The organism is Microcoleus sp. K4-B3 (assembly GCF_036704615.1).
Classification (GTDB): Bacteria; Cyanobacteriota; Cyanobacteriia; order Cyanobacteriales; family Microcoleaceae; genus Microcoleus.
Window position 1 is genome coordinate 57,672 of sequence record NZ_JAUBSF010000014.1, and the last position, 47,557, is coordinate 105,228.

General features: G+C 44.7%; 33 protein-coding genes and 2 pseudogenes. 16 read left to right on the top strand and 19 right to left on the bottom strand.

Annotated elements, in window-relative coordinates; genetic code table 11:
- Positions 1–249: 249 nt before the first annotated feature.
- Positions 250–2,559, bottom strand: a complete 2,310-nt coding sequence (locus QUA78_RS09420) for a protein phosphatase 2C domain-containing protein (RefSeq protein WP_333299936.1) — start codon at positions 2,557–2,559, stop codon at positions 250–252.
- 690 nt (positions 2,560–3,249) lie between these two features.
- Between QUA78_RS09420 and QUA78_RS09425 the strand changes: the two genes are divergently transcribed.
- On the top strand, positions 3,250–3,633 hold the full coding sequence (locus tag QUA78_RS09425; RefSeq protein WP_333193544.1) for a hypothetical protein: 384 nt from the start codon (positions 3,250–3,252) through the stop codon (positions 3,631–3,633).
- Positions 3,634–3,853: 220 nt separating this feature from the next.
- Here QUA78_RS09425 and QUA78_RS09430 read toward each other — a convergent pair whose 3' ends face one another.
- The 3 genes from QUA78_RS09430 to QUA78_RS09440 form a co-directional block, all read right to left on the bottom strand.
- Entirely contained in the window at positions 3,854–4,198 is a 345-nt protein-coding gene (locus tag QUA78_RS09430; protein WP_333299937.1) for an NAD(P)H-quinone oxidoreductase subunit M, read from the bottom strand.
- A 75-nt stretch (positions 4,199–4,273) separates the two neighbouring features.
- On the bottom strand, positions 4,274–4,795 hold the full coding sequence (locus QUA78_RS09435) for a hypothetical protein (RefSeq protein WP_333299938.1): 522 nt from the start codon (positions 4,793–4,795) through the stop codon (positions 4,274–4,276).
- Between the two features lie 272 nt (positions 4,796–5,067).
- A complete protein-coding gene (locus QUA78_RS09440; RefSeq protein WP_333299939.1) occupies positions 5,068–7,035 on the bottom strand; it encodes a pentapeptide repeat-containing protein in 1,968 nt (655 codons plus the stop codon).
- Positions 7,036–7,060: 25 nt separating this feature from the next.
- On the opposite strand from QUA78_RS09440, the gene QUA78_RS09445 reads away from it, so the two are divergent.
- Positions 7,061–7,861, top strand: coding sequence for an ion transporter (locus QUA78_RS09445; RefSeq protein WP_333299940.1), 801 nt, complete (start codon positions 7,061–7,063; stop codon positions 7,859–7,861).
- A gap of 260 nt (positions 7,862–8,121) precedes the next feature.
- On the opposite strand, the gene QUA78_RS09450 is transcribed toward QUA78_RS09445, so the two are convergent.
- The 8 genes from QUA78_RS09450 to QUA78_RS09485 form a co-directional block, all read right to left on the bottom strand.
- Positions 8,122–9,498, bottom strand: coding sequence for an ATP-binding protein (locus tag QUA78_RS09450; RefSeq protein WP_333299941.1), 1,377 nt, complete (start codon positions 9,496–9,498; stop codon positions 8,122–8,124).
- Positions 9,499–9,607: 109 nt separating this feature from the next.
- Positions 9,608–10,966 (bottom strand): ATP-binding protein, encoded by a 1,359-nt coding sequence (locus QUA78_RS09455; RefSeq protein ID WP_445302326.1) that lies wholly within the window; start codon positions 10,964–10,966, stop codon positions 9,608–9,610.
- Positions 10,967–11,665: 699 nt separating this feature from the next.
- Positions 11,666–12,232 carry a hypothetical protein gene (locus tag QUA78_RS09460; protein WP_333299943.1) on the bottom strand — a complete coding sequence of 189 codons (567 nt, stop codon included), beginning with the start codon at positions 12,230–12,232 and terminating at the stop codon, positions 11,666–11,668.
- A gap of 82 nt (positions 12,233–12,314) precedes the next feature.
- On the bottom strand, positions 12,315–13,880 hold the full coding sequence (locus tag QUA78_RS09465) for a hypothetical protein (protein WP_333299944.1): 1,566 nt from the start codon (positions 13,878–13,880) through the stop codon (positions 12,315–12,317).
- A 496-nt stretch (positions 13,881–14,376) separates the two neighbouring features.
- Entirely contained in the window at positions 14,377–15,363 is a 987-nt protein-coding gene (locus QUA78_RS09470; RefSeq protein WP_333299945.1) for a hypothetical protein, read from the bottom strand.
- 18 nt (positions 15,364–15,381) lie between these two features.
- Positions 15,382–16,758: an oligosaccharide flippase family protein gene (locus tag QUA78_RS09475; RefSeq protein ID WP_333299946.1), complete on the bottom strand. Its 1,377-nt coding sequence runs from the start codon at positions 16,756–16,758 to the stop codon at positions 15,382–15,384.
- Between the two features lie 183 nt (positions 16,759–16,941).
- Positions 16,942–17,730, bottom strand: coding sequence for a TIGR03943 family putative permease subunit (locus tag QUA78_RS09480; protein WP_333299947.1), 789 nt, complete (start codon positions 17,728–17,730; stop codon positions 16,942–16,944).
- Between the two features lie 164 nt (positions 17,731–17,894).
- A complete protein-coding gene (locus QUA78_RS09485) occupies positions 17,895–18,974 on the bottom strand; it encodes a permease (protein ID WP_333299948.1) in 1,080 nt (359 codons plus the stop codon).
- 1,003 nt (positions 18,975–19,977) lie between these two features.
- On the opposite strand from QUA78_RS09485, the gene QUA78_RS09490 reads away from it, so the two are divergent.
- A complete protein-coding gene (locus QUA78_RS09490; protein WP_333299950.1) occupies positions 19,978–21,417 on the top strand; it encodes an ATP-binding protein in 1,440 nt (479 codons plus the stop codon).
- 332 nt (positions 21,418–21,749) lie between these two features.
- On the opposite strand, the gene dnaN is transcribed toward QUA78_RS09490, so the two are convergent.
- The gene (dnaN, locus tag QUA78_RS09495) at positions 21,750–22,889 is read right to left on the bottom strand and encodes a DNA polymerase III subunit beta (RefSeq protein WP_333299951.1); all 1,140 of its coding nucleotides are present in this window, start codon (positions 22,887–22,889) and stop codon (positions 21,750–21,752) included.
- Between the two features lie 463 nt (positions 22,890–23,352).
- Positions 23,353–24,726: a chromosomal replication initiator protein DnaA gene (gene dnaA / locus QUA78_RS09500; RefSeq protein ID WP_333299953.1), complete on the bottom strand. Its 1,374-nt coding sequence runs from the start codon at positions 24,724–24,726 to the stop codon at positions 23,353–23,355.
- Positions 24,727–24,912: 186 nt separating this feature from the next.
- Between dnaA and QUA78_RS09505 the strand changes: the two genes are divergently transcribed.
- From QUA78_RS09505 to QUA78_RS09525, 5 genes are all read left to right on the top strand, one after another.
- Positions 24,913–26,154 carry an HhoA/HhoB/HtrA family serine endopeptidase gene (locus QUA78_RS09505; RefSeq protein WP_333299954.1) on the top strand — a complete coding sequence of 414 codons (1,242 nt, stop codon included), beginning with the start codon at positions 24,913–24,915 and terminating at the stop codon, positions 26,152–26,154.
- A 96-nt stretch (positions 26,155–26,250) separates the two neighbouring features.
- Positions 26,251–26,784 (top strand): peptide deformylase, encoded by a 534-nt coding sequence (gene def, locus QUA78_RS09510; RefSeq protein WP_333299955.1) that lies wholly within the window; start codon positions 26,251–26,253, stop codon positions 26,782–26,784.
- A gap of 54 nt (positions 26,785–26,838) precedes the next feature.
- Positions 26,839–27,408, top strand: a complete 570-nt coding sequence (locus QUA78_RS09515) for a TerD family protein (RefSeq protein ID WP_333299956.1) — start codon at positions 26,839–26,841, stop codon at positions 27,406–27,408.
- Positions 27,409–27,510: 102 nt separating this feature from the next.
- Complete coding sequence (locus tag QUA78_RS09520) at positions 27,511–28,965, top strand: TerD family protein (RefSeq protein ID WP_333299957.1); 1,455 nt, start codon at positions 27,511–27,513, stop codon at positions 28,963–28,965.
- Between the two features lie 81 nt (positions 28,966–29,046).
- A complete protein-coding gene (locus QUA78_RS09525) occupies positions 29,047–29,646 on the top strand; it encodes a TerD family protein (RefSeq protein WP_333299958.1) in 600 nt (199 codons plus the stop codon).
- 134 nt (positions 29,647–29,780) lie between these two features.
- On the opposite strand, the gene lysS is transcribed toward QUA78_RS09525, so the two are convergent.
- Positions 29,781–31,334 carry a lysine--tRNA ligase gene (gene lysS / locus QUA78_RS09530; protein WP_333398737.1) on the bottom strand — a complete coding sequence of 518 codons (1,554 nt, stop codon included), beginning with the start codon at positions 31,332–31,334 and terminating at the stop codon, positions 29,781–29,783.
- A 38-nt stretch (positions 31,335–31,372) separates the two neighbouring features.
- Between lysS and QUA78_RS09535 the strand changes: the two genes are divergently transcribed.
- The 7 genes from QUA78_RS09535 (at position 31,373) to QUA78_RS09565 (ending at position 41,142) form a co-directional block, all read left to right on the top strand.
- Entirely contained in the window at positions 31,373–31,654 is a 282-nt protein-coding gene (locus tag QUA78_RS09535) for a hypothetical protein (protein WP_333398739.1), read from the top strand.
- Between the two features lie 160 nt (positions 31,655–31,814).
- Positions 31,815–33,830, top strand: a complete 2,016-nt coding sequence (gene tkt, locus QUA78_RS09540; protein ID WP_333398740.1) for a transketolase — start codon at positions 31,815–31,817, stop codon at positions 33,828–33,830.
- 441 nt (positions 33,831–34,271) lie between these two features.
- Complete coding sequence (locus QUA78_RS09545) at positions 34,272–37,067, top strand: PAS domain S-box protein (protein ID WP_333304862.1); 2,796 nt, start codon at positions 34,272–34,274, stop codon at positions 37,065–37,067.
- Between the two features lie 47 nt (positions 37,068–37,114).
- A complete protein-coding gene (locus QUA78_RS09550; protein WP_333304864.1) occupies positions 37,115–37,561 on the top strand; it encodes a response regulator in 447 nt (148 codons plus the stop codon).
- 393 nt (positions 37,562–37,954) lie between these two features.
- Positions 37,955–38,158: a hypothetical protein gene (locus tag QUA78_RS09555; RefSeq protein ID WP_333304866.1), complete on the top strand. Its 204-nt coding sequence runs from the start codon at positions 37,955–37,957 to the stop codon at positions 38,156–38,158.
- A gap of 91 nt (positions 38,159–38,249) precedes the next feature.
- Complete coding sequence (locus QUA78_RS09560) at positions 38,250–39,749, top strand: ATP-binding protein (RefSeq protein ID WP_333304868.1); 1,500 nt, start codon at positions 38,250–38,252, stop codon at positions 39,747–39,749.
- A 304-nt stretch (positions 39,750–40,053) separates the two neighbouring features.
- Positions 40,054–41,142, top strand: a complete 1,089-nt coding sequence (locus tag QUA78_RS09565; protein ID WP_333304870.1) for a response regulator — start codon at positions 40,054–40,056, stop codon at positions 41,140–41,142.
- A gap of 103 nt (positions 41,143–41,245) precedes the next feature.
- Here QUA78_RS09565 and QUA78_RS09570 read toward each other — a convergent pair whose 3' ends face one another.
- From QUA78_RS09570 to QUA78_RS09585, 4 genes and pseudogenes are all read right to left on the bottom strand, one after another.
- Positions 41,246–43,852, bottom strand: a complete 2,607-nt coding sequence (locus QUA78_RS09570; protein ID WP_333304872.1) for a PAS domain S-box protein — start codon at positions 43,850–43,852, stop codon at positions 41,246–41,248.
- Positions 43,849–44,244 (bottom strand): response regulator, encoded by a 396-nt coding sequence (locus tag QUA78_RS09575; RefSeq protein WP_333196301.1) that lies wholly within the window; start codon positions 44,242–44,244, stop codon positions 43,849–43,851. Before QUA78_RS09575 ends, QUA78_RS09570 begins: the two co-directional genes overlap by 4 nt.
- Positions 44,245–44,371: 127 nt before the next feature.
- Complete coding sequence (locus tag QUA78_RS09580) at positions 44,372–45,808, bottom strand: response regulator (protein WP_333304874.1); 1,437 nt, start codon at positions 45,806–45,808, stop codon at positions 44,372–44,374.
- A pseudogene (locus QUA78_RS09585) lies at positions 45,801–47,249 on the bottom strand (response regulator); the annotation flags it as partial. The gene QUA78_RS09580 and the pseudogene QUA78_RS09585, both read right to left, overlap by 8 nt.
- Positions 47,250–47,365: 116 nt before the next feature.
- Between QUA78_RS09585 and QUA78_RS09590 the strand changes: the two are divergent.
- A pseudogene (locus tag QUA78_RS09590) lies at positions 47,366–47,557 on the top strand (hypothetical protein); the annotation flags it as partial.

Here is a 47,557-nt window from a genome sequence, read left to right on the forward strand (position 1 = left end):
TCAGCCTTTAAATTATTTCTAAACAATCATAAAATATTGTGGGTAGGCACGCGATCGACGTCCGAAAGATGCAATTTAAATGCACAACAGCTTACCCTCGATCCACCGCAATCAAATTAGTTTGTAGTGAGGACAAAGAATCGTCCTAAAACTCGCTCGGGCTGAAGTCCTCACTACAAACACCGTTGATAGCGGGCAATTAACCGGAATTAGTATAACTAAGGACTAATGACCGATGACAGATGATAATTAATTAGCATTGGGATTTGAGTCAGAATCAACGCATTTTCCCTGTTGATTAGGATTTGGGGCTAGGTTGGAGACTACTTTAGAAAGGGCAGCTTGTTCTTGAATCCATCCGATTTCTCCCGCTTGCAGCTTGGCGATTCCTACTTCAACTGTTGGCTTAACGGCTGGGGAAGGCGAGGGAGTTGCCACAGCGGGAGCTCGGTTCACTGCGGGTTTTGAAACTGTAGAAAAATCTTTATTTGAGTTGGGTTTGGGAGAGTTCGATCGCACTATTTCAGGAATCGAGCAAACTTTCAATTCCAGCCAATTGCCTTGAGGCGTAAGCTGTTTGTTTGTCACCTGCAAAACGCTGCCGGCAGGGACTGTTCCTTTGACCGTCAACTCACCAATTGCGACTCGCAAATCCAAGCGATCGCCCTCTTTTCCCAATTCCCCAGCCGCAGAACTTTTAATCTCTATAAACGAGCCTGTTTCTAAAGATTTTACCGGAGAAGGTACAGATTCAACTGTTTTCTCCGGCCTGCTTGCAGGATTAATGAAACCGCGTTTCCCGAAAATCGACTCCCCGGCAGTATCGATCGCCCGACCCACCGGAGGGATGAAAAAATAAGCAAATACACCCCCCAACCCTAATAAAAATACAATTTTCAGGAGCAGGGAAAATGAACTTTTGCTTTTTTCCGGCTGTAACAATTGCGTTTTCCCTTGAGAATTACCATCGCCAAGGGTTGTGGGCTCATTCAAATCCGTTGGCAAATCCTCGCTGTCGATAATTGGTTCCGGAGGCGTATCTAAAGGTGCGACAGACAATTCTGTAAAAGTATTGCCTTCGTCCCTCAAATGTGCCTGACAGTGAATTAAAGCTACAGTGACGTTATCGTGACCGTTTCTAGTATTAGCAATTTCGATCAGCCGATCGCGCGCCTTCGCCACATTAATGCTACCGTCGAGAATTGGCAAAATCTCCGCTTCCCAACATTCCTCAACCCGGTCTTTATCGCTCAAACCGTCGGAGCACAGCAGCAAAACGCAGTCCTCATCCACGGGAAAACGCTGCACAGTCGGGTGCAGAGTGTTGGACGAACTAATGCCCAAAGCTTGAATCAGAGCGCCGGCGGCCACTTGTTCCAAAGCATCCCGGTAGAGGGAGTAGCCCAAACGCACCTCGCGGCAAGCTACATCGTCGTCGAGAGTAACTTGATAGCAGCCAGTGCGGGTAATCCAGTAAGCCCGACTGTCTCCGACGTGGGCGACATAGAGTTCGTGAATGTGGGCTAAAGCCATAACTAGCGTAGTTCCCATCCGCTGGCGGCCTTGGCGGTGTTCGCTGTCGTTGCGACCGGCTATCTTGTCGTTAGCAGCACAAGCCGCCCGTTCCAGCTTAGAAGTCAGGCTCAGGGGGTCCCAATTAGCCTGATGCAGGGGCATTTGCTCCAACTTTTCCCGCAGCACAGCAATGGCTTCTTCCGAAGCGATTTCGCCGCCGTCTTGTCCGCCGATACCGTCGCAGACGATCGCGCAAGCGGACGATCCCGGTTTTCCGGAGAACACCGTACCGCTGGGCGGATAGCAAGCATCTTCGTTGTGAGCCCGTGCTCTGCCGACATCGGTGCCCGTGGCAATCTCAACGTGACGATCGTAAAATCGGCCGCACTTGGCCAGAGCTTTATCCAACTGGCCCATCAGTTGTTCGCCGTTGCGCACTTGACCGGCAACCATTTGCTGGCAAAGTTGCCTCAAAAAATTGGCGATCGCCGGGTGAGCATCTTCGAGCCACTGCTGCCACAATTTGCCCAACTGCGACAAATTAGGCGGTTTGCGATCGGGCTGCAATTCCAGAAACCGCACCAATTGTCCTTCCACCCGCAGCAGTTCCGGAGTCAGCAGCGTGGAAGCCACGCCCTGAGCGATACACGGCTGCCACAACTGGGCAATTTGCCACAGCCAATTGAGCTGGCGCATCGCTGCGGCTCCTTTCCAGGAGTCCGCCAATTCCGGCATTAAAGATTCCGTCACCTTCAAAATAGGCCCGTTTTCCAATAGCCAGATATCTCCCGAGAGCTTGCTCCTCTGGGACGATACCAGCCCGTATACTTGAGGTACGTGCAACTGATAGGTAAATAGTCTCAGATAAGGAGTGACAACACTCGGAATCTCTTCGGGCAGTTCCGGCAACTGTTCGGGTTGAGTATCGACAAGAAGTCGATCGCGCTTGACCAAGTAGCGACCAGCGATCAGATCGCCTGGCTTACACCCTTTGATCCCTTCACCTAAAGCCCATAAGTAGTGTTTTGCCACAGAGTTTTGCATAAGGGTTCCTGACGCCTTTGGGCAAGCGTGCTGATCTGAACTATTTTAGCGATTGAACCTCGACGGGTTGATACGTGGCGATTATTCGACACCCCCGCTTTCTCAACTGACGGGGATTCTTAAGACTTCGCAGTCCTAATATCCTGATTTTTCAGGTTCCTAGGCTCACCACGTTTGCACTCTTGTGCGCGTAGTTATATCTCCTGAGAATGTTTTAGGCGTGACTTTCCCCCAGTCCAGGGGTAGGTTTTAATGTCTTGTACTGACACGAATAGTCTACCATTTTGTTGACCCCCCGATGAATCTTGCTATGAGCTTTCAGGGTTAGACGCTGGCGCGACGCCGAAGTCCTCGGCTTGAAAGCACGCTGTGTTCAGCATATTCCTGATAGTAGCGATTTCCGAAGAAATCGCGGTTCTCAAACGAATTGAAATTTTAGACTAACTATAATGGTATGATGCAGCTAGGTAGAAATCACCTGAGCCAACAGGTATAAATAAATATCAATTCTCGGTTTTCTCGCCCAGGGTGTTCCGTGCCTCGTGCCCGAGTTTCGCAAGTAAAGTTAAATTTAACCTTACCCAAAGAAGGATACAAGCCCACAGATAAATCTGTGGAGTCCATCTAAAGTCTAAAATCTACAATCTACAATCGACTGACCGGCCTCTGCAAGCTGTTGAGTATTTAACCATGCCCCTACATGAGTCCAGTGCCTTTCGCAAAAATTTGTCCGATCCGAAGCTGCTGCCAGCAGTTGAAATAGACGAAATACTGACTAGCATTCAACATTCTCACAGTTTTTATTACAAAGTGATGAATCTTGAGGTTTGGGCGCTGGTGGAAACCTTGGATGGGCTGTTTCCCGGCGCTTGGGGTCATTTTATGACCAACCGCCAAGTTGCAGTTAAACAATTTTTGGAGCGCGATCGCCATCCTACTAATTTTGCGGTTGATGCTGGGGATGCGGGGGAGAAGAAAGAAGGAAAAAGGCCCTTTGACTCGGCTGAGGGTAAAAAGAAGGAAGAAGCTAGGAGTCAGGAGTCAGGAGTCAGAAAGAAGCAGGAAGAAGAATAAAAGCAGATTTTCCCAATTCTCCCCATCTGGGCCTTTCCTTTGTATCGAATTCTAGATCCGCCTCCATCCCCCTTAAGGCCGGACACGAAACAGAAACGTCTTGTCCCCCCCCTACTCCCCCTGATTAAGGGCAGTAGGGGGGATGGAAACTCAGCTACAAGCGACATTTATGATGGCTTTCTATCTTAAGTTGACACAAATGCCGATCGCCCGATCGCCCTTACAGGTGAACTTTGGCATCAACTTGAGGCAATCCCATGCTGTAGTTAACAGCGCGACTGTTGAGGTTGTAGCTGATTTGGCCTTTTTGTAGAAGCGATCGCACCAAGTGTTCCAACTCCGAACCGATGCGGCGGAGGTTGTACTCGGTCAAATCTTCGCCCTCGTAAGCATCTACGAGTTGGTCGAATTTGGCATATACCTGTTTGACTGACTCGTCGTTCCAGTTAAGTTCGTTATCTGGGTCAATATCGATCGTCAAAAGGTCATTGCTGGGTACGAGTTCGTTGTCTTCGAGGATAGCGGTGTATATGCGAATATGGCGGGTTGTTGACTTGAGCTGCATGAGTTCTTATGTGTAAAGATTTTTTGCTGAATTAATTGTAAGGGCTGGGAGATGCGCGGGGAGGGCGGGCGATCGTCAATTTCTCGGAATCCCGAAATATTTTAGTTGTTCGGCAGTCCAATTTTTGTAATATTCAGTTTTCTCTAAAGAATCCGAAGCTGGCTTCAGCTTAGAATTTACTTGAACGGTGAAGCCGGGATACGGCATCCTCCTAGTATGAAGCCCGTCAATATTAAAATCTTCTTCGGGATGAGCGTGAAAAGCCAGCAAGCCCAACTCTGATATCCGATTATTCAGTTTGTCTATCAATTCTTTAGTTTCTGGCGCACTAATTGCAGTTTTTTCTGGATTAATTACTACCATTATTTCAAATTCCGAATTGTAAAATTCATGAATCGATTTCATTATGGCAGAATCGCGATCGAACTCAGTCTGCGCTGAAAACCGCTCGATTTTGAATAAAATTTGATTAGCCAAGCGTGCTTTTTTAGTGAAGGGACAAACAGGTAAATCGCTGAAAACTGGATGCGGTAACTCGACAAACTCCGTCATCCATCTGAGGGTAGATTCTATAATTTCCGTGTCAGATTCATTCATCGACAATCTATGTATTTGGTATTTAATACTAATCATAATCTATTTCTAGGGCGATGCACATTCCACTCTTGGTATCAATTTAAGACTGAAACCCATCATAAATGTCACTTCTATCAAAGTCTCGATCCCCCTAAATCCTCCTTAACAAGGGGGACTTTGAGTGCTTCCGGTTCCCCCCTTTTTTAAGGGGGCTAGGGGGAATCTCCGGCTCAATAAAACACGCCCTACTCCTGCAATTTCTAAGGACTCAATTCGTTACTACAAACATTAATTTATTCGTGAATTGTGCCATCTGGCATAATTGCACCTGCGAGTTTTGCCTTTTCCAGATTTACCGCCCCACTTAGGTTCGCTCCCTTTAGGTTGGCTTTTTCTAGGTTTGTATTATCCAAATCTGCCCCGCGCAAGTCTGCCGAAGTTAAGTTGGCTCCAGTAAAATTACCATAACGAAGGTTAGCCCCACAGAGATTTCCTTCAGTTAATATTGCTCCGCTGACATTACATTGAAGAGTTCCACTAACCAGATTAACTTTGCTCAGATTAGCACCACTAAAATTTGCCCCACTTGTTTCTGTATTTTTCAGATTCGCTCCACTCAAGTCTGCGGCAGTTAAGTTAGCACCTGATAAGTTTGCCTGCATCAGGTTGGCTCCTATCAGGTTTGCAGCCGTTAAGTTGGCACCACCCAAATCTGCTTCGCTTAAGTTGGTTTTATTCAAATTAGTTTGCAGGAGTTTTGCTCTCTGCAAAGTTGCCTTAGTTAGATTTGCACCACTCAAGTTAGCTTCACTCAAGTTAACTCCGCTCAAGTTACGACGAGCTAGGTTTGTTTCTTTCAGTGAAACATTAGGAGCAATTAAGTAAGCACCTGCTTTAACAGGGTCAAAGCCTCTAGGGAAGACAGTCTGTGGGTTGTAAAGTGCTTGTTGAAGTTTTGATCCTTCAAGGTTTGCCCCTTCAAGGTTTGCCATTAATAGGTTAGTATCACTTAAGTTTGCATTACTCAAATCAGCCTTCATCAATTTTGATTCCCTCAAATTCAACCCTGTTAAGTTTGCTTTACTGAGGTTTGCTCTGCTGAAGTTTGTCTTCGAGAACAAATGAACACTGCTGAGATTTACCCCACTCAAATTAGCTTCACTTAGGTTTGATCCTTGCAGATTTACTTCACTTAAATTTGCATTTATGAATTTTGCTTTCCCTAAGTTGGCGAAGCTGAGATTGGCTGTGTGAAGGTTTGCATGACATAAATTTGCCTCACTGAGGTTAGCGCTTGATAAGTTTGCTTCAGAGAGTTCTGCACCGCTGAGATTAGCACTACTCAAGTTAACCTGACTCAGGGATTTCCCGCTCAGATTTACTCCAGCTAGATTAACTCCCGTAAAATCTCGTTCTCCCTGATTATACCGTTGTAAAAATTCCTCAGCACCGATCGCTGGTTCCAGATTTTCTCCTGCCGAATCATCTATTTTTTCCTCTTCCTCAGATTCCACAGTATCCGCATTTACAGGAGTAGCAGCCGACTGTTCTACCGCTTCGCTGCTAGATGCTGGAAGCGCTGTCTCCTCGATCGCCTCTTCCCGCAATAGCTTGTCCACCCGATCGCTAAACTGCTTCAAAACCTCAGCATCATCAACCTTCTCACCAGCATTCGAGCTTTTCTCAACCGCATTCTCAACATAATACTTGTCTACAAAACTTTGCAACCCAGCATTATATCCCTGTCCTACCGGCTGAAACCTCCATTTGCCATTTTTCTTATACAAGCGTCCAAATTCTAAAGCCGTTTCTTGGGAAAATATCTGATTTAAATTGTACCGAACCAATTCGCTAAGATTCTCTGAATTGTAAAGCCGGATAAAAGCATTTTTAACTTGACTAAAACTTTGATTCTTTTGCTGTCCCTCGTGAATAGTCACAACAAACACTATTTCCTGAATCGCCGAATTGATTTTACTCAAATCCACATAAACCGTCTCGTCATCTCCCTCTATTTGTCCATTCCTGCTGTCTCCCGAATGTCGCACCGAACCGTCCGGCGATGTCAGATTGTTGTAAAATACAAAATACTTTTCATCGGGAATGCGACCGTCTGCGGCTAACATAAAAACTGATGCGTCAATGTCGCAGTTTTGTGCTGTCTGGCTGACTTGCCAACCCAGGGCGATCGCAATTTTACTGAAATTAGGAGTTTCTTTAGAAAGATTGAACCTTTCACCCTTAGTTAATTCGATACTCATATGCGATAATTCCCTTACCTCATAAATGGTATTAATTATCTCATCTATGTTAACCCGATCGCAAATTGGATTTTATCTCGAAGATATCGAAACTCCTATTGGCAGAACCGTAAATTTAACTCTTACCGGACTCATTCTCCTATCTTCCGCCAGCTTCATCGCCGAAACTTACCCGATTTCGGAATCTGTTAGAATTAATTTCCAAACTCTCGATACTGTTCTTTTAATCGTTTTTGCAGTTGAGTATTTATTGCGGCTGTGGTGTGCCGAAAATCGAGTTAAATTTATTTTTAGTTTTTTTTCAATTATTGATTTGCTGGCAATATTACCATTTTTGCTGGGATTTGTCAACGTTAGTTTTATCCGAATTTTTCGCTGGTTTAGAATTCTCAGACTCATCCGCTTTCTGGAATTAAAAATTTCTATTTTCCGCATCAGTAGCGAAGATGGGGTTATTTTTGCTCGGATTTTGTTTACTTTGCTGGCAATAATTTTTGTTTATTCGGGTTTGATTTATCAAGTCGAACATCCGGCTAATCCCGAAAGTTTTGGAACTTTTTTGGATGCTGTTTATTTCTCGGTTGTCACGATGACCACGGTGGGATTTGGCGATGTTACTCCGATTTCGGAATCCGGTCGTTTTCTGACTATTTTGATGATTTTGACGGGAATTGCTCTGATTTCTTGGCAATTGGGGGATTTGATTAAACAATTAGTTAAAAGTGCTAATCACGGAGAAGCTGTTTGTACCGGTTGCGGCTGGTCTGTACACGATGCTAATGCCAAATATTGTAAAATGTGCGGCACTCAATTGGATAATGGTTGACTGCTGACTGTTGACTGTTGACTGTTACAGCAGTTTTTAGGTAGGGACACAGCATTGCCGTTTCCTGTACTTCATAAATCTGGAATAGGCTGTAACTTCTTCCCTCTTCCTTCTTCCTTCTTTAATAAAAATTACGCAACTGGCACATTAAACAAAGGTATGTAGTTGCGCTTCAGCGCTCTTTCCTTGGCTAAGAGCGCTGAAGCGCAACTACATACCTAAATTCAACTCCTATTTGTGACAGTTGGCCTTAGTCATATTTAAGCTAAGGGTAACAAAATTTCAAATTGGGTGCCGCTGCCTAATTCCGATCGCATTCTGAATGCACCGCCGTGTTTGCCCGTCACGATTTGATAGCTAATTGCTAAACTGGTTTCTTTGAGGGCGCGTTTTTCGGTAGAGAATGATTCTATAATTTTTTTGTACTTGCTAGGTGACATTCCTGGCCCGTTATCTGCTATGCAAATCGAAACCCAGCGAACATGAAGTTTGTCTAAATCGCTGGCAGGTTCGGGACAGCAGACTTGAGTTGTGATTTCAATTTGAGGCTGGCGATCGAAGTCTCTGAGTCCTCCACCTTTAAACTCTTTCGCCAATTCTTGACCGACTGCTTCGTTAATTAATGTATTAATAGCATTGGTCAAGATATTCATAAATACTTGGTTTAGCTGACCTGCATAGCACGGCACTGGCGGCAGGTAGCCGTAGTTTTTCACTACTTTGATTTCCCTGGTCAAACGACTTTTGAGCAGCAAAAGAATGCTGTCTATGTTGGCGTGCAAGTCGGTCGGTTTGGGATAAACATCGTCGATGTGGCAAAAGTTTTGCAAACTGCTTGCCAGCTTGCTCAAACGTTCGGCTCCAGATTTGATGCTGGCAACAGTTCGGAGGAAATCGTTTTGCAAAAAGTCATAGTCTATCTCTTCCTTGAGCCGTGCTATTTCCGGGGGGGGTTCGGTACAGTGCGCGTCGTAAACTGAGAGCAACTCCATCAAGTTTTTGCTGTAGTCGCTGACGTAGGTTAAATTGCCCCAAATAAAGCCTACCGGATCTAAAATTTCGTGGGCTACTCCGTTGACTAAACGCCCTAAACTCGCCATTTTTTCGCTTTGAATCATTTGAGTTTGGGCTCTTTCGTAGCGGACTTGAGTTTCTATGCCGCGAATTTGCCAGTAGGCGATGTTTAGCGCGTGAGGGTCTAAGAGGCGGTAAGATTGGGAGTCTATTTGGACGACGATTGGTTCTGACTGCAATTCGGGCGATCGGCGCAGAGCTTGTGGAGCTGCTGCCAAAATAGTTGTACTCTCTGCAACTAATAATATTTCGACGCGAGCGTAACTGTAGAAAACTTTCAGCGGCAGTTGCAAAAATAGCTCGGGGCCTTGGGGTTTGAGCAAATATTCCAGCAGTTGCCTGCGGGATATCATGCCAGCAAACTCTCCTGCTTCTACTAATACGACTCCCGGCACGAGGGGATGCTGTTCAAAAATTTCGGCAACTGCCACGGCCAAGCAGCTCGATTTAACCTGAAAATCATACAGAGGCAAATCCCAGAGGGTAGACTCTAGGGAAAGGTCTTGATGGCTGCCTTCGGAGAGGGAAGGGCTAAGGAGTTTGGAACTGAATTTATTTGCCACTGGAACTTTTAGTTGCCGAAACACGCTGAGAAAGTGAAATGAGAACGTACTACTAAGCTAGCCTATAATTTCACCGCAGGAGCGACCTTGGAGACTGTTCCTGAGTTAATCATATTTTTTTGCCAATTATGGGCAGGAGAATTTCAAATTCGGTCCTCTGGCCCGGCTGCGATCGCATTTTCAGTTGGCCCCCATGCTTTTCTGTAACGATTTGATGGGAGATAGCCAGCCCCATACCGGTGCCTTTGCCTGCTGGTTTAGTGGTAAAAAAGGTGTCAAATATCTGCTGGTGATTTTCTGGGGGAATGCCGGGGCCGTTATCGGCAATGCAAATTGCGACCCGCTTGCCGTGTTCGGTTTCTATGACTTTAGTGGTAATTTCGATTTGGGGCTGCCAGTTGTCCAGGCACTCAGTCTGTATTTCTCGATCGGCTGCGTACTCTGTCAGGGCGTCTAGAGCGTTAACTAACAAATTCAAAAACACCTGACTCAACTGACCGGAGTAGCCGCTAACTAGCGGCAGTTCGCCGTAATTCTTTACCACTTCTATGTTATTTTTAAAGCGGTTTTTCAGAATTAACAGCGTCATCTCCACGCATTCGTGAATGTCTGTCTCCACTGCCTTTGTCTCGTCCATGTGAGAGAAGTGATGCAGCCCGTTAACTATTTTTAGCAATTGCGAGGCTCCCAACTCCATCCCTTCTAAGGTGACTGGCAAATCTTCTTGTAAAAAATCAAATTCAATTTCTTCTTTGAGGGCATCAATTCGGGCACACGGTTCCGAATATTCTTCTTCATAAACCGAAATGAGCTGAAGCAAGTGTTCAAAATAGGACAGCAGAAAAGTCAAATTTCCCCAAATACAGTTTAGCGGATTTCTGATTTCGTGAGCTACTTCTGCTACAATTCTCCCCAAACTAGCCATTTTTTCTGTTTGGATTAGTTTGGCTTGGGTTTGTTTGTGGAGCAACTTATTTGTTAATTCGTGAATTCTTGATTGAGCGACCATTAATTGGTGTACGTCTAACAGTTTGTAGCTCTGAGGTGCTATTTCCACTACTACAGGTTCGTAAATTAATTCTGCCGATCTGTAAAGCGATTCCTGGGCGGCTTCAACTATTAATTTACTGCCGGGAAGTACCAGCGGATCTGGCTTGGAAAACTTGTATAATACTTCTATTGGTCGCTTGAAAAACATTTCTAATCCGTAGCGGCGGTTAACTTTTTCATAAAATAGACGCCTGGATATTATGCCGACAAAATTACCCCCCTCTGTCAAAATGACGCCGGGAAGCATAGAATTTTTTTCAAAAGCCTGGGCTACTTCTTTTGCCTGTTGAGTTAATTCAATTTGGCAGTTGTAGAGTGGCAGGTCTAGGAGAGTTGATTCTGAGGATATATTCCAAGTACAAATTTCAGGTATATGCAACACTGATAACTCCGAGCTAGTCTCACGCACAGCAAACATAGATGAAACCCCTGTTAAATGTTGTATTGATGGATAACTTAAGTTGCTATTAATTGGTAACGGGTAATTGGGAGGGGGTAGTTGCTAATTTGTTAAATTAGAACAGCATCCGATGGGAAAACCCGATCGCACTAGCATTGTGTGCTAAAGATTTTGTTTCTAAATCAATGTTAAACGATCGAAGCTTTTGTGGAACTTACGGAGTTCTGCTGTAAACTTTTTACCATCATATACCTGCGATCGCCTGTTTTCAGAAAATTTTTAATCTTTATCAGGGATTTTTGTTGTCTATTATACCATTTTTGCGGTGCTAGTAGGGAATTGGAGAACAACTCGCGGGTTATCAGTGAATATACGGGCCTGGTTCGAGGGTAAGATGGCCCGGATTGGCGATCGTGGAAGTGACTTGAGGCCCCAACGGTTAAGACTGGGGCCCAGACCAAAATCCGCATATTTTACAGCAGAAGGAAGTTCGGCAACGGATTCGCTTTCTTCGGATGTAACGGATGGAAGGCTTTAGTTATCTAGCAGAGAAGGAAGAAGCAATCTTCGGCAAGGGTTTGTGCAATTGAGAACGTTCTAACCGTCTTGGCGGTTGCTATACCGCTACAAAGAAATGCAACTTTAGGCAACTTCCCAACCTCGATGGTTCTCAGTTTTTTGCAATCTGCAATCTGCAATCTCAAATCTCAAATCGTCTTAGGGTTCCACCTCCGGCCAAAGGCGTTCTAGCTGATACCGCCAAGCCGCAAGAGTATTTTCGCGAGACTCTCGCCCTAGTTCCATTTCACCCATCAATCCCTCTGCGTAGAAACGGTCTAAAGTCTGAAGGGTAGTTTCGACAGACTGTCCCTGCATCTTCGCAGCTTTGATGATTTGACGGATGCGGCTTTCTATCAAACCGCCGAAAAAGTCGGACAAACCTCGCTCTTGCAAAGCCAGCAGTCTGGCGACGGCGGCCGAGAAATCTGCGGCGGCGAGTGTGGCACAACTGTGCTGAAATACTCCCCACAAAACATTTTGATGTATGGCGTAGCGAGTTTCGAGGGTGGTGTCAAAGTTAGCTTCTAGCAGTTTATCAAAAAATGGTTGAGCTTCCTGGACATCGGCGATCGGCAGCAAAATCCGCAGCCAAGTCGCGTCTTCTGAAAGGAGGACTAACAGGCGAAATTTGGGAGTTTCTACTTGCCAAGAAGTAGCAGCAGGCGTCTCAACACTGTCACCAAATAAGTCTTTAAGGGTATTGCTAATTTCTTCGGGAGTCATAATGATTTTAGATTTTAGATTTTAGATTTTAGATTAGTCACCAGTCATTAGTCAGCAGTGCGATCTCAAATTTCAAATCGATTTAGGGGAGCCAGCGGGGGTGATAGCCGGCAAAGGGCAGTTCTTCTGGCTGTAGTTTTGCGGGAGAACCGTCTGCGGGTATTTCTACTAAGGGTAGCAGCCAGAGGCGGCTGGTGGCGATCGACTGTCCGCTATCGTTGCGGGGACTATCTGCTGCTGAGGGCTTTGCTGCTGTGACTGATTGGTCGAAAATTAATGCCAGCCCGTCGGGAGATAAACTGATTTGGGTATCTAATTGGTTGGGCAAAACCAGCAGCGGTTTGATGGTTCCTACCAAACGGATGCCCTCTTTTTTGAGGTCGATGGCGGCGATGAAAGGCTGTTCTTTGTAGCTTTCTGTTGTGAGGCGTTGGGTTAACAAACAGTAGAGACGCTGAAATTGGTTGTCTTTGTCTTTGCGGGGGTCGAAATAAACGCCGATAATGCTGCCGGGAATTCGCAATATTTCTTGTTCTGCACCTTGGTTGTCTAAGATGAAAAGCGATCGAGTAAAGTCGCTGTTGTATTTAACATATGCGGCGGCGGAGTTGTCGCGGGCCATGCCCAATACTTGTTCGTATTTTGGCAAAAATTCTACTGGGTCTGCTTCTGGTTTGAGGGGGACGATCGCTAATCCTTGTTTTTGAGATATTACCATCGATTTGCTGTCGGGGCGAATCAAAAAATCTCCGCCTTGTTGATTTTCCAAGGGTCGGGGCGGCACTTTTTCTTCCAAAATCCAAGGACTGAAATCGCCGGGATTGCGGCGGTTGACGCGCTGGATAACTATGATTTTTCCGTCGGCTGAGAGGTCGAATTTGAGGTTTTGGTAATCTTTGGCATCTAATAGTTTGTCCAGTCTACCTGCTGGCTGCGGCTGAGATTCTACTCCTGGAGATTGAGGGTTGAGGCCGGTGGTGACTGTGAATAGTTCTTGATTTAGGGTGCCGCCACTACGGGCGATCGATCGATCGGTGGCTGAGAATAAAATGCGATCGCTGTCAGGATAAGGTTTAAAATCTGTTACTACTAAATCTTTGGGAGTCAGCGGTATCGGTTTCGGTTCGCTGCTGGTGAGATTGACTAGCATTAATCTGCTTTCTGTTTCGCCTTGGACCCCGATGTAAGCAAAAGCTCGATCGCGGCTGCGAAAGGAACTGCTAAACGGTTGAATTGGCGTTCCTTTATTTTGGTTGTTTTCTCCGAAATACTTGTCGGTTGCTCCGGCGAGTTTTACTGTGTAGGTAACGCCGTAGGGTGCTGGATCTTTTAGAGTGTAAGCCATGCGCCTTCCAGCCCAACTAAATTTACCGGGGAGGGGGGGTTCTAGCTTTAAGTTTTCCTCGACGCTGGAGTGGTTCATCGGCCGAAAGAATGTGAGGATAAAGCCGGTATCTTCGGCGCCGATTTGTTTGTTTTCCCAGGTAAATTCTCGCACTCTGGGTGCTGTGCGATTGCCGCTCAGCAGCAGCAGTCCCATTAAGATGCTCAGCAGTAGCATGAGGGCGATCGCCGTGCGGTCGATCGGCTGTTTGAATGGCAGAATAGCGAAGGGTGAAGGATTAACTTTTTTGTTAAAAATACTCACAAATCTTTCTCTCCTATTTCTGCTGAAAATTAACTACCAAATTTTCCCTCCTAAATTTTACAGTCCTAGATGCACTCTCACCCTCAGAAACCCGTTTTTTTTACCAGCGACAAGGACTGCAACAAAGTATTTTGGTAAAAAACCCGGTTTCTGAAAGTTGTGGTGAGTCCAGGACTGAATTATTAAACTCACGATCTTTAATCGGTGGAGTCTGCGGCACTTCCAACAGCATCAACCGATTTGAGATTTGAAATTTGAGATTTTAGCTTGTATGGTGCCTCAGAGCTAAAAATTGCTCAATCGAGAGAGGTTTTGACGATCGTATAGCACCCTACCATTGTTCCAGTTGTGTCAAGCACTGTTTGAGCTTTAAGATTTTTAATCTCATCTCAAATCTCAAATCTCAAATCGCCAATTCTTTAACAGGTTGAGGGGTAACACTGGCGCTCTACCCATCCTACTAATAATCATGACGACTACTTAGCTGAGATCCCTTTCACGAATCCTTGACAATGGGTATCTTGGAACTATTATTAACGGCTGACAGTGTATACGGCGATTCAGGTTCGGGATATAGCTTAGAATATTTGCTATCGTAATGCCTGACCTCAAAATAGTTTAAGTTTGACGGGTGAGGCTTATATATGGTGAAACATTCCAACAGACAAAAAGTTGCTGCACTCTCTAAAAGCCCGACATTAACTAATTGATTTTTGAAGATGCGACCTGATTTTATCCACTGTTTCATCTGGTTTCTTGACAAACAGTAAAATGCTGAATGAGGATTGTTAAACTCCGCAAATTTTACACCTTCTATCTCTACACTAGATAGCTGATTCCACAATAGCGGCTGCTGTATTGTCAAATCAATATATCTCTTGGTTCCTTGATCCATTTCATAACGGTTTGGGTAAAGAATAGCATTCTCATACCCGCTTTGTCGGTTAAAATTTTCTAATTTTTCTAGAATGAAAGCATCGTACAAAACAATGTCATCTTCTATGAATAAAAACCAGTCAAATTTTTCTACTCTTTCGACAAATTCTTCCTGAAGTCTAAACTCTACCAACATGGGGTCGCATTCAGGGCCTTCTTGTATCTGAATGCACTTAATTTGATATTCAGGTAAGTACGCTGTAACGTGCCTGTTTGGTAGAGTTTGGATCGCAATAGTCAGGTCGCAATGAGCAAAACTCGTCAACAGTCCATCTATTGTGTGCCTGAGTCTCTCAATTTTTTCTGTGGCTTTTTCTGGATTTTTAGATTCTTCAACGGATGTAATGTGTGCGACAGCCGCAAAGACTTTGGGCCGTGCTTTTTCGGGCTGTTCGTTTTCTTTGAATAAATCTATAATGCGATCTCTTTGATAAAAAAACATCAGTTTAGTATACCTCGTGGCAACTCGCGATATTTCTTGTAACAGAGCCATTTGTAAAAAGATAAAGTGCATTACTTTTCTTCTGGGATTTTTTTCGCTTGACATATACAATCTCCTTTTTGTTTACTGAAACAGTGAATTGATTGGAATTAAATCCATCGGTGATATTTTATTGATTGGCAGACCCAAACCAAAAGCGACTCTACACCAAAGTAGAGTGGCCAGCACCCCTACAAACAGCCCTGTTAATTGAATATCCTGCCAAAAACAAGTTAGTCCTTCTCGCCACAAACCGTAGTTAGTTACTGCATAGGTAGGAAGGTCGCCGAGAGCTACAGCAATCACGGCACCTAAATTACCTTTTAAGTGGTATCCCAGCGGTATACTTATACATAGATTCACAAAAGTCAGCAGATTGCCCATAGCTGGGTACTGAGACTTTCCTACGGCTAACAGACAAGAACCCATCATATTGTGGAGGGTGGTGTGCCAGATACCTAAAGCCAAGATTGGCATCATCCAAGATGCAGCCCAATACTCTTTCCTGTACAGTATTAAAATTAACTGATCTCCAAAGCTCACAAAAATTGCTAAACCTACGGCTAACGGTATTAGAATTAGCTTGCGGTTCTTGAGTATCTTCGCGCGCAACTCCTCCCGCGGCAAGTCTGCCAGCATAGAAATCGAGGGAAAAATCACCCTACCGCTTATGGCGATGATGACTTGGCGCGGCATATCGCCGAGGGTAAAAGCGATGCCGTAAATGCCCAACATTGTTAAAGTAAATATTTTCCCGAGGATGAGTCTATCGGCTTGAGAACACAAGAAAAACAAAGCCGTAGACACAAATATCCATTTGCCATAAGAAAATATTTCTTTAGCTGCTTCTTTATCCCAAGCAAAGCGGTTTGACTTGCCGGGAATCAAAAAATGGCTCCATACTAACTCCATTACAGCTCCAGTCAAGCCGCCGGCGATGATGGCCCAAATGCTGCGATCGAACCAGGCCCAGACAATCATTACTATAGTAGAAACAATCTGTATGCCCAACTCAAAAATTACTACTTGCTTCACTGCCATTTTGCGTTCTAGGCTGGATGTGGCTGTGGATTTAAACCCTCCTATTAGGGAATTTATACCTATTATTGGAATCAACCACAGGAGACGGGGATCTCCATAAAAACTAGCAACAGGCTGGGTAATTATAACCAAACCAATCCAAATGAAAAAGCTGCGAATAATTTGCAGTGTCCAAGCGGTGTTGAGAAATTGAGGATCTTCCCCCCGTTTGTTCTGGATGATACTTGGGCCCAAACCTATGTCTGTAAATAAGTTGATCCCTGTTATAAAAACGTAGGTTAGACCTACTAGACCAAATAGTTCGGGCAAAAGCAGACGCGTCAGGATTAAGTTGCTGCCAAATCGGATAATTTGACTGCTTCCATAGCTGGCGATCGTCCAGGCAGCACCTTTGATAGCTAATTTTTTTTCTGATGACATATACTCAGAATTTATTTCCTAATTACGAGTGTAGTTGCTGAATTTGTTATTTGCAACTCCTACAGGATGCTGCTGCCACTTTTATAGCTGACTGTACAGTATCTTTATTTGTATACGGAGGAGGGGTCTTGAGTGTCCATGTCGCAATAAAGGTAAAAATTTAATCTCATACTTACTCCATACCTAATAATCATAAGGATTTTTTGGTTCGGGAATTGGTTTGAGGGAGGATGCTTGAATGATTAATTTGCGCTTGCCTTGCAGTTCTTCTACGATCGTTTCTCCTTCTATTTCTAGCCAACTGTCTGGGGCAAAGGTGGTGCGGCTTTGACCGATCAGTAATTTTACCGGCAACCCGATCGGATAGGCGTCTGCCGCGCAGCAGGTAATGATAAAACGCCCGATCCACATATATTGTTCTGCTATGTTGGGGGGGTGAATTACAAATCCTTGAACTTTGACTTTTTGACCTCTGTATGTATCGGGTTCGGGATTGAAATTTAACAGCCGCACCCATTCGACGAGCGATCGCAGTTCGGGTTTTGTAGTATTGCGAAATTCTTGGGGTTGCAGTCTGGTGATTGGCAGGGATTCGGTGAGGCCTCGTTCTAATGCTGTCTGGCTGGTAAATGTGCGTGGCGTTGTGACTAAACCGATTAATGCGACGCTCAACATTAAGGTGCTGCCGATACTGGGGGGAAACAAAGTAACGTGTTCAACTTCTGTGATTCTGAGAGAGTTATTTGCTGCTGATGTCCGCGATTGCTTTGTGGTGCGATCGAGTTTTACGAGTTCCCAAGTTTTTAACCCGCCAATAACCATTAAGCCGATTCCTCCCGCTACAGTCAAGCCAAAGTAATTGGGGTGAATGAGAATGCTTAATTTGCCGGTGATCCAATATTTGAGGAGCAGTATTCCCCACGCTAAGATAGCTAGGGCGTCCAGCCAGGGGCTAATTTTTTTAAGATTCATTTTTTAAGAGTCATGGGGAAGGAAGAGGCAAGAAGCAAGAGAAAAGAGGGAAGAGGGAAGAGAAAAAACACCTATCCGTAGATCGGTGACTTCCGTGTCGTGAATCAAGGTAATTGAAAAGGGAAAAGCGAAAATGGTATTAGTTGTCTGTTTGAGGTAATTTATTAACCTAAATGCAAGTTGACAGCGAGGGTCATTAAAAAGGTTAACTGAGCTGCCAAGACAATTAAGTAAACTACGGCTCGACCTTTAAAAATTGACAGCATTAAACCGATGCCTTTGAGGTCAATCATCGGGCCAAAAACGAGAAAGGCTAACAGCGAACCGCTGGTAAATGTGGAAGCAAAAGACAGGGCAAAAAAGGCATCTACTGTAGAGCAAATCGATACGACTGCGGCTAATAGCAGCATGGCGAGAATTGAGGAAACGGGGCCTTGGCCGAGGTTGAGAATTAGTTCGCGGGGTGCGCCAACTTGAATGATGGCTGCGATCGCACTTCCGATTACCAACACTCCTCCCAATTCCCGCAACTCCTGTACCATAGTATCTAAAAGCAGGCGCAGACGCTCTTTAGAAACGCGGTGGAACATGGAGGAACGTTTCGAGGTTTTTTCTGTTTTGCCTGTTTGTAATGGATTCCAGTCGTCTTGTAGCAAAGATTCGATCGGCACCGCCCCCCCTGGCTGACCGAGCATAAATGTTCCCGACTGCAACAGCAGCGAAGTGTTGGCTTGGACGAGCTCTTTTTCGGAAAACTCTGGTTTTGGCAAGGGGATGGCGCGGGCTACAGAAGCTTGCAGCAGAGGCCGCAAGTCTTTTTGGGCGCTGAACACCCAGCCGATAATTGTGGCTGTGACTAGGGAAAATACCACCCGCAAAACTACAATTTCTGGCTGATCGCGAAATGCCGTCCATGTCGCCCAAATTACCACGGGGTTGATGGTCGGGGCCGCGAGCAAAAAGCCGATCGCGGCTGGTGCGGGGACTCCCTGCATCAGCAACCTGCGGGCTACGGGCACGTTACCGCACTCGCACACGGGAAACAAAAAGCCGATCGAACTGCCCATCAAAGCCCCCAGCAGCGGGTTTCGCGGGATGCGCGATACGAGTTTGCGTTCGTCTACAAACCCCAGCAGCAAACCTGAAAATAAAACTCCGAGCAGCAGAAAAGGTATTGCCTCTACTAACAAGCTGAGAAAAAGGGTAAAAGCATTGTTTAACTGATTTGTTAAGCCCGGTTGCATCGATCACCTACTGGTAGATTGCTATTTAGTTATACGTCTTTGGTAGAACTCCTTGTAGATCATACCAAAGCATAGCACTAAGTTAAGATCCAGTTAATTTTTTTTGGCTTTTTTTTTGCTGGAATTTGTAGAGGTTCTAATTTAATCAATGCTGATGCCTTGCATGATTTGGACTGGTTAAACTTGTTTAAATTTGACTGAATTTTTATTCATATCCGCCTCGTACAGCCAATCAATAATTGACTCTGCCAACCGTCGCCGATTTGATGGATCTTTCGGTCAAGAATGGTTGATTGTAGAACAACTGCCTGGGCTAATTTTGGAGATTGCGGGCGAGGTTGACTGTTTTATATTATGTGCGATCGAAGAATCGCTATAAAATTGGTTTGTAGTGAGGACTAAAGTCCTCACTACAAACCAATAGAGGACGCACTGGCGGGTGTGACTGGCCTACCTACCGTTACGGGGGGTTGCGAGTACCGGATCGGGGAGATGTGATGAAATCGCCTCAAATGCCGTAGCTTGCGGGGATCTCAGCTATCGCGCTTAGCGAGCTAAAGCTCAGGGACGCGATCGCCCTGGCTTTGTGCTTTTAACTTGTTTAATTTGGCTGTATCGCAGGGGCGATCGGGATAATTCCGATTATCCTCTATTGTCCGTTGATTATTTATTGAGGAATATAATTCAATTATTAACGATAGGTTAAGACCATAACTCAAGATTAATTAATAGTTAAATACTCCAACCAAGCGTTAATACCGCTCAAGTCCATATAAAATAAAGTCAGGCATAATTGTCAGGATCCATAGATCTCGGTGATATTCGATCTTGCCTAATACTTTAAGTGGTAACATCCCATCTACGACCGTCAGTTTTTTGCGTAATTTAAAATGCAGTTTGCCAAGGGGATGCTGGTCAAAGCCCTCAGCAACTCACCTGCTGACCTTTGGTAGCTGAATGTCTGCTGGCAAATAGAACCCCAAAAAAGCGTGATGATAAATTTATGCTAAATACCTCTTGCGTAGAAAGACCAGTCCAAGCTATGTCCCAGGCTTCCATCGGAGAACTTTGTTTAGACTCTAGTCTCCAAGAATTGTCGCTTTACGATTTTCAGGTTGAAGCTACGGATTGGGGAATGCAAATTGCCCAGATGTTAGAATCTAATCCGCTGTTACCGGGAGTCATTGTGACCCATCGAGGTGAATTTGCGGGTATGATTTCCCGGCGGAGATTTTTAGAATTTATTAGCCGTCCTTTTGGGCGAGAATTATTTTTAAAGCGGCCTGTGAGCGCTTTGTACCGCTTTGCGGAAACTGAGAGTTTAATTTTTCCCAGCAATACTTTAATCGTGGATGCAGCCAGGAAGTCGCTGTTGCGATCGAAAGAATTGCTTTACGAGCCGATTGTAGTTCAAGTGTCGCCTCAAACTTATAGTTTGCTAGACGTTCACGAACTGTTAGTAGCCCAATCCAACATTCACGAACTAGCGACAAAATTGCTGAGACAGCAAACTCAATCTCAACTAATTCAAACCGAAAAACTAGCCAGTTTGGGGCAGATGGTAGCTGGAGTAGCCCACGAAATCAGAAATCCCCTCACCTGCATCAGCGGAAATATCGGCTTTTTGTTCAACTACTCGAAAGACATCATGGATTTGCTGTCTGCTTACGAACACATTGTCGGTGACAGCGAAAAAATTGACGGACTCAAAAAAAACATAGAATTTGATTTTTTGCAAAAAGATTGGGTGGAAATTCTCAAAAGTATGAAACTTTCATCAGAGAGGCTGACCGAACTCGTCACCAGCTTGCACACCTTTTCTCACATGGACGAAACCAACTTAAAACAAGCTAACATCCACGAATGTATTGACAGTACGCTGCTAATTATGAAAAACCGTCTTAAGTACGGGATTGAAGTAGTTAAAAGCTATGGTGATTTGCCTTTATTCAAGTGTTACTCTGGTCAGTTGAGCCAGGTATTTATGAATATTATCAGCAATGCGATCGACGCTTTGGAAGAGGTAAAAGGAGAAAAAGGTTTTGTGCCTGCGATTACTATTGAAACCGAGGTAATAGACAGTTCAGACGGAGACTGCGTGAATTCGGAATTAATTCAAAATTATGTTATGGGCGATCGAGAAAATTCAAAACAGCTATCCTCCGCCAGCCAAAACTGCGATTTCAGCCCAGAAGCAAGCGAAAAAAATCAAAATAACGCTTGGATAGCCATCAGAATTGCTGATAACGGGCCGGGAATTCCGCCAGAAATTCAGCGGCGGATTTTTGAGACATTTTTCACCACTAAACCCGCGGGGAAAGGTACCGGTTTGGGGTTGGCAATTACCCATCAAATTGTTACGGAAAAGCATAAAGGCAAGTTAAATTTGCATTCTACGCCCGGTACAGGTACTGAATTTGAAATTTTGTTGCCATTGATTTGAAGCAATAAGTCATATCAAATCTATTAGCATCGCAATTATTCCTATCTCTCTTCTCGACCTCTGCGTGAATCAGCGTCAATCCCTTGTCATCTGCGGTTAATAAATTTTCTTTTTTTAACCGCAGATACAGGCAGATTAACACCGATTAACGCAGATGAATTAGATCGAATCCGGTTGCACTATCCGTGATTGTTGAGTGTTGACTCGATTTTAATATTCCGAGGCTACCGGAATTGATATCAGTTGTTATTAATTATTAGTAATTGGTAATTGGTAATTTGTTACCGCTTACCAATTACTAAGGACTAATGACTAATGACTACTGACTCTTTTTAAGCTCTTAGCTGAACTGGCATCACCAAGAATGTAGCATTGACTCCGCCCAAAGGCTGAAAAATTACAGGAGCAAGAGCACCGTTTAATTGCAGTTGAATTTCGGGAGATTGAGCCGTTTTCAAAATGTCAATTAGGTATTTTACGTTGAAAGCAATATCTATGCTGTCTCCCGAAATCTGTGCGGGCATTGACTCTTTGCCGCAGCCGACATCTTTAGCATCTACAGACAAAGTAATTTCCTGATTCTCCTCGTCGATGCTGCATTTGAGAATATTATTTTTTTGGTCTGCAAACACGGCAATTCTTTCTACTGCGGCTAAGAACGATCGCCTTTCTAAGGTAATTTGCCGCTCAAAGGAGGGCGGAATCAACTGCCTGTATGCGGGATATTGCCCTTCCAAGGTACGAGTTGTCAGCCGCTGGTCTGCCCATTCAAACACTACTTGACCGTGTTCAAAATGCAGGGTAACAGGTTCAGTCCACTGCCGCATTACCAGCATTCTTTCTACTTCCCGCAATGCTTTAGCGGGGACTGTCACCTCAAATTCTTCTTCGGTTTCTTCGCCTTCAGCTTTTTCATTTGGAGTTTGAACTACTGCCAATCTGTGGCCGTCTGTAGCTGCAAATTCCAGACAATCTTGCAATACCTTTAAATGCACGCCTGCAAGTACCTGTTTTGCCTCGTCGGGGCTAGTAGCAAATAAAGTTCCTTTGAGTCCTTCTATCAACGCTTCGGGTGGCAATTTGAGGATTGTTCCGGCTTCGATTGCGGGCAATTCTGGGAATTCTTCCGGGCCCATGCCTCTGACTTGGTAGCTGCCAGAACTGCAAGTGAGATATGCTACGGTGTCCCCCGCTTCGTCTTCTAAAGTAATCTCTCCATCTGGGAGTCTCGAAACAATATCGTTGAGCAATTTAGCGGGTATGGTAAAACTGCCGCCGCCAGTCACTTCTGCTGCGAAGCTGGTACGAATGCCCAAACTGAGATCGAAAGCTGTCAAGCTAACCCGCTGATTTTCCTCATCCGCTACTAAGAGCACGTTGGCTAGTACCGGATGTGTCGGGCGGGAGGGAACGGCCCGACTTACCAACGAGAGGTTGGCGTTGAGGTCACTTTGGGTGCAAACCAATTTCATGGGTGGAAGGTTAATTAACCGGATTTGAAACAGAAACAAATCGTATCACAGAAAGCTGGCTGGTCGGTTTTTCTCTCTGTAGGGTGCGCGTGGAACACCAGAGTTTTTTTTAATTTATTGAAGTATTTTTGTGGAATCGCCCTGTGGAAACTGTGGAAAAAAAAGCTAACTGCTTGCTGGGCGTCACTTATAGGTAATAAATACCTGTGGAAAACTTGTGGAAAAGCTGGTGCGGTCGATCGCCCATTTTTGTGCAAAAACTGTTTCGGGCGATCGAGTAAAGTTTTCCACAAACGAAGGGCAACTTTTCCACAGGTTTTTCCACAGGCAAGATTGTCTATTATGGGGCATTGGGAATTGGGAATGGGAATTGTTGACTGTTGACTGTTGACTGTTGACTGTTGACGGCGTTGAGTGATGACAACTGACAACTGACAACTGACAACTGACTAATGACTTCTTCTCAAGTTTTGCGGCTGACAACATTAATTCGATCGCTCAACTGACGCAAAGTTTGAGCCAAATTCGGATCGGTGTTCCGCAACTGAGCAATTTTGTCGCAACTGTAAAGCACAGTCGTGTGGTCTTTTCCGCCGAACACTTCGCCAACTTTTGGCAAACTCAAACCAGTATGCTGCCGAATTAAATACATCCCTATTTGACGGGCGAGACTAATTTCTCGCCTCCGGGAAATGCCTTTCAAATCTTCAACAGAAACATCAAACGCCTCGGCCACAACTGCAATTACTGCATCGGGAGTCGCCTCTACGCTTTCAGTTTGCGGGTTCAAAACCGGGGTGATATTCTCCACGGTCATCGGCAAACCGGTAATTGAAAGATATGCTACCGCCCGAATCAAAGCACCTTCTAATTCCCGAACGTTGGAAGTGTAACTAGAAGCAATGTATTCAATGACATCTCGCGGCAGTCGCATATTTTCATACTCTGCTTTTTTTTGCAAAATGGCCATCCGAGTTTCCAAGTCTGGCAATTGAATGTCGGCAATTAATCCCATCGAAAATCTGGAACACAAACGCTCTTGCAGGCGGGGGATTTGCTGCGGCGGACGGTCAGAAGCTAAAACTACTTGGTTTCCGGATTCGTGCAAAGTATTAAAAGTGTGGAAAAATTCTTCTTGAGTGTATTCTTTGCCTTCAAGAAATTGGATGTCATCTATTAATAAAACATCTGCTGCCCGATAATGGTCGCGGAAACTTTGCATACTGTCTTTGCGAATTGCGGCGATTAAATCGTTAGTAAATTTCTCAGTAGAAACATAAAAAATCTTGGCGTTGGGGTCAATTTCCAAGCGATAATGACCGATCGCCTGCATCAAATGAGTTTTGCCCAAACCGACGCCACCGCACAAAAATAGGGGATTGAATTCCCGGCCCGGAGACTCGGCTACCGCGAGGGAAGCCGCGTGAGCCATGCGGTTGTTAGAACCGACGACAAAGCGGGAAAATAGGTATTTGGGGTTTAAATTGGCGGGTTTGGGGGGGTGAAGCGAGTGGCTTTCCGGGACATCGGCGGCGATGGGGGACGGCCAAATCATGGCGGAGTCACTGCTACCGCCTGTTTCGTTTCCCCCGGCAATTGTCAAGTAAATTTCTACGGGATAGCCGAGAATTTCGTAGACTGCATCGGCAATGGTTTTGACGTAATATTTTTGCAACCAATTGCGAGCAAAGGGGTTGGGGGCGCTGACGATCAAACAGTTATTTTCGAGTTGTTCGGCCCTGGCAGTTTTGATCCATGTCTCAAAGCTAGGTCTGCTCAGTTGTACCTGGAGACGTTCAAGTATCTGATTCCACAGACTTTCGAGGGGAATGTCCACTGCTCACCTCTGCCGATCGGCATTCAAGATATTAATTCTACAGTCTAGAGAGTTTAGTCCTCAGATGCTAAAGTTTAAGGGAGTCTGCCGATCGCCAAAATTTTTGCGGCTCTGCAGCCCAAACCAGGTATCGGGGAGCTGTTCAGCAAATATTTAGATTTGGCAGGAAAGCCTAAAAACGTGGCCATGAAGAGTTCTACTGGCAAATTTTGGAAGCAACCAGCAATTTACATATTGCTGCTGGTAACGGGAGCCGGGGCCGCCATGTTGGGCGATCGTCTGACGGTTTCTCAATTTCGTGCAAATTCTGGCGATTCTGGACAAAGATCCCTGGAACCGAAATTGCAACTGCCTCCCAATACAAAGGATCGAGCTAGCAAAGTCTTGCCGCCGGCTTCCTTGTCGGGCGATGCAGGTAATGTGAATTTTATTGTGGCTGCGGTGGCAAAAGTTGGCCCGGCAGTGGTTCGGATCGATGCTTCGCGCCGGGTGAAACCGGCAAATAGAGGGCTGTCGCCGGAAGATTTTTTTGGCATAGAACCGAATTCGGGCGGCCGGGGCGGGATCGAACGGGGCACTGGTTCGGGTTTTGTCATCGGTGCCGACGGCGTGATTCTCACTAACGCTCACGTTGTAGAGGGAGCCGATACGGTAAATGTAACTCTCAAGGACGGCCGCAGCTTTCAGGGGCGGGTGTTGGGGGCGGATAAGGTAACGGATGTGGCTGTGGTGAAGATTGAGGCGAACGCTCTGCCTGTGGCGGCGATCGGCAATTCGGATAAGCTGTTGTCTGGGGAATGGGCGATCGCGATCGGCAATCCTTTGGGTTTGGACAATTCCGTAACTGCGGGGATTATTAGCGCTACGGGGCGATCGAGCTCTGATGTGGGCGTACCCGACAAGCGGATCGGTTTTATTCAAACAGACGCTGCAATTAATCCGGGGAATTCCGGCGGCCCGCTGCTGAATGCTTCGGGCCAAGTTATTGGCATGAATACGGCGATTATTCAAGGTGCTCAAGGATTGGGGTTTGCGATTCCCATTCAGGCGGCCCAACAGGTGGCGAAGGAACTGATTTCGACGGGGAAAGTCGAACACGCTTATTTGGGAATTGAAATGGCGACGCTGACTCCAGAGGTTAAGCAGCAAATTAACAGCAATGCTAACAGCAGCCTGCGAGTTGCAGTCGATCGGGGTGTGGCTATTGTTAGCGTTGTTCCTAATTCTCCGGCAGCAGCAGCCGGTTTGCGCGCTGGAGATGTGATTCAAAAAATTAATAATCAGCCGATTATTCAGTCGGAAGCTGTTCAGGATTTTGTGCAAAATGCTAAGGTTGGCGGTCTGTTGCAAATGGAAATCAACCGCAACGGGCAAATAGTTAAATTGACTGTTAAACCCGGGAGTTTACCGGTTCAAAAAGTTGGATAATCTGTTGAGGGTTGACGGTTGACGGTTGACAGTTGACAGTTGACGGTTGACAGTTGTTACCAATTACCAATTACCAATTACCAATGACTAATTAATATGGCAGAAATTTTGCAAATTTCTCAATTAGGAAATCCCGTACTGCGCCGCCCGTCGCAAGTTGTTGAGAATATTCAGGACGATCGCATTCAGCAGTTGATTGACAGCTTAATCAGTACAGTACAGCAGGCAAACGGAGTGGGGATTGCCGCCCCTCAAGCGGCTCAGTCCGATCGCCTGTTCATCCTCGCATCCCGCCCCAACCTGCGGTATCCCCAAGCACCCAACATGGAACCCACAGCGATGATTAATCCCCGGATTGTGGCTGCATCAACAGAGACAGTCAAAGACTGGGAAGGCTGTTTGAGCATTCCGGGGATTCGGGGATTGGTGCCGAGAAGTAGGGCGATCGAGATAGAATACACCAGTAGAGACGGCAAATTCCACCGACAAGAATTGACAGACTTTGTGGCCAGAATTTTTCAACACGAACACGACCATTTAGATGGAATCGTGTTTTTAGACAGGGTGGAAAATACCCACGAACTGATGACAGAAGACGAGTACCAGCAGCAATTTGTCAAGCTCCTCTAATAATTGATATAATTGCGATCGATAACGCCAGTGATGTTGTGAATAGGAGGGCGAATGTCTATCAATTTGGAAAAAGGCGGGAGAATTAATCTATCTAAAGAAGCACCCGGGTTGAAAAATGCCGGGATTGGTTTGGGATGGGATACCAATCCTACAGACACCGGAGGGGCATTTGATTTAGATGCTTCCGTGTTTATGTTGGGGGCTACTGGCAAAATTCCTGGCGAAAAATACTTTGTTTTCTACAACAACAAGGAGTCGCCGGACACTGCTGTAATACATCTGGGAGATAGCAGAACCGGAGAAGGATTTGGCGATGATGAAACCGTTACAGTCGATTTAACCAAAGTTGATCCGGCGGTGGAAGAAATTGTGTTTGTGGTAACTATCCACGAAGCAGAATCGAGAAGGCAAAACTTCGGTCAAGTGCGGAATGCTTTTATCAGGATTTACGACACTACTACTAACACAGAGGTAACGAAGTACGATTTGGACGAGGATTTTTCTAGGGAGACAGCGGTAGAGTTTGGCAGACTTTACAAGAAAGACGGTGAGTGGAGGTTCCAAGCTGTAGGACAAGGCTACAATTCCGGCTTGCAAAGCTTTGTAGATAAGTATGCCTGATAAAAGGTCGATCGCTCCTAGCTAAATAAATCGAGGGGAAATTCGGAAGCAGGAATATTTCCCTCGATTTTAAGCAATCCGACTCATGAGGTGACAAACCAGATGGGAATTCAATTAAAGAAGGGCGAAAGATTTAATCTTTCTAAAACATCTCCAAGTTTAACAAAAGTTGCGCTCGCGCTGGGATGGGAAATAGCAACTGAACTAAGTTTATCGGACTCAAACCAGCAAAGCTGCGATATCGATGCCTCTGTTTTTGCATTAGGTTTAGACGGTAAAATTCCCGATGAAAGATACTTTGTATTTTACAATAACTCGCAGTCGCCGGACGGAGCGATCGCCCATTCGGGGGATAATCAAACAGGTCAAACTCAAGGAGATGACGAAACAATTTATGTAGACTTAGAAAAGGTAACGGCTGCTGTTGAGGAAATGGTTTTTGTGGTCACGATTCACGACGCACAAGCTAAACATCAAAATTTCAGCCAAATCAGAAATGCTTTTATCCGATTGTACGATCGCGAAACCGACAGCGAACTAGCCCGGTATGATTTAACAGAAGGTTTTTCTGAAGAAACAGCAGTCGAGTTTGGACGGTTGTATAAAAAAGATGCAGCTTGGAGATTTCAGGCTGTAGGACAAGGATATAAAGCAGGGTTGCAGAGTTTTGTTGAAAAGTATCATTCAGAGATTCAACCGCAAGAAAAGCCACCAAAACGTACAGTAGAACTGCCTAAATTACCAGTTATTGAAGATAGCCACAAAAGTCAGAAAGCTATAGCATTAGACAAAAAGCTTGAGGAGAAAGCGCCACACATTTTCAATCTCGTGAAGAAAGCCGATATCTCGCTCAAGAAAGCAAATCTAACAAATCACAATGCTCAAGTAGCGCTTTGCCTCGATATTTCTGCTTCCATGTCTTCCCTATACCGTTCAGGAAAAATTCAGCGTTTGGCAGAGAAGATTTTGGCTTTGGGATGTCGGTTTGATGACAACGCAGCGATCGACATATTTCTGTTTGGAGTCAACCCCCACAATCCCGGTGAAATGTCGATCGACAATTTCTCAAACTTCATTCACCATATACTGCAACAGTATCCTTTAGAAGGAGGTACTTACTACGGTAAAGTGATGAAGGAAATTAGAAAGTTCTATTTTCCTGACGGTCGCGGTAGCAGGCGCTACGCAGCTATTAAAGCCGATCGACCTGTCTACGTGATGTTTGTAACTGATGGAGAAACTGCGGACGAATCGGAAAGCAAGAAGCAGCTACAATGGTCGTCCCACGAGCCGATATTTTGGCAGTTTATGGCGATCGGCAAGTCGCAGAAAGATGTCAAAAGTAAGGGAACTCGCGGGTGGTTAGCAAGAGCCGTAGCGAGCGATTTTAGCTTTTTAGAACAGCTTGACGAAATGGGTGATCGCTACCTAGACAACGCAGATTTCTTCAGTTTAGAAGACCCGGAACATATTGCCGATGAGGAATTATACGATCTGTTGACAGCAGAATATCCGCATTGGGTAAAATCAGCGCGAATCAAAAATCTCTTACCCTAGAAACAGCTTTTGCAGGCAAACAAAATGCTAGCTTAGGGCAATCATTGAACTTCACTATACACCTTACAAAATCACAAAACTATGGCTATCAACTTGACAAAAGGACAATCGATCGTTCTCAGCAAAAGCGAATACGACTTGTCCAGACTGACAATGGCTTTGGGCTGGGATGTTGCACAAGCTAAAAAAGGTCTTTTCGGCCGCAGCAGCGGTGCCAATTTTGACTTAGATTCCTACGCTCTGCTGCTGGGTGAAAATGGCAAATTAAAGAACTACAAAGAAGATGTAATTTATTACTCTCATTTGGAGTCAAAGGACAAAACAGTTGTTCACTCAGGCGACAATCTCACCGGGGCGGGAGACGGAGACGACGAACAAATATTGGTGAAACTGAGTTCTTTGCCAGCACAATATCACAGAATAATTTTGGGAGTTAATATTTACGATGGGAAAGAGAGAAAACAGCATTTTGGCCTGGTAGAAAATGCTTTTGTAAGAGCTGTAGATGCCGCAGGCAAAGAAATAGCTCGCTATCGCTTGTCAAATGACCCGTCTTATGAAGGAAAATTAAATATGTTGATGGGAGAAGTCTATCGAGAAGGCGGCGAGTGGAAGTTTAAGGCTTTGGGAAATCCTTTGGCTGAAGATTTGAATGGTGTTGTCGGTTCGTTTATGCGGTGATCTTAAAAATGTTTTTTTAACCGCAGATAAACGCAGATGGAATTTCATCTGCGTTTATCTGTGTTAATCCGCTGATATCTGCGGTTAAAAAAACCCCATGTACTTATTAGACATCTGCAAAAAAGCTACTCCAATCAATCTTTGACTGGCCGCATTGTCGGGAACATCACCGCATCGCGGATGCTTTGAGTATTAGTTAAAAGCATCACCAATCTGTCTACACCGATGCCCATTCCCGCACAATTAGGCATTCCCAAAGATAGCGCTTGAATAAAATCTTCATCCATTGGATGCGCTTCGTCATCGCCGGCATTTTTCTGCGCCAACTGTTCCTCAAACCGCTTTCTTTGCTCTTTCGGATCGTTCAATTCTGAGAAGCCGTTCGAGTATTCTGTACCGTTGATAAAGAGCTCGAAACGTTCTACAAATCCCGGCTTGCTGCGATGTCCTTTTGCTAAAGGACTGACTTCGACGGGATAGTCGATGATGAATGTAGGTTGAATTAGTTTGGGAACAACTAATTTGTCAAAAACCGCATACAGCACGTAGCCTAAACTCTGTTGTTCTAACTTAGACAGGTGCAATTCTAGCTTGGTTGCAGAGGCGATCGCACTTTCCAAGTCCAAACTGTCAAAATCCAGCCCAAACTCGTCTCTGACAGCTTCTACCATCGTTTTCACTTGCCAGTGTTTGCCACTGAAACCGGGATATTTTTCGCTGTAGTCGAACTTGCGTTCTAAACTAATAGTTTCTCCCTGATTTTCAATTTCCTTGACATCCCCAAATACAGCCGCCGCCGCGAAACAAATCACATCTTCTACAACTCCTAAAATGTCGAAAACATCAGCATAAGCTTGGTAAACTTCTAAAGAGGTAAACTCTGGATTGTGGGTGCTGTCAATTCCCTCATTTCTAAAGGCTTTTCCTAGTTCAAAAACTCGCTCGAAACCGCCGCAAATTGCTCTCTTTAAGAACAGTTCTGGAGCGACTCGCAAATACAAATCCACTTCCAAAGCATTGTGGTGAGTGATGAATGGCTTAGCGGCAGCACCGCCGTAAATAGCTTGCAGTGTCGGCGTTTCTATTTCGTAAAAATCGGCTTGCCAGAGATAGGAACGGATGCTTTGGACGATGCGGCTGCGCAGCATAAAACGGTTGAGCGCATCTTGGTTGCTTGCCAAATCCATTTCGCGGTGACGGCGGCAAACTTCGGGGTCGTTAATTCCATAATAAGCATCGGGAAATTGAATGGTAGCTTTTGATAAAAGCTTGAATTCCCTCACTAAAATAGAAAGTTCTCCCCTGGGGGTGCGGCAGCCGATACCTTCGACGCCGACAAAATCGCCGACATCGAGCAATTTTTTAATTTGTTCAAAGCTCAAACCGACTTCGCCGGTGACGATTGCTTTCTCGATTTTGAGTTGAATTTTGTCTGTGGCGTCTTTTAAATCGATGAAACCAATTTTGCCGCTGTCTCGCTTGGAAGTGATGCGGCCGGCTAATCGGAGGGAAATTTCTTCGGGGTCAGTTTCTCCGTTTTGGAGTTCTTTTCCCGGCTGACTAAATATTTCGCGAACTTGCTTGGCTGTGTGCGATCGCGCGTAGGATTCACTGGGATACGGTTCTATGCCTTGCGATCGCAGTTCGTCTACTTTTTGACTGCGGACTTCGGCTTCACTGAGAGTCATTAGTTATTGCCTGATTAAAATTACAAATATCTGACATCTTGCACTATTCTGGCGATCGTGCGATCGGGCGGCGTCGGAGCAACGCCCCACAAGACAATTCACTCTTCGCTTCACAGGCATCTTGCCTGTTCGTGACAAAGCTGCAAGATGTCAGAAACACCAAACTCTATCATAACTGGGCGGCTTTGAGAGCCAATTTGCCAAATAATAAATTACACCCTCTCGTAGTCCGATCGCACAGAGCCGCACTCGCCCCAGAAATATCTCCGATAACAATTTACGATCGACTGCACAAAGCGGTCGAAACATTAAAAAATTAAGTTGTCTGTCGATCGCAACAGGTGAGATGATATGTAGTGCAGCCTCACGGCAGTTCCACAGAAACTGAACAGCAGAAACGCGAGCGATCGAACTCGGCTCATCGCACCTCTGTCAGAATCGACCACACACACTCTCTCTTAACATATAAAAACCAGAATTATGGCTGTTGCAACCCAATCACTCGAAGAACTCTGCATCAACTCTATCCGCTTTTTGGCCATCGATGCGGTAGAAAAAGCAAAATCAGGACACCCGGGACTGCCGATGGGCGCTGCCCCTATGGCCTTCGTGCTGTGGGATCGGTTCATGCGGTTCAACCCCAAAAACCCCAAGTGGTTTAATCGCGATCGTTTCGTCCTCTCCGCCGGCCACGGCTGTATGCTGCAGTACGCCCTCCTGTACTTGACCGGCTACGATAGCGTCACCCTCGACGACATCAAGCAATTTCGCCAGTGGGAATCCAGAACCCCCGGACACCCCGAAAACTTCATGACCGAAGGCGTAGAAGTTACCACCGGCCCCCTGGGACAAGGAATTGCTAATGCCGTAGGTTTGGCAATGGCAGAAGCTCACCTCGCTGCTAAGTATAACAAGCCAGACCACACAATTGTTGACCACTACACCTATGTCATCATGGGTGACGGCTGCCACATGGAAGGTGTTTCTGGCGAAGCTTGTTCTTTGGCCGGACACCTCGGACTCGGCAAATTAATTGCCTTGTACGATGACAATCACATTTCTATTGAAGGCGACACAAGCTTGGCCTTTACTGAAGATGTCGGCAAGCGTTTTGAAGCTTACAATTGGCACGTTATTACAGTAGACAATACCGCTCTAGACGAAGATACTAACCTAGAAGCAGTTCACAAAGCTATTGAAGAAGCCAAAAAAGTCACGGACAAACCGTCCATGATTAAAGTCCGCACCATCATTGGTTACGGTTCTCCCAACAAGCGGAATTCTTACAGCGCTCACGGTGCTGCTTTGGGTGGCGATGAAGTGAAAGCAACTCGCGATTTCTTGAAGTGGGAACACGCACCGTTTGAGATTCCTGATGATGCTTTGTCACACTTCCGCAAAGCAGTCGAACGTGGCGCTCAATCTGAGCAAGAATGGCAGAAAGCTTTTGATGCTTATAAAGCAGCATATCCAGCAGAAGCAGCAGAATACGAGCGCACGGTTGCTGGCAAACTTCCTGAAGGTTGGGATCAAGTTTTGCCGACATACAAGCCGGAAGATAAGGCAGATTCGACTCGGAATCATTCTGGAAAATGTTTGAATGCTTTGGCAGGTGTCTTACCTGAATTGATCGGCGGTTCCGCTGACTTGGCATCTTCTAACATGACTTTGCTCAAGGGTGAAAAAGACTTCCAAAAAGGTCAATACGAAGGACGTAACCTGCGCTTTGGTGTGCGGGAACACGGCATGGGTGCGATCGCCAACGGTATGGTACTGCACGGCGCTTTAATTCCTTACTGCGCAACGTTCTTGGTATTTGCTGACTATATGCGGGGAGCAATTCGCCTCTCGGCACTCTCGGAAGCTGGAGTTATTTATGTAATGACTCACGACTCCGTAGCTTTGGGCGAAGACGGCCCGACTCACCAACCAGTTGAAACTTTAGCTTCTCTGCGCGTAATTCCCGATTTGTTGGTAATGCGCCCAGCAGACGGTAACGAAACATCCGGCGCTTACAAAGTGGCAGTTGAAAGCCGCACCCGCCCAACATTAATGGCTCTGTCGCGCCAAAACTTGCCCAATTTGGCTGGAAGCTCGATCGAAGGAACGGCCAAAGGCGCTTACATTTTGTCCGACGACGGCGGCACTCCCGACATCATTTTAATCGGCACCGGCGGCGAAACATACCTCTGCGTTGATGCCGCTGAAAAATTGCGCGCCGCAGGCAATAAAGTGCGGGTAGTTTCGATGCCTTGCTGGGAATTGTTCGACTTACAAGATGCCGCTTACCGCGAATCTGTACTGCCAAAAGCTGTTACTAAACGCTTGGCAGTTGAAGCGGCTGCTAGCTTCGGCTGGGGACGTTATTTGGGCTCCGAAGGCGACAGCATAAGCATCGACCGATTCGGCGCTTCTGCACCGGGCCCTGTTGCTTTAGAAAAGTTTGGCTACACCGTTGAGAATGTGGTAGCTAAGGCTCAGGCGCTGTTGGGTTAATAGCACCAGCATAATTTTGGTGGGGCGGGCTTCTGGCTCGCCCCATTTTTTATAGAAAGAGGAAGTAAGGCTATAGCGGCGAAGCTGAGCGGGTAAAAAGAAGGAAGAAGGAAGAAGGAAGGAAAATCTCAAATCTAAAATCGGAATATTGGGTTTCACTTCGTTCTACCCAACCTAGAGATCGTTACAGCTCGCGAATCATTGATAATTGCTATATTAAGAATTAGGAAATAAAAACCAGTTTATAAGACAATATTCGGTTTGGTAACGAGGCATCTACCCAGAAACCGGGTTTTTAGTCCCCCGTGCGTCCAAGACTGTATGTTTCAAAGATTGGAGATAGGTTATAAGTCATTGGGTTAAATTACCAATTACCAATTCCAGCTTACCAATTACCAATTACCAATTCTCGATTACCCATTCCCCATTCCCATTCCATTTATGATTTGGAATTTTTTAAATCACCTGTTATTCACCGGAAATTATATTCCTCACGGCCACTGTTACCTTTGGCAGCGAGAGTTAGTCGCGCTCCACGTAGTGTCAGACTCTATAATTGCCCTGGCTTACTATTCAATACCGCTATCGCTAATTTATATTATCACTCAGGGAAAAGACTTGCCCTTTCGCAACATCTTTTGGCTGTTCGCAGCCTTTATTATCTCCTGTGGCACTACTCATCTAATGGAAATTTGGACGCTTTGGCATCCTGTTTATTGGGTTTCTGGCTGTCTGAAAATTATTACCGCCGCGATTTCTGCTTACACAGCTTTTTCATTAATTCCTTTAGTTCCCCAAGCATTAACTCTCGTCACTCCAACTCAATTAGAGATGCTCGCTCGAATACTGCAAAAAGAAATCATTGAACGCCGAAAAACAGAAGCTCGCTATCAAACTTTAACTGAAGCTTCGCCGGTAGGAATATTTTATGCAGACGCTTTAGGAGACTGCTTGTATGTCAACGAGCGCTGGTCTCAAATTTCGGGAATAGCCTGCGATAAAGCTTTGGGCAAAGGGTGGTTGCAAGCCGTTCATCCAGAGGACCGCCAGCGGGTTTTTGCTGAATGGTATAGCGCCGCGCAGGAGAAATTGCCGTTTAAATGCGAGTACCGCTTTCAAGGCATTAATCACGCTAAAATCAGTTGGGTATTCGGTCAAGCTGTCGGTATAATCGGAGAAAATGGGGAGGTTAAAAGTTATGTTGGTACTATTACTGATATTACAGAACGCAAGCAGGTAGAAGCAGAAAATCGACTGCTCCATGAAACTCTGGAACATCGAGTTGCTGAGCGCATTGCTCAAATCGAAATTTCTCACCACTCATTGCCAGAAGAAATAGCCTACCGACAAAGAATTGCGATAACTTTGTTGGAATTGACGCAACTGCAAAATGCAATTCTTAACAGCGCTCACTACACAATTATTTCTACAGATCCCGACGGTACAATTAAAACATTTAATCGCGCAGCACAGAAACTTTTAGGCTATTCCCCCGAAGAAGTGGTGGGAAAAGTCACGCCAGCAATAATTCACGATCCTGTGGAGATCGGTAAAAGAGCTGAAATTCTTTCTCAAGAATTGGGAGTAAAAATAGAGCCGGGAATAGAAGTTTTTGTTGCTTTGCCGCGCCGGGGAATAGCTGACGAAAATGAATGGAGTTACATTCGCAAAGACGGTTCGCGGTTTCCGGTGCAATTGTCGATGACTGCCTTATTTGATCCTGAAGGAAATATCACTGGTTTTTTGGGTATCGGTCAGGATATTAGCGATCGCAAACAAGCTGAAAAAGAGCTGCGCGACCTCACCAATGCCATGCAAAATACGGTGGAAGGCATTTCACGGCTAGATATTGAGGGACGCTACGTGAATGTTAACCGAGCTTACGCTCATAGATGCGGTTACGAACCAGAAGAAATGCTCGGCATGAGATGGCAGCTCACCGTACATCCGGGCGATGTTGAGATGATGCTCTCAGCTTATCAGGAAATGGTAATTTCTGGCAAAGTAGAAGTTGAAACTAGAGGTGTGCGGAAAAATGGCTCGTTTTTTTACAAGCAAGTAACAATGGTAAAAGCTTGCGACGAACAAGGGATATTTAACGGCAACCACTGTTTTATGAAAGATATCACCGAGCGCAAACTAACGGAAAGAGCGTTGCAGGAAAGCGAATTTAAGTACAGACAAATAGTTGAATTAGCAGAAGAAGGTATTTGGGTAATTGACAGCAATTCCCTCACTACTTACGTGAACCACGCAATGGCGCGAATGCTCGGCTATACTGAATTAGAAATGTTCGGGCGGTCGCTTTTTGATTTCATGGACGAACAGGAAAAACCACAAGCTATTGATAATGTCGAGCGGCGCAAGCAAGGTATTGGTGAACAACACGAATTTAAATTCAAAAACAAGGACGGCAAAGATATTTGGACTGATATGTCTACCAGTCCAGTCATGGACTCCCAGGGTAATCTGCTGTCTTGTTGCGCCTTGGTTTACAACATTACAAGCCGCAAAGAAGCCGAGCAGCAAATGCTGCAACTTACAGAAGATTTGAAGCGTTCCAACGAGGAATTAGAACAATTTGCTTATGTGGCTTCCCACGATTTGCAAGAACCGCTCCGAGCCGTTACCAGTTACACTCAATTGCTGGCCCAGCGCTATCAAGGAAATTTGGACGATCGCGCAAATAAATATATTAATTATATTGTCGATGGCGCCAGCAGAATGCAACAGTTAATTAACGATTTGTTGGCGTATTCGCGCCTGGGAACGAGTGGTCAGGAGTTTGAGGAGGCGGACTGCAACGCTGCTGTGAAGCAAAGTTTGTCTAATTTGCAAATTGCGATCGCGGAAAAGAAAGCGGTCATCACTTGGGACGCGATGCCAACCGTGATGGCGGATGAATTTCAACTGGTGCAATTATTCCAAAATTTGATCGCCAACAGCATCAAATTTTGCCGCCAAGATATCCCGTTGATTCATATCGCTGCCTGCAGGCAAGAGAGCGAATGGGTGTTCAGCGTCCGCGATAACGGCATTGGCATCGATCCGGAGTATGCCGATCGCATTTTTATCATTTTTGGGCGCCTGCACTCCCGCCGCGAATATTCCGGTACAGGCATAGGTTTGGCGATGTGCAAGCGAATTGTTGAACGCCACGGCGGGCGCATCTGGGTGGAATCTCAGGAGGGAAAAGGAGCGACTTTTTACTTCACTATTCCTATAATTAGTACCTGAAGACTCAAAATTCAATTTTTTTTATAATCAATAAGGATACCCCGGTTATGAGCCATCGAAGCAGTGTTAGACCCATAGAGATTCTGCTGATTGAGGATTCTCCCAGCGATGCCGATTTGGCAATAGAAGCTCTCGGCCAGGGTAAAATATTGAATAACTTGCATTTTGTCGAAGATGGAGTCGAAGCAATGAAGTTTTTGCGCAGAAAAGAACCCTATCTCAGCGTACCCCGTCCCGACTTAATTTTGCTTGATTTGAATTTGCCCAAAAAAAGTGGCGTAGAAGTGCTAACAGAAATTAAGACAGACCAAAGTTTAAAACTAATTCCAGTAGTGATTCTCAGCACTTCAGCCGCCCAAGAGGACATTATCAAGTCCTACTCGCTGCACGCCAACTGTTATATTACCAAGCCAGTAGATTTCGTACAATTTACTAAAGTTATCAGGTTAATTGAGGAATTCTGGCTGGCAGTCGTCCAACTTCCTTTAAATTAAACGAACAGATACTTTGCCGATCGGCGATATAAAATTTTTTAAACGTCTTGACATTCTGCTGGTAGAATATCCGCCCAGCGATGCTGATACCAGTTTTCAAAAAAATGCCACTGTAAGCCCGCGATCCAAAGCCCGATAGTCATCACTCATTTCCCAATCTAAAATCCTTCGACTGAGGACTCACGCCGAAGTCTCAAATCTCAAATCTCAAAGAGTATGACTTGGCTTGAGAAAGTCTGACGCCAAGCAAATTTTTTAACAAGTTGCACAATAATGGAAAATGAGGTGTGAGCAATAAATTTTTTGAAGCAATAAGATTTGTATGTGAACGTAGCTCCTCCTGATTTAATTGTGCTTGACTTGAATTTGCCTAAAAAAAGTTGTTGAGAATTGTTGGCAGAAATTAACTCAGCACCCAAGTTAAAAATGATTCCGGTGGTAATTATGACAACCTCAGCAGCGGATGAAGAGATTCTCAAGTCTTATGCCCTGTTAGCCCGGTGCTGCATTCCTAAGCCTGTCGATTTTAGTCAAGTCGCTAAGCTGGTAAAATGGATTGAGGATTGGTGGCCGGTGGTGGTGACAGTTCCCAAATAATAATTTTCAAGTTAAAAATGGCAAGGGAAAGCAAAAAAGTTTAACCTGAGATGGGTAGAGAGAAAATTTTACAGTCAAAAACGTATAAGCTATGTGGATTAAGATTCTGTTAGTAGAAGACAATCCTGCTGATGCTGATTTGCTTGCAGAACTGTTAGAAGTATCTGTGGGTGTCCAGTGGGAACTGGTGTCTGTTGAGTTCCTGCATGAGGCGATCGCACAACTGTGTAAACAACCCTTTGATGTAGTTTTGCTCGATCTTTCTTTGCCGGACAGCCGCGGTTTGGAAACCCTAACTCGCCTGCGAGAAGTTGCCCCGGATACGGCAATGGTGGTAATGACAGGCTGGGACGATGAGGCGATCGCACTTGAATCAGTTCGCTTGGGAGCTCAAGATTACATTGTTAAAGGTCAAATTACTACTCAATTATTAGTGCGAACCATCCGCTACGCGATCGAACGATCTCAAACATTTCAAATGCTGCGAGAAAGCGAGCGGCGTTTTCGGGCGATTTTTGACTCTTCGTTTCAGCTAACAAAGCTGCTGACTCCCGAAGGAATCGTGCTGGAAGTGAACGAGACAGCCCTCGATTTTGCCGGATTGCGATCGGAGGATATTGTGGGCCGCCCGATTTGGGAAATAGCGATTTGGGCTCAGTCGCTACAGGTTTCCGAACAATTACAATCCGCGATCGGCAAAGCAAGTCGCGGCGAGTTTTTCCGCAGCGAAATCGACTTGTTAGCCAAAAGTGGCCAAGTTGTGACAGTTGATTTCTCACTGAAACCTGTTAAAAATGAGACTGGACAAGTTTTGCTGCTGATTGCTGAAGCCCGTGACATTAGCGATCGCAAACGAGCAGAAGCCGAAATTCTCAAAGCACTCGCACGAGAAAAGGAACTTTCAGAACTGCGAGCTAAATTTGTCACAATGGTTTCCCACGAGTTCCGCACCCCCTTGACAACCATCCAATTTTCGGCTGGATTGCTGCAAGATTACAGTTTTCAGTGGTCAGAAGATAAAAAAGCTACTCATTTTGTGCGGATTCAATTAGCCATTAAACGCATGACAGAGTTATTAGAAGATATCCTCGTAATTGGCAAAATAGAAGCAAATACCTTGCAGTTTCAACCGGTTTCCTTAAACCTCGAAAAATTTTGCCGTCAACTGGTAGAAGAGCAGCAGCTCAACGACAGCAATCAACACCCGATCACCTTTCAACATGAAGGTGGCAACTGCGACGCTCAAATGGATGAAAAACTCCTGCAGCAAATATTGGGAAATGTCCTCTCCAATGCCCTCAAATATTCTCCCGTCGCCAGTACAGTTTGCTTGCACCTCAAGTGTCAAAACAAAGAAGCTGTTTTTCAAGTTCAAGACCGGGGGATCGGGATTCCTCAAGCCGATTTAGAGCGGATATTAGAAACTTTTTACCGAGCTACCAATGTCGGTACTATTTCGGGAACAGGTCTTGGTTTAGCAATTGTGAAAAGGGCTGTGGAGCTTCACGGTGGCAAACTCGCGATCTATACTCAAGAAGGAAAAGGCACAACTTTCACTATTACCTTGCCTTTAATTTGCGCTAGCATATAACAACTGAATTATAGCAGAAGGCAGAAGGAAGTTCAGCAACAGATTTGCTTTCTTCGGATGTAACGGATCTAACCGAGGTCACCAAGAAGGAAGAAGAAGGCTTTAGTTATCTATGAAATAAGAAAAAAGCAATAGACCGCATGGGGAAAGGGTCATTAAGAACGTCCTAAGCGTCTTGGCGGTTGCTATATCAACTAAAAACATCCGCAGCTTAAGGATCAATTAAGTTCATAAATAAACAAATTTGTCAACTGTCTGAACGCAGGTTATTTCAACAAACTACTAACTAAAAGGAGCAATAACCGTGGCAAAAATTTTGGTAATTGAAGACGAAGAATCGATTAGAGAAAATATTTTAGAGTTGCTCGAAGCCGAGAATTTTGAAGGAATTGGAGCGATTAACGGCAACGTCGGCATCAAACTGGCGATCGAACAAATCCCAGATTTAATATTGTGCGACATGATGATGCCGGAAGTTGACGGTCACGGCGTCCTCAAAGCTTTGCGATCCGAACCTCTGACTGCCACAATTCCGTTTATTTTTCTCACAGCAAAAGCCGATAAAAGTGACGTTCGCACGGGCATGGAATTGGGAGCAGACGATTACATTACTAAGCCTTGTACGCCGCAAGAACTGCTCAAAGCAATTGCTATTAGACTTGAAAAACAGAAAACAGTTAGCAGGCAATCTCAAAAAACGCTAGACGAATTGCGCACCAACATTAGTATGTCGCTCCCCCACGAATTGCGGACTCCTTTGAATGCAATTATGGGTTTTTCCGAGCTAATTTTGTCAGAATATCATGTCTTAGAGGAATCAGATATCTTAGAGATGATCGGTCAAATCCAAACTTCCGGCCATCGCTTGTACAGGCTGATTCAGAACTTTTTGCTGTATGCAGAACTGGAGATAGCAGCCACAAATCCCGAACTGCTAAAGGAGATGCGCAATAGCGAATTTAGCTGCGTAAAATCTTTGCTGACTCAAAAAGCGCGGCAGCAAGCGAAACACGCGAATAGAACAGACGATTTACAATTAAATTTGCAAGATTCGTCGGTGGCTATGGATTCTATCAGACTCACAAAAATTGTTGAGGAACTATTGGACAATGCCTTCAAATTTTCTTTAGAAGGAACGCCTGTTTTCTTAAGCACTTTGGTGGAAAACCAGACTTTTGTTCTATCTGTAAAAGACCAAGGCCGCGGCATGACTGCCGATCAGATTGCACACCTAGAAGCTTACAGACAGTTCGATCGCAAACTTTACCAACAAGCAGGTTTAGGATTGGGTTTGGCTATCGTTCAACGCCTTGCAGAATTGCACGGAGGAGGATTTAAAATAGAAAGTTTGCCGCAGCAAGAAACAATAGTTTGCGTTTTTCTGCCTGTCTAAACAATGATTAGACCAGTTTCAAAAAAGAAGACAACTGTAGGCAAAGTCCAAATCCTTATGGAATAAGTCATTCCCAATTATACAATCTAAATCTAAAATGGTATTATGCACGAGCGATCGCCCCTTTCAGACACCGCTGCATATAGATTTGAGCTACCTTATCCTTAGGGTTGATGTCCAAGCACGCCGAAAACAATCTTTTAGCTTCGACACACCTGTCACTATTGTAGAGTACCAAAGCTTGCTCAAAGATAGTCTTTGTCTCTAACTTTTTCAGTCGTAACTCTGCCGGATCGGCCGAAAATACTTCATAAACTGTTACCATTCGCGATTTGCCTTTAACTTTGACGCGATCGATCAACCTAAAATCATAAATATCGTTCAACTGTATAAAAGTATTGTGAGTAATTAACATTGAAACTCCATACTCTTTAGTCAAAGATTCCACGCGGGAGGCTAAGTTTACCGCATCGCTAATCACCGTGCTGTCCATCCGGCTTTGGCCGCCAACCGTGCCTAACATCAAAGAACCCGTATTGATTCCAATGCCAATTTGCAGCGGCGGGCGATCGGGTCGATTGCGACTAATATTATACTCGTTAAGCTGTTCTAACATAGCAATTCCAGCTTTCACAGCATCGTCAGCACTGCCATCAAACAGCGCCATAATCGCGTCGCCAATGTATTTATCAATAAAACCAAAATTGTCAGTAATTGCAGGTTCCATCCGCGACAAATAAGCATTAATAAATTGAAAATTTTCTTCGGGATTCATTGTCTCAGAAAGCGAAGTGAAATTGCGAATATCTGAAAACAGCACCGACATTTCTTTCTGTACTTGATCGCCTAATTTTACTTCCAGAATACTTTCATATCCCAGAAAGTGGAGAAATTCGTGCGGCACAAACCGCCCGTAAGCATCTGTTAATTTTTCTTCCGCTGCTAAAGCTTTTTCCAACTCGTCTGTGAATTGGCGGCGCTCGGTTTCTACCTCTTGACGTTCTGTGATGTCTTGAAAAGCTGCGATCGCGTAAACTATGTTTTTCCGTTCGTCGTAGATTGGAGTCGCCCAAACCTCGATCGGCACAATCCGATCCGACCCATGAATTTCTAGATCGTCCATACGCACAAATTCTCCCCGCAACGCCCGAACAATCGGTTGGCTATTCCTCGGATACAGTTGATTAGTTCCAGCGTCGTAAAAATGATAAGCTTCAGGAAATTGGTCAGTACCCCCATCAAAAATTAAACCTTGGGCTAGTATCCTTTCGCCCCAAGAATTCATGTAAAAAGGTTTACCGTTACCATCGACAACAAATATTCCCACTGGCATCGCTTCCAGGAATTGAGTCAATCGGCTTTCGTTTTCTGACAGTGCCTCATTTAACTTTTCTTCGGCTGCCAAAGCTTTTTCTAAATCATTAGTAAACCTGAGTCTTTCCACTTCCACCTGTCTTTGCAAACTAATATCCTTAGCAAAACCCTGATAGTAAAGCACTTCACCGTTAGCATCATAAACTGTGCGCGTATACTCAGAAATCCAGATAATGCTGCCATCTCGACAGTAAACCTGAGACTCAAACTCACACAGAGTACCGTGCTGTTTCATCAGCGCCAGAAACTCTTGACGGCGGTTGGGTTCCACGTACAATTGCTGCTGAATATCATTAATACTTTCTATCAATTCTGACGCAGAATCGTAGCCGTAAATTTCCGCCAGAGCAGGATTCGCACTGATAAAATATCCGTCCGGCGTCGTCTGAAAAATACCTTCTAGAGCATTTTCAAATATCCCGCGATACTTCTCTTCAGCTTGAATTAGCGCCGCTTCAGCTTCCTTGCGTTCAGTTATGTCACTAAAAGCAATAATCGCATAGGAAATGTCGCCTGTAGAATCATAAATTGGAGTCGCCCAACTCTCTACAGGAATAATCTTATTAGCTGTACGAATTTCTACACTCTCAGTCCGCACATTTTCGCCCCGAAGTGCCCGCATAATTGGCAAGTCTTCCACGGGGCATCTCTGATTAGTTCCGGCTTTATAGAATTGATAAATTGCTGCTTTTTGCTCTGAATTAATATGCGGCACAGTGCCTTTGCCAAATACATCCCGCGCCTTCTGATTAGCGTAGAAAGATTGCCCGTTTGCATCAAGTACACACACGCCCAAGGGGATAGCTTCTAAATATTGAGTCAAGCGACTTTCGTTTTCATGGAGTTTGGCAATCAGCATTGCCTGCTTGCGGTTTAATTTTACCAACTCCTGATTCATTTCCTGAAGTTCTCTTTGTTTTTCAGCTAATTGTTTATCTTGAAAGTATCTGTATATTGCCTCAGTAACAGTTAATTTTAAGTCATCACATTGCCAAGGTTTAGGTATGTATCGGTACAATTTAGCATAGTTAATAGCATTGGCTACCGCCTCCAAATCTGCCTGCCCCGTCAGCATAATCTTGAGACAGTTTGGCGAGATAGCATGAACGCTCCTTAATAGTTCGTCTCCTTTCATATTAGGCATGATATGATCCGAAATAACCAAAGGAACTTCATACTGTTCTGCTAAAAGTTCTGACAGCAACTCTAAAGCTTCTTCGCCACTTTGGGCCGTTTCAATTAAATATTTATCTTCAAAGGCTTTTAGCAGGTCTATTTCCAGACTATCGAGTATAGTCTGCTCATCATCAACACAAATAATAACGGGTTTTTTCATAAATTTGCTAGACCAGAATTAATCGCTTCAATTAATTCTTGATTTTCCCAAGGTTTTTGTATAAAAGCATGAAGATTTGCTTGAATTTTTGTTCGTTCGATTGCTTCTTTGTCTGCTTGTCCCGTCAGCATCACTTTCACAATTTGCGGATATTTTTGATGAATTATAATCAGCAGTTCATCTCCTTTCATCCCGGGCATCAACCAATCAGAGACAATCACTAGAATGTTAACATCAGCTTCACATAGCTCTTCAATAATCTCTAGGGCTTCGGCAGCACTTTCAGCAAATTCGCAAATATATTTACCGTTAAATGCCTGTTGCAGTTCAATTTCCAGACTTTCCAATACCCCTACTTCATCGTCAACGCACAAAATTGCTGGTTTAGACATCGCTAGTTTCCTTCTTTAGTGTGGCAGAGTCAACCCCGATGGGTAAGCACACCGTTTTCCAAATTCTACATCCCGCGCGGTTAGACTGCAAATTTTTAGCCCCAGACTTCAGTCTGCGGCGCTTTACCTACTCCGTTAAATTAATCGGCAAAGAGACTGTAAATGCTGTTTTACCGGGCACCGACTCCACATCAACTCTACCCTGATGTTTTTCAATTATTTTTTTGACAATATCCAATCCCAACCCGCTGCCTTCTCCCGCAGGTTTGGTCGTAAAAAACGGATCAAAAATTTTCATAAAAATCTCCGGTTGAATCCCCTTACCGCTGTCAGTAATTTTTACCAGGATATTGGTATCTTGCTCTACCACGTCAAGTGTTAAAGTTCCTTGATTGTCCATCGCTTGTAAGGCATTGTGAAGTAAATTCGTCCAAACTTGATTGAGTTCGTCGGGATAACACAGTACCGCAGGCAATTGAGCTTGATAGTTTCTGACGACTTCTACACCCTGCTTGATCTGGTTCTGATAAAGAGTTAATACAGTTTCAATTCCCTCGGTAATATTCACCTGTATTTTTTCCCCATTTACATCGTAACGCGCATAATTTTTCAGGGCAAAGACGACTTTTGCAGCGCGTTCAGTAGCGGTAGCGATGGTTCGGGCGCTTCTGTGAATGCTAGCAAAGTCATAGGCTGTTTTTATAATATTTTCGCTGTCAGGGTCTTTGAGCAACGGCAAGAATTGTTGCAAATTTCCCTGCAATCCGATATTGACTAAAATGCTAGCAATGCTGTCAGCATTGTCAATCCCTTCCGACTCTAATTGCTGCTTCACATCTTTTTTCAATCCCCGTTTTTCTCGCGTAGATAAAGAGTAAGTTTGTTGGCTGGAACTGTACATCAAACTCACGAAATCCTGCTGGCGTTCGGTTGACAGTTCTTTGAAAAAAACTGGCAAACTTTCGAGATTGTTATCCAAAAAGCTGGTAATATTTCCAATAGACGATCGAATCGCCCCCAGTGGCGTATTAATTTCGTGAGCAATGCCCGCAATTAATTGCCCTAATGCGGCCATTTTTTCCGATTGCACTAATTGACTTTGAGTAGCTTGCAGTTGGTCTAAAGTGACAGTCAGTTCATCGTTTTTCTGTTGGAGCTTTTTTTGCAACTGGCAGATTGCTAAATGGGTTTCTACCCTAACTAGAACCTCTTCCACGTGAAAGGGCTTGGTAATATAATCTATCCCGCCCACAGCAAAGGCTTTGACTTTATCTAGTACGTCATTAATCGCGCTAATAAAAATCACCGGAATGTCGCGAGTGCGTTCATCAGCTTTGATTTTTTCGCAAACTTCGTACCCATTCATTTCGGGCATCATAATATCCAGCAAAATCAAATCGGGAGGCATACCTTTTGCCGCCGAAAGCGCTAACTCGCCGCTAGGTACGGGGCGGACTTTATAGCCCTTGCCATTCAAAATTCCGGCTAGGAGGCGCAAATTAGCTGGGGTGTCGTCAACTACTAAAATATTACCCCGATCGGTGCTGAGAAGGTCGTTATTCATTTGATTTTCTTTGAGAGATTAACTTTAAAACTTTGTCGTACTCGAAATTTTCTATACAATTCGCGATCGCACCAGCCGTTACAGCATCCTTTAATCGAATTTGCTCGATCGATCTATCAATTAAATCCATATCTGCATTCAGTATCGCCAGCTTTAAATCAGCTACCAGCGAGTCAGGCAATTTCACGAAATCAGCCGCAGTCATTGCGCGATCGCCCTCTTTGATAGCCAATAAATTAGTTTGACCCGGATCTTCATAAAGATAGCGCACTCCGATATGTTTGTGCATAGCATCAAAAATATCAGCTTCCCGGAAAGGTTTCCGCATAAAAGCATCGCAGCCCGCCGATAAAATAACTGCCCGTTCTTCCTCCAAAACGCTCGCAGTCAGTGCAACGATGGCAGTAGCTTGACCTTTAATAGTGGTTTTAATGTATTGCGTCGCTTCGTAGCCGTCCATCACGGGCATTCTCATGTCCATCCAAATTAAATGCGGTTCCCAACTGTCCCAAATCTCAATAGCTTCTTGACCGTTAGTAGCTTCTTTCAGTTCAAAACCCAGAGGATAAAAAATTTTAATTAACAGTTGGCGGTTTAGCGGTTTATCGTCTACTATCAAAATTCGATAGGTGTGTTGGTTGGGTTCCAAAGCAATAACATTGCGGGTCGGTTTTCGGCTTTCAATATCGGCCGCATCGACCGCAATAACTTGAATGTCAAACTTAAAATTAGTTCCCTTTCCAACAGCAGAACAGACACTCATTTCGCCGCCCATTAATTCCACAAAATTGCGGCTAATTGGCAATCCCAAGCCTGTACCTTCTTGCGAATTTTTGCCTGTCTTGGTTTGCACGAAAGGTTCAAAAAGATCGTCTAATTTATTGGTAGCAATACCGGAACCAATATCCTCGATTTCAAAATGAAGTAAGAAGGAAGAGTTAGAAGCTAAATCGTCATTTGCGGTTGCAATAATCTGGTTGTTCGACTGACTGACTTGAGATATTTTAGAACCATTACTTGCTGGAGTTTCTGTATTTTTTGATGCTGCCGACAGATCGAATTTCCCCCTTTCTGCCTGCTGATTTTTGCCTAATGACTGCTTGCTAACTCTGACCGCTACACCGCCCTCATCAGTAAACTTAAGAGAGTTATTGAGCAGATTAATTAAGATTTGCCACAACTTTAACTCGTCAGTTTCTATGTATTGTGGCACATTGGGACTGCGGTCAAAAACCAACTGCAAGTGCTTGTCATCTGCTTTGAGTTGAAACATATCTTCTAAGTCATTGAGCAGACGATAGAGGTCGATTTTATGGGGATTGAGGGTGGTGCGCCCCGATTCAATTTTAGATAAATCCAGCACGTTATTAATCAGGGTGAGCAGGTGTTCTCCGCTGCTCCTAATTATGCTAATATTTTCTTGATGTTCTGGGGATAGAGTTGGGAGCGTGTCACTTTTGCGATGAGTATAAATACTCGTGAACCCAGAATGACTTTTTTATCGATCATCAGTATAATAGGCGATAATTATCATCTCTTCCCACTTGATATATAATCATGACACCTGAACAACAACAAGCAATTAAAACACATTTAGATGCTATTTCTGCCCTACTCTATGATGATTCTAATCCTGATACCTTCCAGACATTAGAAGATATTGAAATCGCAGTTAGAGACCAAGTTTTGACTCATGTGACACCACATATAGGCTTTTTTTTATCTGCTCAACTACCGGTACAAAAGCCG

What these genes read in the sequence shown, in the direction of transcription:
- QUA78_RS09490 (WP_333299950.1), top strand. Translation starts at nt 19,978, where the DNA reads ATGCTAAATACCTCTTGCGTAGAAAGACCAGTCCAAGCTATGTCCCAG.
- QUA78_RS09570 (WP_333304872.1), bottom strand. Translation starts at nt 43,852, where the DNA reads ATGAAAAAACCCGTTATTATTTGTGTTGATGATGAGCAGACTATACTC.
- tkt (WP_333398740.1), top strand. Translation starts at nt 31,815, where the DNA reads ATGGCTGTTGCAACCCAATCACTCGAAGAACTCTGCATCAACTCTATC.
- QUA78_RS09580 (WP_333304874.1), bottom strand. Translation starts at nt 45,808, where the DNA reads ATGAATAACGACCTTCTCAGCACCGATCGGGGTAATATTTTAGTAGTT.
- QUA78_RS09545 (WP_333304862.1), top strand. Translation starts at nt 34,272, where the DNA reads ATGATTTGGAATTTTTTAAATCACCTGTTATTCACCGGAAATTATATT.
- lysS (WP_333398737.1), bottom strand. Translation starts at nt 31,334, where the DNA reads ATGACTCTCAGTGAAGCCGAAGTCCGCAGTCAAAAAGTAGACGAACTG.
- QUA78_RS09425 (WP_333193544.1), top strand. Translation starts at nt 3,250, where the DNA reads ATGCCCCTACATGAGTCCAGTGCCTTTCGCAAAAATTTGTCCGATCCG.
- QUA78_RS09445 (WP_333299940.1), top strand. Translation starts at nt 7,061, where the DNA reads ATGGTATTAATTATCTCATCTATGTTAACCCGATCGCAAATTGGATTT.
- QUA78_RS09520 (WP_333299957.1), top strand. Translation starts at nt 27,511, where the DNA reads ATGGGAATTCAATTAAAGAAGGGCGAAAGATTTAATCTTTCTAAAACA.
- QUA78_RS09420 (WP_333299936.1), bottom strand. Translation starts at nt 2,559, where the DNA reads ATGCAAAACTCTGTGGCAAAACACTACTTATGGGCTTTAGGTGAAGGG.
- QUA78_RS09475 (WP_333299946.1), bottom strand. Translation starts at nt 16,758, where the DNA reads ATGTCATCAGAAAAAAAATTAGCTATCAAAGGTGCTGCCTGGACGATC.
- def (WP_333299955.1), top strand. Translation starts at nt 26,251, where the DNA reads ATGGCAGAAATTTTGCAAATTTCTCAATTAGGAAATCCCGTACTGCGC.
- QUA78_RS09455 (WP_445302326.1), bottom strand. Translation starts at nt 10,966, where the DNA reads ATGTTTGCTGTGCGTGAGACTAGCTCGGAGTTATCAGTGTTGCATATA.
- QUA78_RS09440 (WP_333299939.1), bottom strand. Translation starts at nt 7,035, where the DNA reads ATGAGTATCGAATTAACTAAGGGTGAAAGGTTCAATCTTTCTAAAGAA.
- QUA78_RS09550 (WP_333304864.1), top strand. Translation starts at nt 37,115, where the DNA reads ATGAGCCATCGAAGCAGTGTTAGACCCATAGAGATTCTGCTGATTGAG.
- QUA78_RS09575 (WP_333196301.1), bottom strand. Translation starts at nt 44,244, where the DNA reads ATGTCTAAACCAGCAATTTTGTGCGTTGACGATGAAGTAGGGGTATTG.
- QUA78_RS09480 (WP_333299947.1), bottom strand. Translation starts at nt 17,730, where the DNA reads ATGAATCTTAAAAAAATTAGCCCCTGGCTGGACGCCCTAGCTATCTTA.
- QUA78_RS09470 (WP_333299945.1), bottom strand. Translation starts at nt 15,363, where the DNA reads ATGTCAAGCGAAAAAAATCCCAGAAGAAAAGTAATGCACTTTATCTTT.
- QUA78_RS09430 (WP_333299937.1), bottom strand. Translation starts at nt 4,198, where the DNA reads ATGCAGCTCAAGTCAACAACCCGCCATATTCGCATATACACCGCTATC.
- QUA78_RS09525 (WP_333299958.1), top strand. Translation starts at nt 29,047, where the DNA reads ATGGCTATCAACTTGACAAAAGGACAATCGATCGTTCTCAGCAAAAGC.
- QUA78_RS09505 (WP_333299954.1), top strand. Translation starts at nt 24,913, where the DNA reads ATGAAGAGTTCTACTGGCAAATTTTGGAAGCAACCAGCAATTTACATA.
- QUA78_RS09515 (WP_333299956.1), top strand. Translation starts at nt 26,839, where the DNA reads ATGTCTATCAATTTGGAAAAAGGCGGGAGAATTAATCTATCTAAAGAA.
- QUA78_RS09560 (WP_333304868.1), top strand. Translation starts at nt 38,250, where the DNA reads ATGTGGATTAAGATTCTGTTAGTAGAAGACAATCCTGCTGATGCTGAT.
- QUA78_RS09485 (WP_333299948.1), bottom strand. Translation starts at nt 18,974, where the DNA reads ATGCAACCGGGCTTAACAAATCAGTTAAACAATGCTTTTACCCTTTTT.
- dnaN (WP_333299951.1), bottom strand. Translation starts at nt 22,889, where the DNA reads ATGAAATTGGTTTGCACCCAAAGTGACCTCAACGCCAACCTCTCGTTG.
- QUA78_RS09435 (WP_333299938.1), bottom strand. Translation starts at nt 4,795, where the DNA reads ATGAATGAATCTGACACGGAAATTATAGAATCTACCCTCAGATGGATG.
- QUA78_RS09460 (WP_333299943.1), bottom strand. Translation starts at nt 12,232, where the DNA reads ATGACTCCCGAAGAAATTAGCAATACCCTTAAAGACTTATTTGGTGAC.